Origin of the sequence: Kutzneria kofuensis (genome assembly GCF_014203355.1) — a bacterium.
Taxonomy (GTDB): domain Bacteria; phylum Actinomycetota; class Actinomycetes; order Mycobacteriales; family Pseudonocardiaceae; genus Kutzneria; species Kutzneria kofuensis.
Genome location: NZ_JACHIR010000001.1, coordinates 3,833,652 through 3,889,253 on the forward strand (window position 1 = coordinate 3,833,652; position 55,602 = coordinate 3,889,253).

Below are 55,602 nucleotides of genomic sequence, written 5' to 3' on the forward strand. Positions count from 1 at the left end.
TCGTGCTGGCTTCGGCCACCGTCGCCGACCCGGCCGGCTCCGCCGAGCGGCTCTGCGGCCTCTCGTTCGAGGCCATCGACGAGGACGCCTCGCCTCGGGGTGAGCGGACCGTCGCACTGTGGGAGCCGCCGCTGCTGGAGGAACTCGCCGGCGAGAACGGCGCCCCCATCCGTCGGGCCGCCGGCACCGAGGCCGCCCGCATCCTCGCCGACCTCGTCATCGAGAAGGCCCGCACCCTGGCGTTCGTGCGCTCCCGTCGCGGCGCCGAGCTGACCGCGCTGGCCGCCCGTCGCATCCTGGCCGAGGTGGATGACGATCTCGTCGGCCGCGTCGCCGCCTACCGCGCCGGTTTCCTGCCCGAGGAGCGCCGAGCGCTGGAGCGTTCACTCGCCGAGGGCCAACTTCTCGGCGTCGCCACCACCAACGCCCTGGAACTCGGCGTCGACATCGCGGGGTTGGACGCCGTCGTCGTCGCCGGCTATCCCGGCACCCTCGCGTCGTTCTGGCAGCAGGCCGGTCGCGCCGGCCGTACCGGCGACGGTTCGCTGGTCGTGTTCGTGGCCAGGGACGATCCGCTCGACACGTACCTCGTGCACCATCCCGCCGCCGTGCTGGACAAGCCCGTCGAGGCCACCGTGCTCGACCCCGTCAACCCGTACGTGCTGGCCCCACAGCTCGCCTGCGCCGCCTCCGAGCTGCCGCTCACCCCGGACTGCCTCGCCACCTTCGGCGGTGCCTCCCGGGAGATCGTCGACGACCTGGTTCGCGACGGCCTGCTCCGGAAACGCCCCACCGGCTGGTACTGGACCTCTCGGGAGCGTCCTCACGCCGGTGTCGACATCCGCGGCTCCGGCGGCGAGCAGATCGCCGTCGTCGAGGGCGATTCCGGGCGCATGCTCGGCACCGTCGACCCCGGCTCCGCCACCTGGCAGGTCCATCCCGGCGCGCTGTACCTGCACCAGGGCACCTCTTACGTCGTCGACGTGCTCGACCTGGAGGACGGGTTGGCGTTGGTGCACGCCGAGGACCCCGAGTGGACCACCCAGCCCCGCAACGTCGTGGACATCTCCGTCGTCCACACCGCCCAGCAGGAGCGCTTCCCCGACGGCGTCACCGTCTGCCTCGGCGAGGTCGACGTCACCTCACAGGTCGTCGGTTACCTGCGCAAGCTCCCGTCCGGCCGGGTCATCGACCAGGTGCCGCTCGACCTACCGTCGCAGACCCTGCGCACCCGGAGCGTCTGGTACACCGTCAGCGAGGACCTGCTCGCCGCTGCCGGCATCGATCCGCCGCGTGTGCCCGGCGCCCTGCACGCCGCCGAACACGCCGCCATCGGCCTTCTGCCCTTGTTCGCCACCTGCGACCGCTGGGACATCGGCGGCGTTTCCACCGCCATGCACCCCGACACCGGCGCTGCCACCGTGTTCGTCCACGACGGCCACCCCGGCGGCGCCGGCTTCGCCGACCGCGGCCACGCCGCGCTGGTTCCCTGGCTCACCGCCACCCGCGAGGCCATCGCCTCCTGCGAGTGCCTGATGGGCTGCCCCTCCTGCGTCCAGTCCCCCAAGTGCGGCAACGGAAACGAGCCCCTGGACAAGGAAGGGGCCGTAGCGGTCCTGACCGCTGTCCTGGATGTGATCACGCCGAAGTAGTCGGGCCGGGGAGATAGTCGGGCCGGCGATTGCGCTTTTCGGCTGTCCGTAACGTCATGGGGCACCGGGGGGCGCCTTTCGGCGCGCACCCCGGTGCACTCCATACCGCCGAACACTCGGCCATCGCCTGCGACCGCGTTGTGTGAGCGACCGTCGAGGGTGGTGTGCCGACCGCGGTGCGCTCGCGGACACCAGGGAGGCGGTGGTGTCCGGCGCGGCGGTCGCCCTCGGGGACCGGCGGGTATGGTCCCGTCCCGGTCGCTACCGGGAGGCGATCTTTCGGTGCTGGTGTTCGGCTGTGCACCTGTCCCGCGTCCGCGTCGCCCACGAGCGGGAACGGCGGGCGGACGGTCGGGCAGGGTTGGTGCGGTGGCTGCGTCGGGTCCCGCGCTCGGGGTAGTCGCGGGAGGACGTCACGGGGCCCGGCGCAGCCGGCAGGGCGATCAGAAGGAGTCGGCCGCCACGAGACGCTGGGCGGAGGTACCCAGCATCTCGCCGACGTGATCCGGTCGGGTGGCCTCGACGAGGGCCTCCTGCACGACCTGGGAATCCGGCAGCGACCAACCGCAGACCTCGGGCTTCACCCGCCAGTGCACGACACCGTGCTGGAAGGGCGTGGGCGGCAACGGGATCCAGCTGTTCAGGCCGTGCAACACGACATCGCCGCGTCCGGCGAGTTCGGCCGACAGCTCCTGGCCCGAGTTGACCAGGAACATCCACTTGCCGGCAGGGGTGGCGGCGATCGGCACCGGCACGCCGGTCGTGCGGAGCACGCTCGCCACGCGACGGCCCAGCTCGGCGTCCACCTCGATGGCGTCCACCACGTAACCGGTGGCGACCAGCAGGCTGTACCGACGCCCGGTCCACCAGGCGGCGACCTGCTCGGGCTTGGTGCCGACCCGGTCGACCCAGTCACGGTGCACCGGCACCGGGCCGGTCTGCTCGACGCCGTCCCTGCCCGCCCACTGCGAGCCCGTCGGATAGGTGCCCGGCAGCACCGGCCATCCGCGCCACGCGAGGCCCATCGCCTCAGCACGCAGCTCGATGCGGAACGCGCCGCGCCAGCTATCCGACCAATCCATCTTCTGTCGCCTCCTTGACTGTCAGGCGCCGTGTCGGCGCCCACAACACACTCAACGGCATCCGGTACCGGGTCCGTAACCCCGCGTCGACCACTGGTAGCTGACGGACGGCGAGTGATGTGTCGAACAGCGATGGGCTGAACGGTGGACGGCAGCCCATCCCGCGCCGACGGGGCAGCGCCGAAGAGTGACGACACGCGGCCAACCGGGTGTGACACCACTCACCGCTGCTGAACGACCGCTCGTCGTGTCATCGCCGGTCAACGGCCGCCGGGCACTTCAGCCGGACCTGCGCGGGCATGGGCGTTGGCCGTGCCGGACAGCACCGCCCATCCCGGCGGGCGGGCCGACACCTCGACGTACGCCTCCCACCCGGCGACGCGACAAGCGGTCGTCGTGGCCGACATCCGCTCGGCGACCCAGCGGGCCCGCTCGCAGGCCCCGTCGGTCCCGGCGGCCAGTTGACCGGCCGCCGCAAGCGCCGCCAGGTCCGCCGCCGCCGCGACCCGATGCCGGGTCAGCACTGCCCCGCCGACCTGGATCCCGAGCACCACGAGCAGCATCAGCGCCGCGATCACCCCGGCGCCGAGCACCGTGGCCACGCCTCGGTCGTCCCGCAACCGCTCGCCCCAGGTTCCCGCGCCACGCCTGCTCTCACCGGAAGCACCGCGACCGCGCTGCCGACCACCCAGACCGCGTCCCCGGCCAGCCAGACCGCGCTGCCGGTCATCCGTCATCGACTCGCCCCGGTCCAATCACTACGACCTCCTCACTGTCGGGCCCGCACACCTGCCGGCCGTCGCACAACGGCGGTGCCGGTAGCGCCGCAGCCACGCCACTCGCTTCGAGCACGCCGCCTCCCTGGTCCTCCGTCAGCCACTCGCCCCCGGTTCAAGCACCGCATAAGCCGTGCCCGACGGGCGCAGCCCGAGCAGCAGCGGCACCGGCTTCGCGGTGACCGTCACGCTGACCTCGTCGCCGTCGACCTTGATCGACACATCGGCACCGTCGGGGCCGAGTTGCTTGGCGGCTTCCTCGCCGCGGCCGCGATCACCCCGGGCGACCAGGCGGGCGACCTCGGCGGCGGCGTCGATGGATCGCATGCCGGCGACCACCGCTCCGATCGCCGAAAAGCCGAGCGCGAGCATGGCGATCACGCCACAGATGGCGATCGCGGCCTCGACGGTGACCGCGCCCCGGTCAGGGCCGAAGCGAGAGCGCACGGTCGATCAGGCCCTCGAGGGCCGAGGCGATCGATTGTCCGCTCACGATCGAATAGAGCGCGATCGCGAACACGGCGGCGGCCACCGTGACGAGGGCGTACTCCGCAGTGGCCGAGCCGTCGTCGGAAGCGAGCAGTGCACGGATCCGGCGCATCAGGGGCCGCATCATTCCTCCTTGTCCGTTGTCACCAGCTGATGAGCAGTCGACCGGCCAGTCCGACCACCACGGGCACCACACCCAGGCAGAGGAAGGCCGGCAGGAAACACAGTCCGAGCGGGCCGGTGATCAACACCGCCGCGCGCTGCGCCCGGACCTCGGCCGTGTCGGCGGCCGTCGCCCTGATCCGTTGCGCCAGCCCGTCGGCGACCTCGGCCAGCGCCGTGCCGGATCGGGCGCTGCGGCGAGCACCCCTCGCCAACGGCTCCGTCGCCGGGTCCGCCAGCGCCGGGGCCCACGCCTGCACCGGGTCCGACCCCAGTGCAAGCAGTTCCGCCGTGCGTCGCAACACGTCCGCACAGCCCGGCGGCGCGACCGAGGCCACGGCTCTGATCGCCGTCGGCACCGGCAGCCCGGCCCGCAGGCTGGCGGCGAGCAGATCCCACGTTGCCGCCAGCGTCAACGGGTCCGGCGGCGGTGGTCCTCGCCGGGTCGTCCGACGGCACCACAGGAATGCCACCACCGACACCACCAGCGCAGGAACCCAGCCGAACAGCATTCCCGCCGGCACCCCGGCGGAGATTCCGACCAGCGCCGGCAGCCACTCGGCCGGCAACCGCGGGCCGTGCCGCGCGGCGGCCTCCGACGGCCCGAAGACGAGCGCCAGCCGAACGCGAGCGGTGATCGGCCCGGGCAGCACCAACAGTGCAAGAGAAAGAAGGAAGGCGGACGCGGCGTACCCGATCATCGGCGGCCCGCCGATTCCGGACCCGCCGCTGACCGCTGTCTCCACACGGCAAGCGCAAGTGTGGTGCATACGGAATCCAGCATCACGGCATACACGGCACGCCGGTGATGACGCCCGGTCCCTCGGCGGCGCACCACCAGCGTCACGATCGCCGAGACCTCGAATACGGGCTCCGGCAAGTCCGAATGCTCCACGGCGCGATGTCTGCCCCCGGACGTCGCTCGCCGACGAACGAGGCGGGCGGCAATGGTCAAGGGACGGAGGGGCTTCGGTGTGACGACCGAGGCGGACTGTCGCACTACTGGATACGTGTTCGGCTGAGTTGAAGCCGTTGTCGTGTGGCTGATCTGGGTGGTCATGGCATCACCGCGTGGTCGGTCAGCTTGGCGCTCCACAGCACGCCGCCGCAGATGAGCAGCGCACCGGTGGCGAGCAGGACCTGGCCGATGGGAGTGTCGGCGAGGACGTGCAGGGGACGGGCGTCGATGGCCTCGCCGAGCAGGACACCGAGTTCGGGCAACACAGCCAGCACGGCGGCGCTCGCCCTGGGGCCGGCCATCCGGGCGTGCACCTGACGGCTGAACTGGAGTCGCTGATCGAGGTCCCGGCGAACCGAGTCGAGCACCTCGGCGAGTGGAACGCCGTGCCGGCCGGCGAGCCGCCAGGCCCGGCCCACCTGTCCGAGCACTCCGGCAAGAGAAGGTTCGTCGGCAGCGCTGCGGACCAACGCGCGGTCGACGTCGCCGCCGAGTCGGGCGGTTTTGGCCACGGCGCTCATCGCCTTTGCCGCCAACGGATCGGCGTCCATGGCCGCCCGCTCGGCGGCGGTGGCCGGATGGGCGCCCACGCGGAGTTCGGCGACCAGAGCGCCAAGCGCGCCAACCATGCCCTCGGCCACCTGCGTTCGCCGCCGACGACTGCGGCGCGAATGCCAACGCCGCCAACAAGTCACGCACAGCACCGCATTGGCCACCGCGCCGCCCGGTCCCAGCACACACCACCCCACGCCCGCCCCGACAACGGCGAGCACAGCATTGGTCGGCCGAGGCAGCCGCCAACGACGCTTGGGTTGCCGTTCCACTGGCATCAGGGCCCGCAACCGGCGCTGCGCGTGTCGCACGGGCCAGACCAGAACGGCGACGGCCAGCAGCGCAACGGAGATGCTCAACACGAGAACCCCCACTCCGCCACCAGATCGACAAGGAGCGACTGCGATGCAGCTTCGCGATACCGGGAAAGGCGGGGTGCCTTCGAGGCAGCAGGCGATCGGTGCGCTGAGGCAGGTGCGTAGCGTGGTCGGGCGGGAGAAAGGCGAGGGATGCCGAGCAGCGGGGCAGGATCGTGATGGCACGCGGCGGTCAGCATGGGAAACCCCGTTCCGCGAGGAGGTCGGCGAGCAGTGACCAGGCCGGGGCCGGTTGGCCGGCGTGCCAGGCGGTGCGGACGACGACCTCGTCACGGTCGCGGGTGACGACGCCGATCTCGGCCAGGCGGCGGACGCCGTCGTGGTGGCGCTTGAGGTGCAGGACGACGTGGATGGCGGCGGCCAGTTGGCTGTGCAGGGCGGACCGGGAGATGCCGCCGAGGGCGGCGAGCGCCTCCATGCGGGCGGGGACCTCGGACGGGGAATTGGCGTGCACGGTGCAGGCGCCGCCGTCATGGCCGGTGTTGAGGGCAGCCAGCAGCTCGCAGACTTCCGCGCCGCGGACCTCGCCGACGACGATCCGGTCGGGGCGCATGCGGAGGGCTTGGCGAACGAGTTCACGAGAGGTGACCTCGCCGGCGCCTTCGACGTTGGGAGGACGGGAGACGAGGCGGACGATCTGGGGGTGATCGGGGTTGAGCTCGCCGGCGTCCTCGATGCAGACGACGCGTTCATGCGCGGGCACCTTGGCCAACAGGGCAGCGAGCAAGGTCGTCTTGCCGGAGCCGGTGGAGCCGATGACCAGGAAGGCGAGGCGGGCTCGGACGATCCGGACGAGCAGCTCCTCGGCGGCGGCGTCGAAGGCGCCGAGGTCACGGAGCGCGGACAGGTCGTGGCCGGCGGGACGGATGACCCGCAGCGACAGGCAAGTGCCGTCGGCGGCGATGGGCGACAGCATGGCGTGCAGCCGAATACCGTCGGGCAGCCAGGCGTCGACGAACGGTTGGGCGTCGTCGAGCCGCCGCCCGGCCGTGAGGGCGAGGCGTTGGGCGAGCTGCCGGACGGAGTCGTCGTCGCGGAAGGCGATCGCGGTGCGGCGGAGGCCGTCGGGGCCGTCGATCCACACCCGGTCGGGACCGGTGACGAGCACGTCGGTCACGCCGGGATCGCGCAGCAGCGGCGCGAGTGGGCCGGTGCCCGAGAACTCCTGGCGCAGCTCTCGAACCGCGCCCAGGGTGTCCAGATCGCTGGCCACGCCGCCGGTTTCGGCCCGGAACGCGTCGGCGACCTTGGCGTCAGTGAGGCCGCCGCCGACCGTGACGAGGCGCTCTCGCACGCGTTCCACCAGGTCACGCCGCATCGGGCACCCCGCACAGGACCTCGACGGCGAGGTCGGCCGCCTCGGCGAGCGGGCCGCGCGGGCGGGCCGGCGGTCGGCCGGCCTCGAGCGCCATGGCCAGGCCGGGTTCGGCCAGCATGCCGGTCAACAGATTCAGGCCGACGGTGCTGGCCACCTCGTCGGCACGCAACCCGCCGGGCGCGGGCCCGCGCACGACGAGCTGCGCTTCCCGGCCCTCCTCGACGAAACGGTCGACCAGCCGGCGCGCGGCGGCGCATGCCCGTAGTTCGGCGGGCATCACGACGACGATCAAGTCGGCCCGGTCCAGCACGACCCGGGACGATTCGGTCTGATGTCGGGGGAGGTCACAGATGACCAGTTCGCCGCTGCGCTTGGCGGAGCTGACCACCGTCGCCACGGCCTGCGGATCGAGGTCGACGTTGGCGCGGTCGCAGGACAGGATCGTCAGCCGGGACTGGCCGCGTTCGCTGCCGGGCAGTGCGGAGTGCAGCGAGGATGCGGCGACCCGACCGGCGCTGAGCTTGAGTTCAGGCCAGCGCAAGCCGTCCAGCCGTTCCGCGCCGAGCACGAGGTCGAGGCCGCCGGCCATCGGATCGCAGTCGACGAGCAGCACTCGGCGACTTCGGCGCAGCGCCGCATAGCCGACCGCGGCGGTGAACACGGAGGCGCCGGCGCCGCCACGACCGCCGATCACGGCCATCACGCGCCCGGTGTCCTTGGCCGGACCCTCAACGGCGTCCGCGATCGCCCCGGCCAGCCAGGACTCCGAGTCCGGCAGGCCCACCACGCGTTCCGCGCCGACGGCGACGCCGTGCTCGAACAGCACGGGCGGCGGCGGCCCGGCGGCGAGCAGCACCACCCCCGGCCTGCGCGGCAATCCGGCCTCGCCGCAGCGCCGCGCGGCGTGCTCGTCCAGCACCACCATCGGCGCGTGCGCCCAGCCGGCCCGGACCGCCGCCACGTCGGCCGCGCGCTCCACCTCGCAGCCGGCGGCCGCGGCGACTCTGAGCAGGTCGTCGAGCAGGTCGTCGTTGTCGACCAGGGCCAGCGGCCGTGCTCGGTCCACGTTCTCCCCCGTCCTCGTCCTGCGGCACGGACGTGCGCCGCGGGACCAGACTCGCCCGGGCGGCGGGCGCGGCGGGGCGGTCGGAGATCCACATGTGGACAACTCGAGGGCTGTGGACAACTCGGCCGTTGTTGATCTCTGCGACCGGAATTGTCAGACCCGCCGGCCATACTGGAGCCGGGCGATACCCGGGCTCCGGACCGTAGATATGGGACGACCCCCGCCAGGGGGGAGGGACGGGGGTCGCCTAGGTTCAGTCCCGGGGGGTTGGACTGAACACGTCCGGATCTGTGGCCGGACCTCTCTACTGTATCCCCCCGAAGGCGTCTCGCGCTCCCCATCCCCGCAACAGACACGCCATATTTTCGTGACGACACCTATGCTGGCGCCGTGGATCCCAGCACCGGCGCTCGTGTGGCGGCCTTTTTCGACCTGGACAAGACCGTCATCGCGAAGTCGAGCCTGCTGGCCTTCAGCCGGCCCTTCTTCCAGGAGGGCCTGATCAACCGGCGAGCGGTGCTCAAGAGCGCATACGCCCAGTTCGTGTTCATGCAGTCGGGCGCGGACGCCGACCAGATCGAGCGGATGCGCCAGCACATCACGGCGCTGTGCGCGGGCTGGGACGTCGGCCAGGTGCGGGCCATCGTCGAGGAGACGCTGCACGACATCGTGGACCCGCTGGTCTACAAGGAAGCCACCCAGCTGATCGCGGACCACCGTGCCGCAGGTCACGACGTGGTCGTCGTCTCAGCGTCCGGGCACGAGATCGTGGCGCCGATCGCGGACATGCTCGGCGCGACGCAGTGCCTGGCCACCCGCATGGTGGTCGCCGACGGCCGCTACACCGGCGAGGTCGACTTCTACTGCTACGCGGAGAACAAGGCCGTCGCGATCAAGCAGCTGGCCGCCGCCAACGGCTACGACCTGGCGCAGTGCCACGCGTACTCGGACTCCGCGACCGACGAGCCGATGCTGGCCGTGGTCGGCCACCCCACCGCCGTCAACCCGGACCGGGCGCTGCGCAAGGTGGCCGCGCAGCAGGCCTGGCCGGTGCTGACCTTCTCCGACCCGGTGTCGCTGCGGGGGCGCATCCCGACCCCGTCGGGCACCGCCGTCGCGGTCACCGCGGTGGGACTCGGCGCGGTCGCCGCGGCCGGTGTCGCCTGGTACGGCATCCGCCGCCGGCGCCGGGCCTGAACTCCACCCGAAGAGGGCATCGGCGCAGGTCATGATCTGTGCGGTCGACGTGATCGGTCACGCAGCGCCACTTGACCGGTGCACCCGACTGTGCCCTTGATGTGGCCGCCGTCACGCACTACAAAGGAGATGCGGACATCGAGTCGGCCAGGGACGGAGCGGAGGAGAAGCCCCGTCCACCCCGAAAGATCTCCGTGCGCGAACCTCGGGCACCCACGCACAGCACGCCGCGGGAGGCATGTCGTCTGGGGGCTGCGTACCGGGACGCCGGACGCCGAGCACCCCGCCGATACGACACCAGTTGCACGCCTGGTAACCCGACAGTTCGCGCTGAGACTAGCGGCTCCCCAGCCTCATCGAGGCTGGGGAGCCGCTGTGCACTGGGCCGATCCGGCGAGGCGCGTTGACCCGCCGACCGTGACGTCAGTAACTTGCCGATTGATCTGCATAGTCGGTGAGAAGATTTCCGGTCGCGGGAGGACGCCGTGCGCAGGACACTCGTCGCCCTACTGGCAGGGTTGGCCGCGATGGCCACCGCAGTTCCCGGCGCCGCCGACGCCCGACCCGACCAGGTCAACGCCCTGATGGGCGGCATGACGCTGGCGGAGAAGGTCGGCCAGCTGTTCATGACCTACGGCTACGGCCCCACCGCCGACACCGTGGACGCCCGCAACCAGACCGAGTTCGGCGTCGACACGCCCGCCCAGTTGGTGCAGAAGTACCACCTCGGCGGCGTCATCTACTTCGCTTGGTCGGACAACGTGCAGAACCCGACCCAGATCGCCGGGCTGTCCAACGGCCTGCAGAAGGCGGCGATCAGCTCCGGCGCGCACATCCCGCTGCTGATCTCCACCGACCAGGAGGAGGGCCTGGTCACGAGGATCGGCGCGCCGGCGACCACGTTCCCCGGCAGCATGGCCCTCGGCGCGAGCCGCAGCACCGACAACGCCGAGCAGGCGGCGGCCATCACGGGCCGTGAGCTGCGGGCGATGGGCATCAACATGAACAACGCGCCGGATTCCGACGTGAACGTGAACCCGGCGAACCCGGTGATCGGGGTGCGGTCCTTCGGCTCCGACCCGACGCTGGTGTCGAGCATGGTGTCCGCGCAGGTCAAGGGCTACCAGTCGAGCGTGGTGACGACCGCGAAGCACTTCCCCGGCCACGGCGACGCGGCCACCGACAGTCACACCGGGTTGCCGGTCATCGACCACGACAAGGCCACCTGGGAGAAGATCGACGCGCCGCCGTTCCGGGCCGCCATCGCCAGCGGCGTCGACGTGATCATGAGTGCGCACATCGTGTTCCCGAAGATCGACCCGTCTGGGGACCCGTCGACGCTGTCGCCGACCGTGCTCACCGGCATGCTCCGCGACGAGCTGGGCTACCGCGGCATGGTGATCACCGACTCGCTGCAGATGGCCGGTGTGCGGCAGAAGTACACCGACGCCGAGATCGTGGTGAAGGCGCTGCAGGCCGGCGCGGACATGCTGCTGATGCCGCAGAACGTCGGCACCGCCGTCAATGCGGTGATCAACGCCGTGCAGACCGGGCAGTTGTCGGAGCGGCGGATCGACCAGAGCCTGGCGCGCATCCTGGCCGTGAAGCTGCGGCGGGGCGTGCTGTTCAACCCGTTCGTGGACGTCAACGCCGTGGCCAAGAAGGTCGGCACGGCCACCAGTCTGGCCACCGCGCAGCGCATCACCGACTCGACGATCACCGTGCTGAGCAACGACGGCGCGCTGCCGTTGAAGGCGAAGTCCGTGCTGGTCACGGGTTGGGGTGTGACGACGACCCAGACGCTGGCGGATGCCCTGACCGCGCAAGGCATCCCGGCGAGCAAGACGGCCACCGACTACGACGCGATCGTGGTGCTGACGAACGGCGCCGCGACGGATCCCTCACAGCGGCAACGGGTTCGCGACCTCGTCGCCACCGGCAAGCCGGTGATCGCCGTCGGCGTCGGCAATCCGTACGACCCGGGCGCGGTTCCCGAGGCCCGCACGTGGATAGACACCTACTCGTACACCGCGGTGTCGATGCGGTCGCTGGCCAGGGTGCTCACCGGCGCGGTCGGGCCGCGCGGCAAGCTGCCCGTCGACATCCCCAACTCGTACTCCTTCGGCGCGGGATTGACCTGGTGAGCCTGTCCCGCAGGGGTTTCCTCGCCGCGTCGGCGTTGACCGCGGCGGTGCCGGCCGTGCCCGCGCAGGCCGAGGCGCAGCGGCGGATGAACGGCGCGGACGTGCTCGCCGCCGAGGGCTACCGGCGGCTACGCGGGCGCAAGGTCGGCGTGCTGACCAATCCGACCGGCGTGCTGGCCGACCTGACGCACCTGGTCGACGACATGGTGGCGCACCAGGTCCGCCCTGTTGCCGTGTTCGGCCCCGAACACGGCTTTCGTGGCACCGCCCAGGCCGGCGGATCCGAGGGTGACTACACGGATCCGCGGACCGGGATCCCCGTGTACGACGCGTACAACGTCACCGCCGAGGCGCTGGCGGCGATGTACCGCAAGGCGGGCGTGGACACCGTGGTGTTCGACATCGCCAACGTCGGCGCGCGGTTCTACACGTACACGTGGACGATGTTCATCGCCATGGAGGCGGCCGCCGCCACGGGAGCGTCGTTCATGGTGCTGGACCGGCCGAACCCGATCGGCGGCCAGGCGTACGGGCCGCAGCTGGATCCCGAGTTCGCCACGTTGGTCGGGCTGAAGCCGATCGTGCAGCAGCCGGGCATGACCGTCGGCGAGCTGGCCCGGCTGTTCGACGCGGAGTTCCTGACGACCCGGCTGTCCACCCTGGAGATCGTCAAGTGCACGGGGTGGCGGCGAAACGACCTGTTCAGCGGGCAGTGGGTGCCGCCGAGCCCGAACATGCCGACGCCCGACACGGCTTTGCTCTACCCCGGCACCTGCCTGTTCGAGGGGACGCTGCTGTCCGAGGGCCGCGGCACCTGCCGGCCGTTCGAGACGATCGGCGCGCCCGGCATCGACTGGCGCTGGGCCGAGCAGCTGAACACACTGGGGCTGCCCGGGATCGAGTTCCGCGAGGCCTACTTCGTGCCGACGTTCAGCAAGTTCGTCAACCAGACGTGCGGCGGCGTGCAGGTGCACCTGACCGACCGGCCGCGGATCGACGCCATCCGCACCGCCGTCGCGATGATCGTGACGGCCCGGAACCTGTACCCGAAAGTGTTCGGTTGGCGGCCGGACAACTGGGTCGACAAGCTCAGCGGTTCGGCCCGTATGCGCAGCATGGTGGACGCGGGCGCGGGGGTCGACGACGTCGTGGGCGCATGGGCGGGCGAGCTCGCCGCCTTTCGCCGTGATCGCAACCGGTATCTGCTGTACAGATGAGGTGGCCATGCGCATTCGTGCCCTCGCTCTGCCCGCCGTGCTTGCGCTGGCGTTCGCGATGACAACCAGCGCGGGCGCGGCGCCGAACTCGGCTCGGTTCGACCGGCCGTACCAGGGGTTCGCGCTGGCCGGCACCGTGCTGCACGCCGGGCCGCCCGCCGCGGCGGGGCTGAATCCGGCGCCGATCGACGCGTTCAACAAGCAACTCGCCGCCTGGGTTCCGTCCATCTACCCCGGTGCGACGGTGTTGTTGGCGCACAACGGTGTCGTGGTCGACCGCACGGCGACCGGCGAGGCCGTGAAGTACAAGGACGCGACCACGCAGTTGCCGCCGGACCAGCAGGTGCCGGCCCGCACCGACACCATCTACGATCTGGCCTCGCTGTCGAAGCTGTTCACCTCGATCGTGGCCGTGCAGCAGCTGGAGGCCGGCCGGATCGCCCTGGACACGCCGGTCGCGCACTACCTGCCGGAGTTCGCCACCAACGGCAAGGCCGCGATCACCATCGAGCAGCTGCTCACGCACACCTCCGGCCTCGCGCCCGACCCGGTTCCCTCGCTGTGGCAGGGATATCCGGACATTCCGTCCCGGGAGAAGGCGATCCTGGACGCGACGCCGGAAGCGCCGGCCGGCACCAAGTACGAGTACTCCGACCTGAACATGCTGACCATGCAACTGGTGTTGCAGCAGGTCACCGGCAAGCCGCTGGACGAACTCGTGCGCAAGGGCATCACCGAGCCGCTGCACATGGTCGACACCGGCTACAACCCGCCCGCGTCGAAGCTGGACCGGATCGCCGCCACCGAGTTCGAGGCCTCGCCGCCGCGGGGCATGGTCCGCGGCTCCGTGCACGACGAGAACGCGTGGGCGATGGGCGGTGTCGCCGGGCACGCCGGCGTCTTCTCCACGGCCGACGACCTGGCGGTGCTGGCCCAGGCGATCCTCAACGGCGGTGTGTACCGCGGGCACCGGATCCTCAGCGAGCACGGCGTGCACCTGATGCAGGTCAACTTCAACCAGAAGTTCCCCGACGACTCGCACGGGCTCGGCTTCGAACTGGACCAGATCTGGTACATGGGCGGACTGTCCGGACCGGACACGATGGGCCACACCGGGTTCACCGGCACGTCGCTGGTGATCGACCCGCGCTCGCGGTCGTTCGCGATCCTGCTGACGAACCGGGTGCATCCCACGCGGAACACGCCGTCCACCAACGGCGCCCGCCGGGCGGCGGCGGAGGCACTGGCGCAGGCCATGACCGTGCAGGCGCCGGGCGGCGGCCGGTCGTGGTTCTCCGGCCAGGGCGGGGGCACGACGAGCACGCTGACCACGGGAACGCTGCACGGATCGGTGTCGGTCTCGTACGAAGCGTTCGTCAACACCGAGTCGACGGACCTGCTGACCCTGGAGGCCAGCACGGACGGCGGCGCCACCTGGACCGCGGTGCCGGTGACGGTTCGTGGCCAAGGCGCGCCGGCCGGTGCGCAGACGGCGTTGTCCGGGCAGTCCGTGCGGGCCTGGTGGCAGGTTCGGGCACAAGTCGCCGGGTCATCGAACGGTCTGTTGCTGCGCTGGCGTTACACAACTGACCCCTCGTACGAAGGACGGGGCGTGAACGTGGCGGACATCCGGCTCAGCTGCGGCCCCACCACGTTCACACCGGTCGGTTGGCAGCTGGCGTAACCGCAGGTCAGGGGCAGTCATGTTGACCGAAACAGTTACTGTTAGTAAGTTTCCCACGTGGCACCCGCCAAGTCAGGCAATGAGATCAGCGAGGCGAGCCCGCTGGTCCGGATCCGTTCGCTGCTGCCCGGCCTCGCGCGGGCCGAGCAGCGCGTGGCCAAGGTCGTGCTCGACAACCCGCAGGTCGTCGCGCATCGCAGCATCACCGAGGTCGCCGAGGCGGCCGGCACGAGCGAGACGACGGTGACCCGGTTCTGCAAGGCGATCGGCGTCGGGGGCTACCCCGAGCTGCGGATCGCCCTTGCCGCCGACACCGCGCGGACCGCCGCCCGGATCGACCGCGACCTTGGCAGCGACATCGCGCCCACCGACGACCTGTCGCAGGTCGTCGGCAAGGTCGCGTTCGCCGACGCGCGTGCCGTCGAGGAGACCGCCGAGCAGCTCGACATCGCCACGCTCAACGCCGTCGTGGACGCCGTGGCCGGCGCCGGGCGGGTCGACGTGTACGGGGTCGGCGCCAGCGCCTTCGTCGCCGCCGATCTCCAGCAGAAGCTGCACCGCATCGGTCGCGTCAGCTTCGCGTGGAGCGACACCCACATCATGCTGACCTCCGCCGCGGTGCTCAGTGAAGGCGATGTCGCCTTCGGCATCTCCCACACCGGCGCGACCGCGGACACCGTGGAGGCGCTGCGGGTGGCTCGTGAGCGCGGGGCAACGACCGTGGCACTGACGAACTTCCCGCGGTCGCCGATCTCCGAGGTCGCCGACCATGTGCTGACCACCGCCGCGCGGGAGACCACTTTCCGCTCGGGCGCGATGGCCAGCCGGATCGCCCAGCTCACTGTCATCGACTGCCTGTTCATCGGCGTCGCACAGAAACACCTCGACAGCGCGCGTAACGCGTTGGAGTCCACCTACGAGGCCGTCGGTGGGCATCGGCTCGGTCCGCGTCCCGACGGCCGCCGGAAGGCACGGGAGACAGGTAAATGACGTTGCCGCAGCCACGCGAGTCGATCGTGCGTGTCGATTCCCCCACCGAGCAGCGCAATCCCCGAACGGAGGAGATTGACAGACTGCCGACGGTGGACGTGCTGCGGATGATCAACGAAGAGGACCGGCTGGTCCCGGCCGCCGTCGGCGACGTGCTGCCGCAGGTGGCGCGGGCCGTCGACTACGCCGTCGCCACGCTTCGGTCCGGTGGCCGGGTGCACTACATCGGCGCCGGCACGTCCGGACGGCTCGCCACCCTCGACGCCGCCGAGCTCGTGCCCACCTTCAACACCCCCGCCGAGTGGTTCGTCACCCACCACGCCGGCGGCCCCACCGCGCTGCGGATGGCCGTCGAGAACGCCGAGGACGACTGGGAAGGCGGCGCCGCCGAGATCCGCGGCGCCGTCCGGCCCATCGACCTCGTGTTCGGGCTGACCGCCTCCGGCCGCACCCCGTACGTGATGGGCGGGCTCTCCGCCGGCAACGAGATCGGCACTCGGACCGTGCTGCTGTCGGCCAACCCCGCCGGCGCCCCGGCCGTGCCCGTCGACGTGCTCATCGCCGTGGACACCGGCCCCGAGGTGATCGCCGGGTCCACGCGGATGAAGGCCGGAACCGCGCAGAAGCTCGTGCTCAACGCCTTCTCCACCGCCGTGATGATCAAGCTGGGGCGGACCTACTCGAACCTGATGGTCAGCATGCGGGCCACCAACGCCAAGCTGCGTGGGCGGACCTTGCGGATCCTGCGGGAGGCCACCGGGCTCGACGAGGCCGAGTGCACGGCCGCGTTGCTGGAGGCCGACGGCGACCTGAAGGTGGCGCTGGTGCGGCTGTTGGCGGGCATCGACTCCGTACAGGCCGCTGAGGCACTGTCCGCCACCGGCGGTCACGTCCGCAACGCTCTGGTTGCTCTTGGCGCTGCCGCTAGCTAAACCAGCCCCCGACCCAACCCTCGGGGGGCGTCCCCGGACCCATTCTACCCGGCACAGACCGTGGACGATCTTGAACGGCGTGGGCTGTGGACAGACGGGAAGTTGTCCACAGCGGGGTAATCAGCCTTGCCCGACCGCGTCGGCGATGCTGCGGGCCTCGCGGGCGCCGGCTTCCAGGGCGGAGCAGCTGAAGAGGAGCCAGCCGCCGACGCCGTCCGGGGTGCCGGCGGAGAAGCCTTCCAGCGCCGAGCGGTATTCGCCGGCACGCCGCAGGTACGCGACCTCCGGAACGGCCAAGCCCTTGGTGTCCAACCCGGTGCCGATCATCGTCAACCGGGCGGCGGCGCGGGCGATGACGCCGCTGACCGGACCGAAGGGCGCCAGGGAAAGCAGCTCGCCGTGGACGATGGCGACCAGCACGGGGGCGGGGACCTTGGTGCCGCCGGCGACGAGGGAGGCGAGCAACTCGAGACGATCGCCGCCGGAGGTCGGCCGGCCCAGCTCGGACGACTCGACGAGGTCGGCGGCGGCCAGCACGTGGAGGCGGGCAAGGGCCTGCAGAGGGGCCTTCTGCCAGGTCCCGAGGAGGGGACCGATGGCCTCGGCGACCCGCAGAGATCCCGCCAGAACGGGGTCGGTGACGGAGCCGTCGGAGGGGATCTCGGCGGCGCCGCCGTCCAGAACAGCGGAGGCGCGGGCGGCGCGGACGGAGGCCTCGGCGGCGGTGGTGGGCCAGCCACGGCGGTTGGCGGGGTGGCGGTGCACCTCGGCGACGGAGTCGCGAGCGGCCTCGACGGCTGCGGCGACACCGGGCAGATCCAGCAACGGCGCCAGCGGGTCGGTCACGGACGTTCCTCGCCAACGCTCGGGACACGAAGGTCCGCGACCACGGTCGCGGTGCTGGATGGTTCCCTCGCAAGCTCGGTCACAGCCGGCGACCCTACCCGCCGGTATGGTCTAGACCTTACGGCACTGGTACGGCGTTGCCCGTAGCACTACGGTCAGCAGCACTACCGCAGGAGATTTCCAGGAGGCCACGCACCATGACAGAGTCGTCCGCGTTGGACAACCTGCTCTCCGAGAGCAGGTCGTTCCCGCCCAGCGAGGAGTTCGCAGCTCAGGCCAACGCGACCGCCGCGCTGCAGCAGGAGGCGGACGCCGACCGCGAGGCCTTCTGGGCCGCGCAGGCCGAGCGCCTGACCTGGGCGACCAAGTGGGACCAGGTGCTGGACTGGTCGAACGCCCCGTTCGCGAAGTGGTTCGTCGGCGGCAAGCTCAACGTCGCCTACAACTGCGTCGACCGGCACGTCGAGTCCGGCCACGGCGACCAGGTCGCGATCCACTGGGTCGGCGAGCCCGGCGACACCCGCACGATCACCTACGCCGATCTCAAGCGTGAGGTCTCCAAGGCCGCGAACGCGCTGCTCTCCCTCGGCCTCTCGACCGGCGACCGGGTGGCCATCTACATGCCGATGGTGCCCGAGGCGATCTTCTCGATGCTGGCCTGCGCCCGCCTCGGCCTGGTGCACAGCGTGGTGTTCGGCGGCTTCTCGGCCGAGGCGCTGCGCTCGCGCATCGACGACGCCGAGGCCAAGCTGGTGATCACCACCGACGGCCAGTACCGCCGCGGCAACCCGGTCTCGCTGAAGGCGGCCGTGGACGAGGCCGTCGCCAAGACGCCGACGGTGGCCAACGTGCTGGTGGTCCGCCGCACCGGCGGCGAGGTCGACTGGACCGACGGCCGCGACCTGTGGTGGCACGACGTGGTGGACGGCCAGTCCGAGGAGCACACGCCGGAGGCGTTCGACTCCGAGCACCCGCTCTACATCCTCTACACCTCGGGCACGACGGGCCGGCCGAAGGGCATCCTGCACACCTCGGGCGGCTACCTGACCCAGGCGGCCTACACCCACTTCAACGTGTTCGACCTCAAGCCGGACACGGACGTCTACTGGTGCACCGCCGACATCGGCTGGGTCACCGGGCACAGCTACATCGTCTACGGCCCGCTGGCCAACCGGGTCACGCAGGTCGTCTACGAGGGCACGCCGAACACCCCGCACGAGGGCCGGCACTGGGAGATCATCCAGCAGTACAAGGTCTCCATCTACTACACCGCCCCGACGCTGATCCGCACCTTCATGAAGTGGGGCGCGGACATCCCGGCCCGCTACGACCTGTCCTCGCTGCGCGTGCTGGGCAGCGTCGGCGAGCCGATCAACCCCGAAGCCTGGATGTGGTACCGGGAGCACATCGGCGCGGGCAAGACGCCGGTGGTGGACACCTGGTGGCAGACGGAGACCGGCGCGATCATGATCTCCCCGCTGCCAGGTGTGACGGCGGCCAAGCCGGGTTCGGCGATGGGCCCGCTGCCGGGCATCGGCGCGAAGGTCGTCGACGACACCGGCACGGAGGTCGGCAAGGGTGGCGGCGGCTACCTCGTGCTGGACAAGCCGTGGCCGTCGATGCTGCGCGGCGTCTGGGGCGACGAGGAGCGCTTCCGCGAGACCTACTGGGCGCGCTTCCACGACCAGGGCTACTACTTCGCCGGTGACGGCGCCAAGTACGACGAGGACGGCGCGATCTGGCTGCTGGGCCGGGTCGACGACGTGATGAACGTGTCCGGCCACCGGATCTCCACCACCGAGGTGGAGTCGGCGCTGGTGTCGCACAGCCGGGTGGCCGAGGCGGCCGTGGTCGGCGCCACCGACCCGACCACCGGCCAGGGCATCGTGGCGTTCGTGATCCTGCGCGGCGTCAAGGAGGACGAGGACGCCAGCGCGCTGATCAAGGAGTTGCGCGACCACGTGGCCAAGGAGATCGGCCCGATCGCCAAGCCGCGCCAGATCATGGTGGTGCCGGAGCTGCCCAAGACCCGCTCGGGCAAGATCATGCGCCGGCTGCTGCGCGACGTGGCGGAGAACCGCCAGGTCGGCGACGTGACGACGCTGGCCGACTCGACGGTGATGGACCTGATCTCGAGCGGCCTGCAGTCGGGCAAGGCCGAGGACTGACACCCCCGGGAGCGGCCCGCGCGATCACGTTCGCGCGGGCCGCTTGCGTGCACCGCACAGCGAACCCCCGAGGGTGCATGGCACGATGACCACCGTGACAGGCCCAGGACAGAACCCGAACGGCCCCGGCGCTGGGCTGCCCCCGGTGCCCTCGATCCCGCTGACCGACGAGACGGCCCGCGACGTCGCCGGCGAGCAGTCGGTCGGCGGCCTGGTCAAGGACGTGATGACGCAGGTCTCGACGCTGCTGCGCGCCGAGATCGAGCTGGCCAAGATCGAGGTCGGCGCCGAGGTCAAGAAGGCGCTGCGCGGCAGCGTGTTCTTCATCCTGGCGCTGACGATCGTCTGCTTCAGCCTGTTCTTCCTGTTCTTCGCGATCGCCGAGCTGCTCGCCGACCTCGGCCTCTACCGGTCGGCGTCGTTCGGCATCGTGTGGGTCGCGATGCTGGTCACCGCGGGCCTGTTCGGCTTCCTCGGTTACCGCAAGGTCCGGCGGCTGCGCGCCCCGGAGCGGACCATCGAGACGATCAAGGACACGGCCGCGGCGCTGCGTCACCCCGGCGAGCACTCGTAGACCTGCGCCGACGGACCGTCTCGGCCAACGGCATCAGGCTGCACGTCGCCGAGGCCGGCAGCGGTCCGCTCACGCTGATGCTGCACGGGTTCCCCGAGTTCTGGTGGACCTGGCGGCACCAGCTGCCCGCGCTCGCCGCCAACGGCCGGCACGCGGTCGCGGTGGACCTGCGCGGCTACGGCAAGTCCGACAAGACGCCGCGCGGCTACGACGGCTGGACGCTCGCCGGCGACGTCGCCGGGCTGATCAAGGCCCTCGGCGCGCGGCGGGCACACCTGGTCGGGCACGGCTGGGGCGGCCTGCTGGCGTGGACGACGGCGGCGCTGCATCCCCGGCTCGTCGAGTCCGTCACGACGATCTCCGCGCCGCATCCGCTGGAGGTTCCGCTGCGGCCGCTACTGGCGGCTCAACCGCCGTTCTGGCCGGAGCGTCGCCTCGTCGCCGACGACGCCGCCGTGGTCGAACGAATGCTGCGGACGTGGGCCGGTCCGCAGTGGACGCCTGATCCCGAGGTGCTGCGCTGCAACCGTGAGGCGATGCTGATCCGCGGCGTCGCGCACTGCAGCATGGAGTACTTCCGCTGGGCGTTCCGGTCTCGGCTGCGCGGCGACGGTCGTGAGTTCAAGGCCGCCGTCAGCCGCCCGCTCGAAGTCCCGGTGCTGCGGCTGCGTGGCGAGCACGACGCCCGCACGTCGCCGATCACCCGCTTCGCGCCGTACCGGGTGATCGACGGCGCCGGGCACTTCCCGCAGTGGGAGCGGCCCGACGCCGTCACCGCGCTGCTACTCGGCGCAGGAACCCGTTGACACCGGCCGGGACAGCGTCGGCGCCTGCTGCACCACCCGGCTGACCTCGGCGGTCGTCAGGGCGAAGCCGGTCTCCGGGTCGTCGACCGCCGCGCCGAACACGACGCCGATCACCTGGCCGGACGGGTTGATCAGCGGGCCGCCGGAGTTGCCGCTCTTCACGGTGGACCGGATCGTGTAGACGTCCCGGGTGACCTTCTGGGTGCCGTAGATGTCCGGCCCGTTGAGCTGGATGCGCTGCCGCACCCGGGCCGCCCGCGCGTCGTACGGGCCGTCCAGCGGGTAGCCGAGCACGATCGCGTCCTGGCCGGAGGTGTAGTCCTGCTGGCTGAACGTCAGCGGGCGGGCGTCGAGGCCGGGCACGAACAGCACCGCGACGTCGGCCTCCGGGTCGTAGTAGACGACGTGCGCGGTGAGCTGGCCACGGCCGACCTCCACCACCTCGTCGTCGGTGCCGGCGACAACGTGCGCGTTGGTCATGACCCGCTCGGGGGCGATCACGAACCCGCTGCCCTCCAGCGCCCGCGAGCAGGACGGCGCCCGCCCGCGCACCTTGAGCACGCTGGGCTGCACGGCCTTCACGACCTGGCTGTTGTTCAGCGCGGTGTCGGGCGGGTCCACGTCGGTGATCGGGGTCCGGGTGAACGGCCCGGTGGCGGTGAGCAGGCCCGAGCTGAGCAGCTTGCTCACGTCGTTGGGCAGCTGCTCGGCCTCGGCCGGCATCAGGTTGTTCACGGTGCCGAGCACCACCGAGCCGCGGATGGCCGAGGCCAGCCCGGGCACCGGGACCGAGGTCAGCGGCAGCGCGAACACCCAGGCCACCACGAAGACCACCGCGCACTGCACCAACGCGCCCAGCGTGTGGTCGACGCCGGTGAACGGGCCGAGCCGCACGTGCTGGCGGATGGACCGGCCCAGCCACACGCCTAACGTCTCGCCGAGGGCGACCAGCAGCACCAGCGCCCCCATCCAGACCGCGATCCGGGTGACGTTGCTGTTGAAGTTGGCCATGATCATCGGCGTCACGATCAGGCCGAGCACGGTGCCGCCGAGCACGCCGATGGTCGCCGGCAGCGTGGTGATCAGGCCGTGCCTGGCCCCGGACACCGCGGCGATCACGGCCAGCAGGACCACGACCAGGTCGACCCAGTTCACGCCTGCACCTCCGCGTTCGCCGCCCGCAGCGACTCGTCCAGATCACGCACGTCCGCCGCGTTCCAGGGGCGTTCCCAGCCGGCCAGCCGCAGCAACCCGGCGAGCAGGCCGGCGGTGAAGCCCCACACCAGCATGCCCGGTGCGGCGAACGCCGGTCCGGTGAAGCCGGAGGGATGCTTCACCCGGAACCGGTTGGCCGGATCGGTCAGGTGTGCGATCGGCACCCGGGCCACCGCGGCCGTCTCGGCCGGGTCGACCACGCGGACCGGCGATGGCCTCTCCCAATGGGCCAGCACGGGTGTCACCATGAAACCGGAGACCGGGACGAACAGCTCCGGCAGCAGCGCGACCGGCCGGACGCCGTCGGCGAGCACGCCAGCCTCCTCCTCGGCCTCACGCAGCGCCGTGTCGACCGGGCCGTCGTCGCTGTCGTCGGCACTGCCGCCGGGGAAGGCCACCTGGCCGGGATGGGAGTTGAGCGTGTCGGCGCGGCGGGTGAGCAGCACGTCGGGGCCGTCGGGGCCGTCACCGAGCAGCATCAGCACCGCGGCGGGCCTGGTCGGCAGCCCGGTCGGCGGGCGCACCCTGGTCAGCTCGGAGGCGTCCAGGTCGGCGGTGGCCGCGACCAGGCCGGACAGCCAGCCGGGCACGTCCGCCGGGTCCACCAGGGGGCCAGGACTCATCCGGTGACTCTCCCGTCCGCATACTGCCGCACCGCCTGTTCCACCTGGTCCGCCGAGTCGAACGAGGCCGGTGTGGTGATCCTCTTCGACGTGCCGTCCGCTGCAACTACGTAGCTGACAGGGAAGACGTTCGGCTTACCCAGTGCGTTGGCCACGGATGCGTTCGGATCCCAGACCGACGGGAGCCGCACGTGCAGCGAGCCGAGCAGGTCCAGGCCGCTGGCCTGGTCGCTCTGGGCCGGGATCTCCACGAGCAGCACCGGGACCGCACCGGGTCGAGAAGCGTAGTCCTGCAGCGCGGGCAGCTCGGTGCGGCACGGCACGCACCACGGCTCCCAGAAGTTGACGAGCATCGGGCCGCCGCCGAGCGTGATCTCAGCGCCGTCGGCCATGCAGGTGACCTTGATGCCGGCGAGCGTGCCCTTGCCGCTCGGCTTCGGGCACGCCGGCAGCGCGGCCTTCTGCCGCAACGCGGTCACGTCCGGCGTGTGCACGGCGGGGTCGGCGTGGGTGGGCGCCTGGCCACGGGGCCACACGGCGACGGCGGTGGCCACCGCGAGCACCACCGCCACCAGCACCCACCGCCACCGAACGGTCATTTCGCGGCGCCGACAGTCTTCTCGACCTTCTTGGCTTTTTTGGGCATCTTGGCCCGGACCTGCTCGGCCAGGGCCAACAGGTGCGGGGCCTCGTCGCCCTTGACCAGCTTCTCCGCCACCGCCGGGTCGGTCGGGCCGTCGCCGAAGGAGGGGCAGTCCGGGGCCAGGAAGCAGGCGCCGCAGGCCGGCTTGCGGGCGTGGCAGACGCGCCGGCCGTGGAAGATCGTCCAGTGCGAGAGCATCGTCCAGTCCTTGCGCGGGACGAGTTCGCCGATCGCGTGCTCGACCTTGACCGGGTCGGTCTCCTCGGTCCAGCCCCAGCGCCGGACCAGCCGGCCGAAGTGGGTGTCGACGGTGATGCCGGGCACGTTGAAGGCCTCGCCGAGCACCACGTTCGCGGTCTTGCGGCCGATACCGGGCAGCCGGACCAGCTCGTCCAGGGTGCCCGGCACCTCACCGCCGTGCTTGTCCACCAGCGCCGCGCCCAGGCCCATGATCGAAGTGGCCTTGTTCCGGTAGAAGCCGGTCGGCCGGATCATCTCCTCCAGCTCGACCCGGTTCGCGCCGGCGTAGTCGGCGGCGGTCTTGTACCGGGCGAACAGCGCCGGTGTGACTTCGTTCACCCGCTTGTCGGTGCACTGGGCCGACAGGATGACGGCGACCGTCAGGTCGATCGGCGTGACGAAGTCGAGTTCGCAGTGCGCGTCTGGGTAGCCCTCCCGCAGCGCGCGTGTCATCCGCCGCACTCGGCGGACGAGGCTGAGGTTGTTCGCGGCGGCGGTCGGTGGCACTCACCCAGCGTACGGACCCCCACCGACATCGCCGACACGCCGGGGTGACCCCCCGATGCACGCGCCTGTGGGGCCATGGGAGAGGATGGGGACATCATGACTGCCTGGTTGGTGCTTGTCGTACCACTTCTGATCATGTTCTTCGCGCTCTTCATGGAGCGCGTGGAAGCTCGCCTGCGCCATGTGGCCGTGCAGGAGAACGAGGTCGAGGAATTCCTGGAGCAGGCCCGACCGGACGAGGTCAGGGCGCTGTACGGACACGGCATCGGCCGGGCGCTGGAGCTGTTCCGTCTGCGTAGGCTCGGCGGACGCGCCGCACGGCTGCGTCCCCGGCGGACCAGGGGCAACGGGTCCTAGACTGGCACGCTAGTGATCGGCGGCACCGGCCGCCGCGTCTCGACAGGAGGGACGAGGTGGACGAGACCCTGGCCCGCGCGGGCATCTTCCAGGGTGTGGACCCGTCGGCGGCGGAGGCTCTGCTCGTCACGCTGGAGCCGATCGACTTCCCGCGTGGACATGTGATCTTCGCGGAGGGCGAGCCCGGCGACCGGCTCTACATCATCCACAGCGGCAAGGTGAAGATCGGCCGCAAGTCGCCGGACGGGCGCGAGAACCTGCTCAACATCATGGGCCCGTCGGACATGTTCGGCGAGCTGTCGATCTTCGACCCGGGGCCGCGCACGTCGACCGCGACCACCGTGACCGAGGTCCGGGCGCTGTCGATGGGCCGCCCCGAGCTGCGGGAATGGATCAGCAAGCGGCCCGAGATCGCCGAGCAGCTGCTGCGTGTGCTGGCGCGCAGGCTGCGCCGGACGAACAACATGCTGGCGGACCTGATCTTCACGGACGTGCCCGGCCGCGTGGCCAAGGCGCTGCTCCAGTTCGCCCGCCAGTTCGGCAGCCAGGAGGCCGGCCTGCTGAGGGTCACTCACGACCTCACGCAGGAGGAGATCGCCCAGTACGTCGGTGCCTCCCGCGAGACCGTGAACAAGGCGCTGGCCGACTTCGCCCACCGCGGCTGGCTGCGGCTGGAGGGCAAGAGCGTCCTGATCCTGGACCCGGAGCGCCTCGCGCGCCGCGCCCGCTAGAAGCGCAGGAGCACCGAAAGGCCCTCGTCCCGCCGCGGACGGGGGCCTTTCTGCTGCCCAACCAGGCAGTCTTTCCGCGTCCAACGACCACACTTCAAGATCGGTGGCGGCGCCGCCCCGAGCGCGAACGACGAAAGGCCGGTTGTGGCCCCCGACGCCACCAACCGGCCTTTCGTGTTGCGCGGGCCATCCCCCGACGGGCCGCGCACCCCGTCCCCCCGGATGTCAGGCCCCGAACCCGACACCTGGGGAGCTCTTGCCTGGTCACTGTGACATGGAACCGCCCGTCACGGACAACCGGATTCACTCTCAAGGACTCCAAATTGGGTCTTTACGTTGCAGCGGTTCACCCACTCATCGCAACGCCGTGACTACATCGTGACTTACGCCTCCGCTCTGGTACGTGGGTACCAATCTTTGGCATACTGGTACGCATGTCCCAGTCCGCGTCCCTCTCCGACTACCGCACGGCCCTGACCGCACCCGGCGCCAAGCTGCCGGTGCTCGCCTCCGCGCTGGCCCGGCTGCCGGTCGCGATGATCGGCCTGGCGCTGCTGCTGTACGTGCAGCGCGCCACCGACTCGTTCGCGACGGCCGGCCTCACCTCGGCCGCGGCGCTGATCGGCGTCTCGGTCGGCTCCGTGATCCAGGGGCGGATCGTGGACCGGATGGGCCCGACCCGGCCGATGTGCGTGACGGCCGGCCTGACGCTGCTGTTCGTCGCCGGCAAGGTGTGGGCGGTCGAGACCCACCAGCCCGAGTGGCTGATGGTCCTGCTGGCCTTCGGCATCGGCCTGACCGAGCTGGCCGTCGGCTCCGCCTCCCGGTCCCTGTGGGTGCGCCTGGTGCCGCCCGGCCCGGCGCGGCAGGCGGCGTACGCCTACGAGGCGATCAGCATGGAGGTCTTCTTCATCCTGGGCCCGGGCCTGGCCGGCCTGATGACGGCGCTGCCCTGGGCCGGCACCGGCCTGGTCGCGGGCACGCTGTGCATGGTCGTCGGCGGCCTGGCCTTCGCGCTGACGCCGACGGTCCGCGCCTGGCGGCCCAGCCGGGACGAGCTGCGCCCGGCCAGCCTGCTCGGCGCGCTGGCCAGCCCCGGCATGCGCACGGTGGCGCTGGCCGCGCTGGGCTTCGGCGTGACGATCGGCTTCGTCGAGGTCGCGGTGCCGGCGTTCGCCACCGAGGCGGGCGCGCCGTCGGCCGGCGGCCTGATGCTGAGCCTGTGGTCGGTCAGCTCGGTGGCGTTCGGCGTGCTGTACGGCGTCCGCCCGTGGCCGCGGGCCATGCACCTGCGGCTGCCGGTGCTGCTGGCCGGCTTCGCACTGCTGTTGCTGCTGCTGATGCTGCCGTCCGGGATGTTCGGCCTGGGCCTGGCGCTGCTCGCCGTGGGCACGCTGATCACGCCGCAGTCGACCGCCCACTCGGCGGCGATCGAGCTGGTCGCCCCGGCCGGCACCACCACGGAGGCGTTCGGCTGGGTGATCACCTCGGTGACGCTGGGCCTGGCCATCGGCCAGTCCACCAGCGGCCAGCTGGTGCAGAACTTCGGCACCAGCTGGTCCTTCCTCGCGGCGGCCGGCGCCGGCCTGGTGATCGCCGCCCTGGTGTGGGCGTTCCGCGGCACCGTCAAGCAGTCGACGCTGACCACGGCGGCCCTGGTCAACGTCGAAGAAAAACTGGGTTAGTCAGCGCGACCATCTGCTCGCCCCGCCGCACCTCGACGCGGATCCAGTCGGAGTCGGCGGGGCTGGTCGCGAACTCGACCGACCCGGCGCCGGCGTGCACCACCCCGGTCTGGTTCAGGACCCGGGTCTGCGTGCCCGGCACCCCGTCCACCTCGACATGGACGGTCACCGGACGGCCCGTGCGCAGCGTCTCCCCGATACCGGCGCTGCGCCGGCCGTCCGTCACCATCAGCGACAGCTGGACCTGCGCCGACTCGGCGATCCAGGTGTGCCCGGCCTTCAGCCCGGCGAACAGGAACGGCCCGAACAGGTCCTCGGCCAGCACGACGTTGTGTGGCAGGCCCACCACCTGCGGCTCGGCGTGCGCGTCGCTGTCGCCGACCGCCGGGATCCAACGGCCCTCCCGCAGCATCGCGTCCCAGGCCTGCAGCGTCTTCTCGTCGTCCTCGGTCCACGGGCCGTTCCACACCTCGATGGCGTCGACCAGGTCGTAGCGGAACTCGAAGGAGCAGCCGATGCACGGCGCGTACGGGTGCGCCGCCACCACCAAGCCGCCGACGGAGTGCACCTCGTTCACGAAGCGCCGGAAGTCGTTGGGCTCGGTGTCGCGGTAGCGCCAGTCGATCCAGCGGCCCATCGGCAGGTTCCACGCCGGCCAGTGCCCGGACCGGGTGGTCACCTCCTCGCCGTTGAGGATCAGCAGGTCCTCGGTGGCGTGCCGGCCCCACTGCAGCGAGGCGCTGGGCGAGTTGTGCTCGGTGGAGATGATGAAGTCCAGGCCGGCCGCGCGGGCCGCCGCGACCAGCTCGTCCGGGGTGCGCTTGCCGTCGGAGTAGACGGTGTGCAGGTGGCCGTCGCCGCGGTACCAGTCGCGGCCGCGTCGACGGGCCGGGGCGAACGACGGCGCCGGCTTCACCTGGAACGGGGCTCCCGGCGGCCCGAACCGCAGCGTGATGTCCACCCGGTAGTTCAGGCCCTGCTCGGCGACGGTGTACGGACCGAGGATCACGTGCCAGGTGCCCGGATCGATCGGGCCCGGCAGGTAACCGGGCGTCGCGTCCGAGGCGCTGATCGTGAACCGGTCGCGGGCGCCGCCGGACCAGCCGCGGAAGCCGTGGTGGTTGCCCAACTCGTGGCCGGCCGGTCCGAAGACGCCGAAGTCCAGCGCGTTGCCGAGCTGGCCGGGCGGCACCTGCGGGCGGTCGTAGCTGTAGACGACGGTCAGCTCGGCGACCCCGCGTGGCACGTCGACCGGCAGGTAGTACCAGTCGGGAGCACCCGGCTCGAACCGACCGGTGACGGTGATGGTCTGCTCGCTGCCGTCCGTGCCTTCGGCGAACGCGATACCCGGCAACATCGTGCCGACCGCGCCGGCCGCCAACGCGCCACCCGCCCTGAGCAGCGCCCTCCGGTTGATGCTCATGCCCCCGGACGCTATGCGGCGGAACGTGACTCGAACACCACCTCCAGATGAACGGTGTTGCTCGTTAACTCCGAACCCCGTCGCCCGCGCGGAACGCACGGCATCCAAAACTGTCAGGGGTGCCGCGTAGCTTGCGAGCCATGGACCTCACCGCCACCACCACGCAGCTCGCCGGCACGCTCGCCGACCTGGTCCGGCTGCTGCCGGCCAAGATGTACGACCCGGTGCTGGCCGGCGTCCTGATCACCGCGGACCGCGACGGGGTGCTGGTCCGCGGCACCGATCGGGAACGCGGCGTGCGGCTGCGCTGCGCGGCGACCGTGCACGAGGACGGCCAGGTCCTGGTGCCGGCCAAGCCGCTGGCGGAGACGCTGCGTGCGTTGGACGCCCCGCAGGTCCGTCTGGTCGTGGAGGGTTCGCGGCTCGCGGTTCGAGTGCCCGGCGCTCGCTTCGCGCTGCCGCTGCTGGAGGCCGACCTGCACCCGGGCGTCGCCGAGCCGCCGGCCCGGGTCGGCGAGGTCGACGGCCCGGAATTCGCCGGCCTGCTGTCGGTGGTGGCCTCCGTCGCGTCCCGTGACGACGCCCTGCCGATGCTGACCGGCGTCCGGCTGCGCGGTGGTCCGAACCGGCCGCTGTCCATGGTCGCCACCGACCGGTACCGGCTGGCGATCGCGACGCTGCCGTGGACCGGCGAGTCCGAAGTGGACGCCATGGTGCCGGCGGCGCTGCTCGTGGAGGCCGCCAAGCAGGCGGCGTCGGCGGAACGGGTCGCCCTGCACGTCGACGGTGACCGGGCCGGGCTGGTCTGGGGCGACTCGGCGATCGTCACCTCGCTGCTGGCCTCGACGCTGCCCGACGAGGGCAAGCTGCTGCCCACCACCGTCGACGCCGCCGTCACGGTCGACGCCGACGCCCTGGCCGGCGCCGTCCGCCGAGTCGGCCTGTTCAGCGAGGGGCCCCAGATCGTGCAGCTGGACCTCGGCGACGGCGAGATCCGCGTGCACGGCGGCGGCCAGCAGGTCGGCGAGGCCGAGGAGCTGGTCAAGGCCGAGATCACCGGCGGCCGGCCGAACCCGGCCTACCAGCTGCGCTACCTGACCGACGCCCTCAAGGCGTTCGCCGGAAAGCAGGTGACGCTCTCGATCCAGCCCGGCCGCCGCGGGACCATGTTCACCACCGATTCGGGGCAGCTGCAGTACCTCGTGGTGCCGATCCGGACCCAGGGGTGATGCCTCAGCCCAACGAGCGCAGGTACTCCAGCTGGGTGCGCACCGACCACTCGGCGGCGAACCAGAGCGAGCGGTCCACGTCGGCGTAGACGACCTCGACCACCTGGCGGGCCGTCGCGCCCGGGCCGAGCTGGGCCAGTGCGGCTCGCACCTGGTTCAGGCGCTGCTCACGGTGGGCCAGGTAGGCACGCGCGGCGGTGCCGGCGTCGGGAAGGTCGGGGCCGTGGCCGGGGAGTACGGCGGTGCCGGGCGGCAGTTCGGCGAGCCGGCGCAGCGAGTCGAGGTACGGCCCTAGGTCGTCGGTGACGGTGGTGCCGCGGCCGAGCACGGTGTCGCCGGTCAACACGGCCGGCGGCGCGTCGTGTTCGAGCCAGAAGCACAGGGAGTCCGCGGTGTGGCCGGGGGTGGCGAGGACGCGGATCTCCAATCCGGCTTGGGCGAGCACGTCGCCGTCGGAGAGGCCCTCGGAGCCGAGCCGCATGGCCGGGTCCAGCGCGTACACCGGAGCCTTGACCATGTCGGCGAACCGGCGGGCGCCGGCGGAGTGGTCCGGGTGGCCGTGGGTGAGCAGCACGGTGCTGACCGGGCCGTGCGCGGCGACCAGGCTCAGGTGCTGCTCGTCGTCCGGCCCCGGGTCGACGACGACGCACGCCTCGGAGTCGGGGGCACGCAGCACCCAGGTGTTGGTGCCGTCGAGCGTCATCTCGGACGGGTTGTCGGCCAGCAACACCGCGGCCGTGGGCGTGACCGGCCGCAGGATGCCGTAGGCGGGGTGCTCGGCGCGCTCGCCGACGGCAGGACGGTCGCTCATCGGCCCGCCACCTCGTCGCCGGGAGCCGGATCCAGGTGCAGCGGCGCACGGTCGTACTCCGGGTCGCCGGGCAGCACCGCATGCAGCGTGCTGCCCCGACGGACCACCTTCGGAATGATCTTGTCGGTGGCCCGGTCCATCGCCATCGCGGCGGCCACGGTGCCGGCCTCGCGCAGCTCGGCCAGGGTCATCCAGGTCGGCGGCAGCAGGCCGACCCGGCCGGCCTTCCAGTCGTCGATCGCGTCTTGCGGGCGCTGCCAGCCGGCGTGGTCGGCCTCGCTGGTCTGCCCGTCGGCGTGCTGGCCCTCGGGCAGCACGGCCAGGAAGAACCGGGTGTCGTAGCGGCGCGGCTCCTCGGCCGGCGTAACCCAGTTCGCCCACGGCCGCAGCAGGTCGGCCCGCAGCACCAGGCCGGCGTCGGCGAGGAACTGGGCCAGCGACACCTCGCGGTTGACCAGCGCGTGCCGCACGTCGGCGTACTGCGCGGCGTCGGCGACCACCGAGATGTCGTCCCTGCCGGCGAGCAGCACGCCGGACTCCTCGAACGTCTCGCGCACGGCCGCGCACACCAGGGCGCGGGCCATGGTCGGGTCGCAGCCGAACCGCCGTCCCCACCAAGCCGGCTCGGGCCCGACCCAGGCGACGGAGGTGTCCGCGTCACGGCGGTCGACGCCGCCGCCGGGGAACACGGTCATGCCGCCGGCGAAGGCCATGCCGGCGACCCGGCGGAGCAGGAACACCTCCATGCCGGCGCTGCCCTCGCGGACCAGGGCCACGGTGGCCGCGTCCTTGGGCGTCACGGGCGGATTCGGCGGGATGGCCGGCACCATCGCCTCGGGCAGCGTCAGTTCCTCGGGCAGCTGGGGCACGTCCACGAGCCTAAGGGCGAATCGGCGTCCCGCCCCGTGGAGAATCGTCACGTGGAGGATCAACTGCGTGTGGGACTGATCGGCGCCGGGCCCTGGGCCACCACGGTGCACGCACCCGGCATCGCCGACCACCCCGGCACCCGGCTGACCGCGGTGTGGGCACGCCGCCGGGACGCCGCCGCCGAGCTGGCCGGTCGCTACGGGGCCGAGGTCGCCGACGACCCGGACCAGCTGATCGACCAGGTGGACGCGGTCGCCGTCGCGGTGCCGCCGGCCGTGCAGGCGGACCTGGCGCTGCGCGCGGCGCGGGCCGGCAAGCACCTGTTGCTGGAGAAGCCGCTGGCCGGCACGGTCGAGGACGCGCGCAGGATCGCCGGCACGATCGCCGACAACGACCTGGCCTCGCTGGTGATGCTGACCCTGCGGTTCTCCCCCGAGGTCATCGACTGGCTGGCGGAGCTGGGCAAGGTCGGCGGCTGGACCGGCGGCAGCGCGCAGTGGCTGTCCGGGGCGCTGCTCGGCGGCCAGTACTCGACCTCGCAGTGGCGGCACGACCAGGGCGCTCTGTTCGACGTCGGCCCACACGCCTTCGACCTGCTCGACGCGGCGCTGGGCCCGATCACCGAGGTGATCGCCGCGCACAAGGCGGACAACGACCTCTGGCACCTGATCCTGAGCCACGAGAACGACGTGACCAGCACGGCGACGCTGTCCATGCGGCTGCCGACCCGGCCGACGGTGGTCGACTTCGCGGTGTACGGCTCGCACGGCCACCGCGCGCTCGGCGGCCGGCAGACGTCGGCGCAGCAGGCCTACACCGCGATGCTTGACGACTTCGTCGCCATGGTGCACAGCGGCGTGCACACCCACGCCTGCGACGCCCAGCGCGGCCTGCGCCTGCAGACCGTCCTCGACCAGGCCATCCGCAAGCTCCCCTGACGTTCGGAAGGGGGCATTCCTGGCGTTGAACGCCAGGAATGCCCCCTTCCGAACGTGAATCGGGGCTTTACTGCTCGCGCTGGGCGAGTTCCTCGTGCAGCTGGCGGAGCAGGTCACGCTCCACGTCGCTGAGCTTGTCCTCGGCGATCGGCTTGTAGTCGACGAGCCCGAGCGCCGACGGGTCGGCCGAGGGCTCCAGCACCGGCGGCTGCGCGGCCTTCTCCGCGGTCACCGGCTCCACCGGTTCGGCCAGCTCGACCTGCGTGACCACGTCCGGTTTGGCCTCGGCGTGCGCGACCGGCTTGATCGGCACGACCGAGCCGCCGCTCTTGGCACGACGGCCACCGCCCGAGGTCGGGGCGGCCGCGTGCTGGCCCGATAAGTTGATCGGCTTCGCGTCCGAGGCGGCCAGCCGGTGGTAGTCGCTGCGGTCAGCGCCCGTCTTCAGCACCTCGACCACGGCGCGGATGCCGGCGGCCTCCAGCGCCTGGCCGATCCGGTACGCCGTCGCCGGCGCGAACCCGTCCGGACCGATCTCGACCAGCACCACCCGCTGCGGCACCGCGCCCGGCGTCGCGCCGGCGGGCGTCACCCGCCACACCGCGTGCACCGACTGGACGCCGATCAGGAAGTCCACCACCGGTGCCAGCGCCGCGCCGATGCCCGCGCCGGCGTCCGGCTCGTAGCTGAACCGGTGCGGCGGGGCGTACCAGGTGTCGCGGACCTTGAGCCGGTCGGCCAGCGCCGGGTCCGAGCGGGACTGGTCCAGCAGTGCCCGCAGCTGGCCGTTCTCCGCCGGGGTCACCGGCACGCCGCCGGCGATCAGGCAGCCGACCAGCAGCTCGACGGCGCGGTCCGACTCGGCGATGGCGACCAGCTCGCGCGCCGAGGTCAGCGCGTCGTCGTCGACCCGCCCGGCCATCCGAAGCAGGATGTCGTGGAGCCGATCGGGCAGTCCGTCCCCAGTCGCGACGTCCGACACGACGGGTCTCCTTTCAGGCGTGGGCGAGATCGGCAGCGCCGAAGCACAGCAGTTCGGACACGTCGAGCGCGGCGCGGTGGTACGGCGGCAGGTCGAAGTCCGGCGCCAGCACCTCGACGCACGGCTCGTGCTCGCCCAGCGCGCGCAGCATGCGCTGGAGCTCACCGGCCAGCCGGTGGTGATCGGCGACGGCCGACACCAGCACCACGCGGTGCGTGCGGCCGTCGGCGGCGTGCCGCCACGCGCAGCGCACCTCGCCGAGGCCCTCGCGGCCGCGCAGCGTCGCCCCGAGCACGACGCCGACCGGGTCGCCGCTGGCGGCCTGGTCGGCGGACTCGCCGGCGAAGGTGAAGGCCGGCTCCGGCACCGCGCCGATGCCGAGCACCGAACTGGTCAGCGCGGGGTCGGCGCCGATGCCGCGGAGCAGCACGTGCTCGTCGGCGGTCAGGCCGATCCGGTCGTGCAGCAGCGCACGCGGCAGGGCCCGGCCGAGCACGGGCAGCGCCCCGCTCGCCAGCCAGTCCCGGAACCGCCACAGCTGGGCGTCGGACAGCCGTCCGGCCAGTCTCAGCAGCAGCTCATGCGCGTTCAGCTCGGCGTTGTCCCGCACGCCCACCGCCCCTTCCAGTGGCGAAGGTGACTCTCGCGGTCTAGCAGACCAGGAGACGCCACCTTAGCGCCACCCGAACGGGGGACAGAATTAGCCGATTTCGACGATCAACTCGACCTCGACGGGTGCGCCGAGTGGTAGCTCGGCCACCCCAACGGCTGACCTCGCGTGCACGCCGGCGTCACCGAAGATCTCGCCCAGCAGTTCGGACGCCCCGTTGACCACGGCCGGCTGGCCGGTGAAGCCTTCCGCGGAGGCCACGAAGCCGACCACCTTGACGACCCGGGTGATCGAGTCCAGTCCGACGAGGGCGTCCACCGCCGCCAGCGCGTTCAGCGCGCAGGTGCGGGCGTAACCCTTGGCCTCGTCCTGCCCGATCTCGCCGCCGACCTTGCCCGTGGCGGGCAGCGCGCCCGCCACGAACGGCAGCTGGCCCGAGGTGTAGACGTGCGAGCCGGTGCGCACCGCCGGCACGTAGGCCGCGACCGGCGCGGCCACGCCGGGCAGCTCGATGCCCAGCTCGTCGAGCCTGGCCCGCCAGCTCACGCCTTCTCCCGCTTGAGGTAGGCGACATGCTGCTCGCCGCTCGGGTTGGGCAACACGGTCACCAGTTCCCAGCCGTCCTGGCCCCACTGGTCCAGGATCTGCTTGGTCGCGTGGATCAGCAGCGGGACCGTGGCGTACTCCCACTTAGTCATGCCGGCAGCCTATCCGGCGCGCTATTTTCGATCACGTGGAGACGTGGCGGATCATCGCGACCTGCCTGATGGCCTTCGGCGGCATCGTGATGACCCTGCTGATCACCGGCAAGGTCCGGGACGACCGGAACCGCAACGCCGGGGACGTGGCCCGCGCCGCGCTCTGGTCCTCGTTGGTGTTCGCGGTGCTCTGCCTGCTCATCGCCACCGTGCTGCCCGGGACCGTGGTCTGGGGCGTGGTCGCCGCGCAGTACATGATCTTGATATTGATGCATCACATCGGTTGACCGCGTGGGGGAAGCCTCAGCCCCGTCGGCGGCGAATCGTCCGCATCGACGCCTAGGCTTGGCCTTGTGACCACACCCATCGTCGGCTGGACCGAGGAACTCAGCCGGGCCCGATTGCACGTGGTCACCGGCAAGGGCGGCACCGGCAAGACCACGGTGGCCGCGGCGCTGGCGATCGCGCTGGCCACCGGTGGCCGTCGCGTGCTGCTCGTCGAGGTCGAGGAGCGGCAGGGCATCGCCCAGCTGTTCGACCGCGCCCCGCTGCCCTATGCCGAGGAGCGCATCGCGTCCGCCCCGGACGGCGGCGAGATCCGCGCGCTCGCCGTGGACGCCGACGCGGCGTTCATGGAGTACCTGGCCATGTTCTACAACCTGGGCTTCGCCGGGCGGACGCTGCGGCGGATGGGCGCGATCGAGTTCGTGACGACGCTCGCGCCCGGGCTGCGGGACGTGCTGCAGACCGGCAAGGTCAAGGAGTGCGTCGGCCGCACCGACGCCGCCGGCCGCCACATGTACGACCACGTGGTGCTGGACGCGCCGCCGACCGGCCGCGTGGTGAAGTTCCTCGACGTCACCAAGGCCGTGCAGGACGTCGCCAAGGTCGGGCCGATCCGCGGCCAGAGCGAGGGCGTGGTCCGGCTGATGCACTCCGGCGACACCGCCGTGCACCTGGTGACCCTGCTGGAGGAGATGCCGGTCCGGGAGACCCTGGACGCCGTCGCCGAGCTGGACGGCGCCGACCTGCGGCCGGGCGCGGTGTTCGTGAACCGGGTGCGGCCGGCCCGGCTGGCCGACCGCTCGGTGCCGGCCGCCGCGAGCGGCCGGGTGGACGCCGCCCGGGTGCGCGCCGGGCTGGGCGCCGTGGGCCTGAAGCTGCCCGAGGACGAGCTGGCCGGGCTGGTCGAGGAGACCGTCGAGCACGCCGTCCGCGTGCAGGCCGAGCAGCGGGCCCGCGAGCTGCTGGCCGAGGCCGACCTGCCCGCGCTGGAGCTGCCCGAGCTGGTCGACGGCGTCGACGTCGGCGCGCTGTACGAGCTGGCCGAGACGCTGGTCGACCAGGGGGTCCGCTGATGCCGGCAAAGCTTCATGTCGACAAGTTGCTGGACGACCCGGCGACCAAGGTGATCGTCTGCTGCGGCTCCGGCGGCGTCGGCAAGACCACCACCGCCGCGGCGCTGGCCGCGCGGGCCGCCGAGCGGGGCCGGCGCACCGTCGTGCTCACCATCGACCCGGCCCGGCGGCTGGCGCAGTCGCTGGGCCTGCGGGAACTGGACAACACCCCGCGTCGGGTGGTGGTCGAGGGCTTCGACAGCTCCGACCGCCTGCACGCGATGATGCTGGACATGCGCCGCACGTTCGACGACATGGTGCTGGCGCACGCGGGGCCGGACCGGGCCGAGCAGATCCTGGGCAACCCCTTCTACCAGACCATTTCCTCGTCGTTCTCCGGCACGCAGGAGTACATGGCGATGGAGAAGCTGGGCCAGCTGGCCGCGGACGGGTCGTGGGACCTGATCGTGGTGGACACCCCGCCCAGCCGGTCGGCGCTGGACTTCCTCGACGCCCCGCAGCGGCTGTCCACCGTGCTGGACGGGCGGATCATCCGGCTGCTGTCGGCGCCGGCGCGGGCCGGCGGCCGGGGCCTGCTGAAGATCGTCGGCGCCGGGTTCGGGCTGTTCACCAAGGCCATCTCGACGATCATCGGCGGCCAGCTGCTGGCCGACGCGTCCGCGTTCGTGCAGGCCTTCGACAGCATGTTCGGCGGCTTCCGGGAGCGGGCGCAGAAGACCTACCAGCTGCTGCGGTCGCCCGGCACCGCGTTCCTGGTGGTGGCCGCGCCGGAGCCGGACGCGCTGCGCGAGGCGTCCTACTTCGTGGAGCGGCTGGCCGCCGAGTCGATGCCGCTGGCCGGGCTGGTGCTCAACCGGACGCACCCGGTGCTGGCCAGCCTTCCGGCGGGCAAGGCGCTGGCCGCCGCCGAGGAGCTGGACCGGACCGGCGAGGCGCCGCTGGCTGCCGCCGTGCTGCGGGTGCACGCCGACCGGGTGGCCGTGGCGACCCGGGAGCAGCGGCTGCTGGCCCGCTTCACCAAGGCGCACCCGTCGGTGGCCGTCACCGGCGTGCCGGCGCTGGCCGAGGACGTGCACGATCTCGCCGGGCTGCGCGAAATCGGCCGCCGGCTCGCGGGTGAGTGAAACGGCGCACGCTTGTTTCGCCGAAGGCGATTGCCGCCTTCGGCGAAATTCGCATTGATCATCGGTTAATTTTTTGAGCCCTCAACAAAGGGCGTAGATCAACTGACCTTGTACTCGCCAAGATCGGCATGCTCGCGCCGCGCCGACTCCAGCAACTCGAACCACGAGTCCACATCCGGTCGGCGACGCAGCAGAGCCCTGCGCTCACGCTCAGTCATTCCACCCCACACGCCGAACTCGATGCGATTGTCCAGCGCCTCGGACAGGCACTCGGTCCGCACCGGGCAGCTCAGGCAGATGACCTTGGCTTTGCGCTGCTCAGCGCCCCTGACGAACAACTGTTCCGGATCTTCATCCCGACACGAGGCGCTGACACGCCAATCCCCCTGAACGAACTGCATGACCCCCGCTCCCCTACGTCTCGTCCAAAACCGATACCCCCCGGTACCGGCTGCCGTAGGCTGACCGCGGGTGCGGACTGCCGTCGGGCGTTGTCATGAGACGTTGACGGACTGTAGAGCCATCCGGTTCCCCTGCCAACACCGGGTTACCCGAATGTGAGCTTCACCCACCCGAAGTGGTGAATGAACGTCGCGGTGAGCGCTCACACGGAAGCACCACGTGATGGCGCGTACTGTGGCTGTCGTGCGTGTCGGCAACGGTCTCGTGAAGTTGGTTGGTCTGTGCCTTTTGGCCGGGGTTCTGGTCGCGGGCATGCTGTTCCCCACCGTGGGTGCGCTGGGCGTGGTGTCCAACCGCGCGAGCGACACGGTCGACGCCACATCGGCGGACCTCGTCACCACCGATCCGCCGCTGATGTCCGTGGTCGAGGACCGCAACGGCAAGCCGATCGCGTACCTCTACCAGCAGTACCGCGTCAACACGCCGTCCGACCAGATCGCGCCGGTGATGAAGGCGGCGATCGTCGCCATCGAGGACCGGCGCTTCTACCAGCACTCCGGCGTCGACTGGCAGGGCACCTTCCGCGCGCTGCTGACCAACCAGGTCAACGGCAGCGTGTCCCAGGGCGCGTCCACCATCACGCAGCAGTACGTGAAGAACTACCAGGTGCTGGTCGCCGGCCGGGACGACAAGGCCGCCCAGGAGCAGGCCCAGGCGCAGACCGTCGCCCGCAAGCTCAAGGAGGCCCGGGTCTCGCTGCAGCTGGAGAAGAAGCTGTCCAAGGACGAGATCCTGACCCGGTACCTCAACCTGGTCACCTTCCTCGGCCGGGTGGACGGCGTCGGCACCGCGGCGCAGGTGTTCTTCAACACCACCCCCGACAAGCTCACGCTGCCGCAGGCCGCGCTGCTGGCCGGCGTGGTGAACAACCCGGTCAGCTTCTCCCCGTGGGACCACCCGCAGGCCGCCAAGCAGCGCCGCGACCAGGTCATCGACGCCATGGAGTCGACCGGCAAGATCACCTCCGACATCGCGGCCGCGGCCAAGAAGACCGACCTGGGCGTCGGCCCCGAGCCGCAGCTGCCCGGCTCCGGCTGCGTCGGCGTCGCCCCCGAGGACGGCTTCTACTGCGACTACGTGCAGGGCTACCTGCAGGAGGCCGGCTTCACCTCCGACCAGCTGCAGACCGGCGGCTACGTGATCAAGACCAACCTGGACCCGGACATCTCCAAGATCGCCAAGCAGGCCGTCGAGCACAACGTGCCCAAGACGGCCAACGGCATCGCCAACACGATGGTGATCGTCAAGCCGGGCACCCAGACGCACGACATCGTGGCCCTGGTGGCCAACCGGGACCTGGGCGTGGACGCGGCGGCGGGGCAGACCCTGACCAACCTGCCCGCCGACGTCAGCGACAACTTCGGCGCCGGCTCGATCTACAAGCTGTTCACCACCGCGGCCGGCATGGAGAAGGGGCAGGTCGGCCTCAACACCCCGATCCCCAACCCCAAGAGCACCTGCTTCCAGCTGCCCCGGCACGACCAGAACACCAAGTGCTACCCGGTGTCCAACGACGACTCCATCAACCCGGACCCGATCAGCCTGCGCCAGGCGCTCGCCATCTCGCCGAACACCTCGTTCACCAAGGTCGAGCTGGACGCCGGCATGCCCGCCGTGCTGGACATGGCGTCCCGGCTGGGCATGCGCAAGACCATGCAGACCAACCAGGCCGGCAAGACGCCCGACCCGAGCCAGCAGAGCGAGCTCTACAGCGTGCCGCAGAGCCAGTCGTTCCTGAACAGCCCGTCGTTCACGCTCGGCGTGAGTCCGCTCAGCCCACTGGAGCTGGCCAACGTCGGCGCCACCCTGGCCAGCGGCGGCGTGTGGTGTCCGCCCAACCCGATCGCCAGCGTCGTCGACCACACCGGCAAGCCGGTGCAGATCAACACGCCGCCGTGCGAGCAGGTCGTCAACAAGGCCGTCGCCGACACGATCATGAACGGCCTCAAGGACGACACCATCAGCGGCACCTCCGCCGCGGCCGCCCGCAACGCCCACTGGACTCGCCCGCTCGCCGGCAAGACCGGCACCACCGACGCCAGCGAGTCGGTCGGCTTCCTCGGCATCCTGCCCAACTACTCGACCTCGTCGCTGGTGTTCAACGACGGCTCCAACCCGTTGCCCATCTGCGGCTCGCTGCCCATCCGCACCAGCAAGAGCTGCGGTGGCAACGTCGGCGCCTTCGGTGGCACCATCGCCGCGCCGCCGTTCTTCAACGCCTTCAACCAGATCCTCGGCAACTCGCCCGTGCTGCAGCTGCCCAACGCCGACCCGGCGTACCTGGACAAGAACAACCACGGGCCGGCCATCCCGTACGTCGTCGGCCGCAACGTCGGCGACGCCACCAACGCGTTGAAGGCCGCCGGCTACTCCGGCGTGCAGACCGCCGACTTCAACTCCACCGCCCCCAAGGGCACCGTCGTCGGCCAGACCCCCATCGGCTCCGCCCCGCACAGCCAGAACGTCACGCTCTACGTGAGCACCGGCTTCGTGCCCCAGGCGCCCGGCGCTACATCACCGGCACCGACAACGGGAGCCAACACACCGGGCGGCTGACCGCTGACACGGAAAGTGGGCGGGGAGCACTGAAGTGTTCCCCGCCCACTTTTGCGGCACCGACTAACCGAGCCCCAGCGTCCGACTCAGGTCACGTGGATTACGCACCCACACGTCCACCTCCGCGCCATCGGCGTTGGTCAACGTGAGGCAGCCCTGACTTCCCGGGCCCCACAGCGGGACCACCGTCGGCCTCCAGGATCGGTCCCAGGTCACCGGTTCGGTGCCCTTCGCGCGCAACGCCTCGCTGGGCTCCCAACGCAGTCGATCACCCAGGTACCGCAAGCGACCGAACAGCTCGCCGACCTCCTCACGACCGTGCCGGCCGGGGGTGACACCGCCGAACTGCCGCGCGACCACGACCGGCAACTGCGCGGACCACGACGGCGGCTCGCCCGCAGCCCGCCGACGCAGCTCCGCACGCCGATCACGCCAAACAAACAGCGTGAGCACGGCGTAGATCACCATCGCGATGGCCCCGACACCGGCCAGGGCCACCCATGGCCCGACCCGCAACGCCAGGACAACACCCATCACCACGAGGTAGCCAAGCCAGAGCAGGGAACGCTGCCTGCGCCTGCGTTCGCGCTCGCGGCCGTACTCGGTCATGCCAGGACCCTCGGGTACAACCTCTGGAACACCGGTGCGAACTGCAACTGAACAGGGTCCGCGGCTGGATAGGCCGGCAGACGGTGACGAAGACGTCGCCATCCGCCAGCTCGCACCCGTAGTCGAAGATGCTCGACGATGTGAACCGAAATGCCTTCAACCCGGATCGCCGTCAGCTCGTACGACGAGAACGGGGCCTCAGCCATCAGCCCAGCAGCTTGGCCTTCACGACGGCGGCGACCCGGCCACCCTCGGCTCGGCCGGCGACCTTCGCGTTGGCCAGCTTCATGACCTGGCCCATCTGCTTCTGGCCCGGCTGCTCGCCGATCTGGTCGGCGACCGTGGCGATGGCGTGCGCGACGACATCGGCCAGCTCGTCGTCGGACAGCTGCGCCGGCAGGTACGACTTGAGCACCTCGGCCTCGGCCAGCTCCGCGTCGGCCTGCTCCTTGCGGCCCGCGCCCGCGAACGCCTCGGCGGCCTCGTTGCGCTTCTTCACCTCTCGGGTCAGCACCTTGAGGACTTCCTCGTCGGACAGCTCCCGCGCGACCTTGCCGGCCACCTCCTCGGTGGTCACGGCCGCCAGGGCCATCCGCAGGGTCGCGACCACAGTGGTCTGCCGGCCCTTCATCGCCGCGGTCAGATCGCTCCGCAGCCTCTCCTTCAGCTCCGCCATGAGCGCAAACGCTACTCCGACAGGCACCCCGACCCCGATCGAGTAAACCGCCGTACCCTGGAGGCGTGAAGACGTTCGGTCGGATAGTCCTGGGCACGGCCGCCCTCGGAGCAGCCACGGTCGGCTACGCCGCCGCCATCGAGCGGACCAGGTGGACGCTGCGCGAAGCCACCGTGCCGGTGCTCGCCGAAGGCGCGACGCCGCTGCGGGTGCTGCACATCTCCGACCTGCACATGATGCCTGGGCAGCGGTCCAAGCAGCGCTGGGTCGCCGAGCTCGCCAAGCTGTCGCCCGACCTCGTCGTCAACACCGGCGACAACCTCGCCCACCGGCACGCCGTGCCCGCCGTCGTCCGGGCGCTGGGTCCCCTGCTCGACCTGCCCGGCGTGTTCGTGTTCGGCAGCAACGACTACTACGCGCCCAAGCCCAAGAATCCCGTGCGCTATCTGCTGCCCAAGGCCCGTAAGAAGCGCATCCACGGCATCCCCCTGCCCTGGCGGGACCTGCGCGCCGCTTTCGTCGAGCACGGCTGGATCGACCTCACCCACAGCCGGCACAGCTTCACGGTTGCCGACCAGACCATCGTGGCCGCCGGCGTCGACGACCCCCACCTCAAGCGTGACCGCTACGAGGACATCGCCGGCCAGCCCGACCCCACCGCCGCGCTGCGGCTCGGCGTCACCCACTCGCCCGAGCCCCGTGTTCTCGACCAGTTCGCCGCCGACGGCTACGACCTCGTGATGGCCGGCCACACCCACGGCGGCCAACTCCGCGTCCCCGGCTACGGCGCCCTCGTCACGAACTGTGAGCTGGATCGCACCCGTGCCCGTGGCGTCTCCCGCTGGGGGGCACACACCTGGCTCAACGTGTCCGCAGGCCTCGGGACCTCGCCTTATGCGCCCGTCCGCTTCGCCTGCCCGCCCGAGGCCAGCCTGCTCACCCTCGTGCCCCGCAGCAACGGCGCAGGTCAGGACGGGTCCGGCCGCCAAAGCAGGACCCGATTCGGAGCTGGGGCCGACATCAGCTAGACTTCTCCTCGTTCGATCAACCGGGGTGTGGCGCAGTTTGGTAGCGCGCTTCGTTCGGGACGAAGAGGTCGCAGGTTCAAATCCTGTCACCCCGACGAGATACGAGATCCTTGTCTGCCGATGGCAGACAAGGATCTCGTCGTTTTTGTTCTGGGGGACGACCCCCAGACCCCCGGGGTGGGGGCTTCGCCCCCACGCCCCCACGGTGGGTTGAGGGCGGAATGGGCGGCAGTTCTGCGCGCCTAGCTTTCCCGGATTCGGCTCCACTTCTTCTCGTGACCTTTTCCTTCTCCGTCCCCACCGACGTCGGGGTTGTCAGACCTGAGTAGGACTCGCGAGTGGGTCGAAAGGGCGACGTGGGATGATCCATTTAGGCCATATGGTCGGGCTTTCCGTTGTGGGACAAGGGAGAGCTCTGTGCGAACGGGCGTGGCGGGGGCAGTTGTGGCGACGGTGGCCGTGATGGTGGGGGTGGCGGCGCCGGCAGGCGCGATCGTCGGGGGCGAGACGTCGAAGGCGGAGCACTCGTGGATCGTGGATTTGGGGCACGAGGACAACGGGCACGGGTGCGGGGGCGGGTTGGTGGCGCCGAGGTGGGTAGTGACGGCGGGGCACTGCCTGGAGACGGTGCACGTGGGAAGCCGGGTGCGGGTGGGGTCGAACGACCGGGAAGCCGGCGGGGAGATGGCGACGGTGGCGGCGACTTATCAGGGGGATTACGGGGATATCGGGTTGATCGAGCTGGCGGAGCCGGTGGTGGGGAAGGCGCCGTTGAAGGTGGGGGCGATGCCGGTGAGTGGGCCGATCCGGTTGCTGGGGTGGGGCATGGACAAGCAGGAGGGGGCTACAGCACCGAGGCTGCTGAAGCAGTTGGACACGGAGGTGCTGGGGCAATGCGGAGGAAACGACGAGATCTGCGTGAAGGCGTCGACCGAGGCGACGGCCTGCCACGGGGACTCGGGGACGCCGGCGATGGTCGGGGATGACGTGGTGGCGGTGACCAGTCGTGGACCCATCGGGGCGTGCGGCGGCGAAGGCTGGACGATCTACACGGCCATCGCGCCGCATCAGGGGTGGATCGAGCGGACGATCGCGGCCGGCTAGGCGATGGAGAGGGCCTCGCGGAGGTGCTCGCGCAGGGTGCGGATGGTGGCGCTGAGGTGGCGAGAGGCCTGGACGGGGTCGGCGGTGGCGGGGGACCTGCGGACAGCGGCGGCGGTGGCGAACAAGTCGTCGACAGCGGCGGTGGCGGCGGAGCGGATCGAGTCGGTGCCGATGAGTTTGAGGGTCGCCAGCTGATCGCTCATGGCGATGACGGTGTCGTGCAGCTCGGCGAGGATGGCCTCATCAGGGCTGTCACCCCAGGTGTCGACGACGAGTTCGCGCCACGCGTTCATGGTGACCAGGAGCGCGAGGCAAGCGTCCAGGCGCTTGTCCCGCCAGTAGATCTGGTCGGCGCGGCGGAAAGCCGCGGCCTCACGGGTGCGCTCGCGCCAGGTGGTGACGAGCTGGCCGGCCACGACGCCCAGAACGCCGATGAGGCCGACGATGATCGGTACCCAGACGGAGACCTGCATGGTCCGGCAAGATAGTGGACGAAAACGTTTACACGAGACGTGGCCGGTGGCACTCTGGGACCGCGGATCGGGCCCGGCCGCCACCGGGGCCGGTCCGCACCTCCGGAGCCGGCGAGTGCGACCCAGGGGCGACATCTCGTGACAGGATCGGGGGGTGACCACTCATCCCGTTGCTCCTGTGCCGGAACGGCTGTTCGAGGACCCCGAGGCGGAAAAGCGCTGGCGCGCGCGGTTCACGGCGCGGCGGGTGTCGCTGCCGGAGTGGGCGCTGCACGCCCCGGAGCGTTCCCTGTACGTCTCCAACGCCAGCGGCGTGTGGGAGGTGTACGCCTGGAACCGAGCGACGGACGAGCACCGGCAGGTCACGGACCGCCCGAACGGCACGATGCACGCCACGCTGAGCCCGGACGGCGAGCAGATCTGGTGGTTCAACGACACCGACGGCGACGAGTTCGGCAGCTGGGTGGTCGAGCCGTACGCGGGCGGCGAGGCGCGGCCGGCGCTCGAAGGCGTGCACGACGGCTACCCGGCGGGCCTTGAGGTCGGCAGCACCAGGATCGCGGTCGGGGCGTCGACGGATGACGGCACGACGATCTGGGTGACCCGCGACGGCAAGCCCGAGGTGATCTACGTCAACGAGAACGACGGCGGCGTGGCGAGCCTGTCCCGGGACGAGCGGCTGCTGGCGATCTCCCACTCCGAGCACGGCGACAGCCGGCACCCGGCGCTGCGCGTGCTGAAGGCGGCCGACGGCGCGGTGGTGGCGGAGAAGTGGGACGGCAAGGGCAAGGGTCTGGACGGCATCGCGTTCAGCCCGGTCGCCGGCGACCCCCGCCTGCTGGTGCTGCACGAGCGCCGCGGCAAGGAGGAGCTGCTGATCTGGGACGTCGAGGCGGACACCGAGACGGAGATCCACATCGACCTGCCGGGCGAGCTCGCGGCCGACTGGTACACCGACGGCCAGGCGCTGCTGATCGTGCACAGCCACCGGTCGCGGACCACGTTGCACCGCTACGACATCGCCACCGGCGAACTGTCCACGCTGGACACTCCACGGGGGACGATCGGCGGCGCCGGCGCGCGGCCGGACGGGGCCGTCGAGTACTCCTGGTCCTCGGCCGAGCACCCGTCGGCGGTGCGTGTCCTGTCCGCCGAGGGCGACCGCGTGCTGCTGCAGCCGCCGGGCGACCGGGCGCCGTCCTCGCAGCCGATGGAGGATGTCTTCGTCGGCGACGTGCATGCGCTGATCTCCCGCCCGAGGAACGCCGGAGATGGCCCGCTGCCAACGGTTTTCGCCATCCACGGCGGTCCGCACGCCAACGACGAGGACCGGTTCTCCGCGTACCGCGCGGTGTGGCTGGACGCCGGCTTCGCGGTGGTGCACGTGAACTACCGCGGCTCGACCGGCTACGGCTCGGCCTGGCGGGACGCCATCGAGGGCCGCCCGGGCCTGACGGAGCTGGAAGACATCGCCGCGGTGCACGACTGGGCCGTGGAGTCCGGCCTCGCCGACCCGGCGAAGTGCGTGATCAACGGCGCGTCCTGGGGCGGCTACCTGACGCTGCTGGCGCTGGGCGTGCAGCCGAAGCGCTGGGCGGCCGGTGTCGCGGGCGTGCCAGTGGCGGACTATGTCGCCGCGTACGAGGACGAGATGGAGCCGCTGCGCGCCTTCGACCGGGCGCTGTTCGGCGGCTCGCCGGAGGAACTGCCGGACCTGTACCGGGAGTGCTCGCCGCTGACCTACGTGGACGAGGTCGCCGCGCCGGTGATCGTGCTGGCCGGCGAGAACGACCCGCGCTGCCCGATCCGGCAGATCGACAACTACCTGGACCGGCTGGCGGCCCGGAAGGCGCCGTACGAGGTCTACCGGTACGAGGCGGGCCACGGCTCGCTGGTCGTCGCCGAGACGATCAAGCAGACGGCCATCGAGGTGGACTTCACCCGTCGGGCCCTGGGTATGTGACACGAGGCGGGTGGGGCCGAAAGCCCCACCCGTCAATGCTTCACGCCAGCTGGGCCTGCCACATCCAGTGGGCCTCCTCCAGCTTGGCGGTGAGGCCGATGATCAGGTCCTGGGTGACCAGGTCCGTGTCGTCGGTGGTCTTGATCCGGGCGCGCATCCGCTGCACGACCTCGCCCAGCGTCGCGGTGATGGTCCGCGCCACGTCCTCGTCGTCACGCCAGCCGGTGGCGAAGTCGGGCACCCCGGAGTTCTTGGCGACGGTGGCGGCCCGGCCGTCCGGGGACACGCCGATCGCCGACGCGCGCTCCGCGACCTGGTCGGTGTACTCGCGCGCGGCCGCGACGAGCTCGTCGAGCTGCAGGTGCACGCTGCGGAAGTTGCGGCCGACCACGTTCCAGTGGGCCTGCTTGGCCACCAGCGACAGGTCGATCAGGTCGACGAGCGCCTCCTGGAGCACCCGGCCGGTCGTGTCCTTCGCCCCGGCTTCGAGCGGGCTGGTGATCGGGGCCTTGCCCATTGCTGCCTCCTCGGGGATTCGGTTACGGGGGCGAGTACCCCGAGGAGGCGTGGGATAACGGCGGCTCGGTCACACGGTCGCGTTGACGGTGACCTCGATGTTGCCGCGGGTGGCGTTGGAGTACGGGCACACCTGGTGCGCCGCGGCCACGAGCTGGTCGGCAGCGCCCTGCTCGAAGCCCGGGAAGTGACCGGTGAGCTCGACGGCCAGGGTGAAGGCGCCACCGTCCAGCGGCAGCAGGCTCACCTTGGCGGTGATGGAGGTCTCCGGCAGGGTGATCTTCTGGCGGCGGGCGACGGCCTGCAGCGCACTGTGGAAGCAGGCCGCGTAGCCGGCGGCGAACAGCTGCTCCGGGTTGGTCTTGTCACCGCCGGGGCCACCCAGCTCGGTCGGCACGGCCAGCACCTCGTCGATCACGCCGTCGGAGGAGCGGACCTCCCCGTTGCGGCCCTCACCGATCGCGATCGCCTCGGCGGTGTACAGCGCTGCCATCGTCTTCTCCTCGCCTGCGTCGATGTTACTGACCGGTACAACGCATCGACCGGGCTCAATGAAGCCGGTGGTGACCGACCTCACCGAGGGCGAACTCCGCCACCTGCCGGCCGACCAGCCGCAACGAGTCGTACGCACGCTGGTCGGAACAGGTGCCGTCCGCGTCGAAGCGCACCTCCGCAGTGTTCAGCGGCACGCCGAGCGGCGTCGGCCAGCCACGCAAGGAGTGCACGATCGAGCGAAGCGCGGTGAGCGTGCTCACCGCCGCCTGCCAGCCCATCGCGCTGGTGACGCAGCCGACCGCGCGGCCGTCGAGGTACGGGTGCGGGTCGTCGCTGAGGTCCTGGATGTAGTCGAGGGCGTTCTTGACCAGGCCGGACAGCGACCCGTGGTAGCCGGGCGAGACGAGGACGACGCCGTCGGCCTCGCGCAGCAGCTCGATCAGCCGCCGCGCGGACTCGGGGCGCTCGGGCACGGCCGGGTCGTAGAACGGCAGCACGAGTTCGGTTCCGGTGACGGCGATCGTCTTCGCGCCGGCCTCCTCCGCGCCCGACAACGCCACGTGCAGCGCCCGCTCGGACTGCGAGTCGGCCCGCAGGGAGCCGCCGATTCCCACCACCGTCACCGTCATGCGTCCACCGTACGAGCTACAGCGCGCTGGAGGTCAAGATCTCTCGCACCGGTACCTACCGACCGGTAGTGTCCTGGCCATGGCGAGCCTCGTGCAGTCCGTTCCGCTCAGGTGGCAGGCCAGGGTGCTGCAGGCGCTGTTCGCGCTGCCCAGGCCCGTGCGACGGCTGATCGCCGGCGCGCCGATCCGGATCGACGGGCAGACGCTCGACCTCGACGCGCAGTTGCTGCTGAGGATGCAGCAGCTGTCCGGCACCGAACTGCACGGCACGGACGTGAAGCAGGCGCGGGCGGCGATCCGCGCCGGCCGCGAGCTCGTCGGCGGCGCACCCATCGAACCCGTCACAACGAAGGACCTGCAGCTGCCCAACGACATCCCGGCCCGCCTGTACCGGCCGGGCGACCTGCCGGAGGGCTCGCCGCTGCTGGTCTTCTTCCACGGCGGCGGTTTCGCGATCGGCGACATCGACAGCCACGACCACCTGTGCCGATTCCTGGCGCGCAACGCCGGCGTGCGGGTGCTGTCCGTCGGCTACCGACTGGCACCTGAGGACCCGTTCCCGGCGGCGGTCGACGACTGTGTGACGGCGTTCAAGTGGGCCGCCGCCGAAGCCACGTCGCTCGGCGCGGACCCGAAGCTGATCGCCCTCGGCGGCGACAGCGCGGGCGGCAACCTCGCCGCCGTCACGGCGCTGCAGGTGGGTACGGGCAATCCCCGACCGGTGTTCCTGCTGCTGCTCTACCCGACCGTGGACGCGACAACCCGGCGGCGGTCGCGGGAGTTGTTCGGCTACGGCTACTTCCTCACCGACACCGGCATGGACTGGTTCATGGAGCGCTACGTCCCGGATCCGGAGACCCGGTCGGACCCGCGGGTGTCGCCGCTGCTGGCCGAGGACCTGAGCGCGCTGCCGCCGACGTACATCGCGACCGCCGGCTTCGACCCGCTGCGTGACGAGGGCGAGCTGTTCGCCCGCCGGGTGGCGGAGGCTGGGGTGCCGGTGGTGCTGCGTCGGCACGAGGGCCTGTTCCACGGCTTCGCGAGCATGACCGGCGTCGGGCACGCGTTCAAGGAAGCGACCCTGGAGGCGGCCAGCGCGCTGCGGACCGGGTTGGCCATCGGCCGCAACGGCCGGCCGCGACGCAAGTCGGTGAACGCGGAGGAGCTGAACGGCTACCCGGTCGGCAGCTGGCTGTCCTGAACCCGCTTGCAGTCCGGGCAGTAGCCCCAGAACACGACCTCGGCCTCGGCCACCTCGAAGCCCATCGTGTCGGACGGCTCCAGGCACGGCGCGGGTCCCACGACGCAGTCCACGTCCTCGGTCCGGCCGCAGCTGCGGCAGACCAGATGGTGATGGTTGTCACCGGTGCGCGTCTCGAATCGGGCCGGCGAGCCGGCGGGCTCGATCCGGCGCACCAGATCCGCCCGCACGCAGGCGTTGAGCACGTCGTACACGGCCTGCGTGGACACCGACCCGATCTGGTCGCGAACGCCGGTGGCGACCTGGTCAGCGGTGGTGTGCGGGTGACCGGAAAGCCACTCCAGCACGGCCAGCCGCGGCGCGGTCACCCGCAGCCCCGCGGTGCGCAGGCGGCGCCGCAGGGTCTCCACGGTTGATCCGTCGGTAGCCATGTCCGGACCAGGACACCACGCTTTCTGGAATCAGACAAGAAATCGGTTGACCGGCGGCCGCCCACCAAGTGACATCGGGGGGTGGTCCTGACGTCCTACGGCCGGGTGGCGCGCCTGCCCGGTGTGCGCACGCTGTTCCTGGTCACGGGATTCGCCCGCATCCCGCAGGCCGCCTCGGGCGTGACCATCACCCTGCACGTCGTGCTCGGCCTGGGCCGAGGCTACGGGGAAGCCGGCGTGGTGGCCGCCGCCACGACGATCGGCATCGCGCTGGGCGGTCCGCTGATCGGCCGGTTGCTCGACCGTCGCGGCCTGCGGCGGGTGGTGTTGCTCACCACCGTGGCCACCGGCGTGTTCTGGGCGGCCGCGCCGTGGCTGTCCTACTGGGGGCTGATCGCGCTCTCGTTCGTCGGCGGCCTGCTGTCGCTGCCGGTGATGTCCATCGCCCGGCAGGGCATGGCCGCGCTGCTGCCCTCGGACGACAGCTACCGGCGGCCGGCGTTCTCGCTGGACTCGGTGCTCACCGAGATGTCGTACATGGTCGGTCCGGCGTCCGGCGTGTTCCTCACCACGGCGTTGTCCTCGACGGCGGCGATGCTCGTCGTCGGCGCGGCCATGGTCTTCTCCGGCGTCTGGCTCTACTTCTTCGACCCGCCGATGAAGTCCGGCGACGCCGAGCGGGCCGAGCACGTGCCGGTGCTGTCGTGGCTGCGTGGGCCGATGATCGCGGCGCTGGTGATCGCCGCCGCGATGGTGCTGATCATGGCCGGCTCCGAGGTGGCGATCGTCGCGGCGCTGCGCCAGCACGGCCAGGTCGACTGGTCCGGGCTGGTGATCGCGGTCTGGTGCCTGGCTTCGGTCGTCGGCGGCATTCTGCACGGCGCGGCGCGGCGGCCGATCCCGCTGATCGTGCTGATCACGCTGATCGGCGTGTTGACGCTGCCGGTCGGCCTGTTCGCGGGCCAGTGGTGGACGCTCGCACTGGCCCTGGTGCCCAGCGGACTGTTGTGCGCGCCCACCTTCTCGTCCACCTCGGACGTGGTCACGCGGATGGCGCCGGAGTCGGTGCGCGGCACGGTGATGGGCGTCTACAGCTCGGCGTTCACCGCGGGTGCGGCCGTCGGGGCGCCGCTGATCGGCTTCGTGATGGACAGCTCGGCCCCGTCCTGGGGTTTCGTCGCGGCGGGCGCGGTCGGTCTGCTGGGCACGGCGGTCGGGGTCGCGCTGGGTGGGCGCCGGCTCAGCCAGCCTCAGCTGTCCAGTTCCCTCAGCGCCTCGTAGATCCGCTCCAGGGCCGGGCGGTTGCGGGCCATCCGCCGGCTCGCGATCTCGTCGGGCGCGACCGCGCCGACCGGCGCCACCAGGTCCGCGGCCGCATCCAGGGACGGCAGCTCGCCGAGCGCCCGCCAGCCCAGAAGCGCCGCCCCCACACCGGATCCCTCATTTCCGTCCACGAAGGACAGTTCCTGACCGAAGGCCGCCGCGATCACCGACGTCCACAGTGGACTACGGAAGGCGCCGCCGGTGGCGCGGATCTCGTGCACGGTCGCGCCGGCGTCCCGGACGGCGTCGAGCACCAGCGCCAGCTGCTGGCCGACGCCTTCGATCATCGCCCGCGTGATCACGGCCCGGCCGTGCTCCCGGCGCAGCCCGACCAGCACGGCCCGCGGGTCCGGGTCCCACCACGGCGCCCGCTCACCCAGCAGGTACGGCAGCGCCAGCAGGCCGGCCGCGCCCGGCGGCTCCGCCTCGGCCTCCGCCAACAACTCCGGCACCGGCACGCCGAACACTTCGGACGCCCACTGCGCCACCACGCCACCGTTGCTCACCGAGCCGCCGAGCACCCAGAGCCCGTCGGCGAGGGCGTAGCAGAAGACGCGGCCGCGATCGTCGACGCCGGGGCGGTCCCGGACAACCCGCAGGGCACCACTGGTGCCCAGTGACAGCGCCGCCATGCCCGGCCGCACCGCGCCGACGCCGAGGTTGGCCAGTGGACCGTCGCCGCCACCGGCGATAACCGGCAGGCCGCTGGGCAGGCCGGCGATGTTGCCCGTCAGCGCCAGCGCCTTGGTCGGTTCGACCAGCAGCGGCAGCTGGTCGTGGTGCACGCCGGCAATCGCCAGCGCCGGCTCGTGCCAGGTCAGTCGGTGCATGTCGAACATGCCGGTACCCGACGCGTTGGAGTGCTCGGTGACCAGCCGGCCGGTGAACTTGGCCAGCACGTAGTCCTTGAGGCCCGCCCACTTCACGGCCCGCTCGCACAGCTCCGGCTCGTGCTCGGCGAACCAGGCGAGCTTGGTCAGGGGGAACGACGGGTGCACCGGCGCACCGGTCGCGGCATGCAGTTCGAGTGCCAGCTCCTCATCGGCCCGCAAGCGTTTGGCGATGTCGGCGGCACGGTGGTCGGCCCAGCTCAGGGCCAGGGTGAGCGGCTCGCCGTCGCGGTCGAGCGCGAGCAGAGTGTGCATCGCGGAGCTGAAGGACAGCGCACAGATGCCGCCTTCGGTGCGTTCGACGCACTCAGCCAGCGCCTTCGCGGCGGCCGCGAGCACCGACTGCGGATCCTGCACGGCTTCGCCGTGCTCGCCGGTCTGGAGTGGGTAACCCTGCTCGGCGGTGGCCACCACCCGGCCGTCCAGCCGGGTGGCGACCACCTTCGTCGCCGTGGTGCCGAGGTCGACACCCAACACGACCTCGGTCATGTCAGCCTCAGCCGAACTCGGGCGCCAGGGTCTCGGCGATCTCGTAGGTGTTCAGCGCGGCGCCCTTGCGCAGGTTGTCGCCGCACACGAAGAAGTCCAACGTGTTCGGGAAGTCCAGCGCCTGCCGCACCCGGCCGACGTAGGTCGGGTCCTCGCCGACGACGTCCGCGGGCGTCGGGAACTTCTTCTGCTCCGGCTCGTCCACCAGCACGACGGTCGGCTGCTCGGCAAACACCTTGTGCGCCTGCTCCACCGTCGCCTCGCGCTCGAACACCGCGTGCACGGCGAGCGAGTGCGTGGTGATCACCGGGACGCGCACGCAGGTGGCCGACACCTTCAGGTCCGGAATGCCGAGGATCTTGCGGGACTCGTTGCGGACCTTGAGCTCCTCGGACGTCCAGCCGTCGCCCTTGTAGGAACCGGCCCAGGGCACCACGTTCAGCGCGAGCGGCGCTGGGAAGGGCGAGTTCTCGAAGTCCAGCCCGGCCGCGAGCAGCGCCTCGCGCACGTCGCCGGCCTTGACGCCCAGCTTCTTGTCCGCGATCGCCACCAGCTCCGCGTACAGGCGGTCGATGCCGGGCGCGCCCGCGCCGGACACGGCCTGGTAGGAGGCGACGACCAGCTCCTTGAGGCCGAACTCCCGGTGCAGCGCACCGAGCGCGGCCATCATGGACAGCGTCGTGCAGTTGGGGTTGGCGATGATGCCGCGCGGCCGCTCGGCGACCTTGTGCGCGTTCACCTCCGGCACCACCAGCGGCACGTCGTCGTCCATCCGGAACGCGCCGGAGTTGTCCACCGCGACCGCGCCGCGCTCGGCCGCGATCGGCGCCCACTCGGCCGAGATCTCGTCCGGCACGTCGAACATGGCGATGTCGACGCCGTCGAACACCTCGGGCGCGAGCGCCAGCACGGTGATCTCCTCGCCGCGCACGGTCAGCTTGCGGCCGGCGGACCGGGCCGACGCGATCAGCCGGATCTCGCCCCACGGCACCGTCTCACGCGCGTTGATGATGTCGATCATCACGCTGCCGACGGCGCCGGTCGCTCCGACCAGCGCGAGTACAGGTCCGTTGGTGCTCATCGACCGCTCCCCGCGTAGACGACGGCCTCTTCGTCGCCGCCGAGTTCGAACGCATCGTGCAGGGCACGGACCGCGTCATCCAACTGAGTATCCCGGCAGATGACCGAGATCCGGATCTCCGAGGTGGAGATGATCTCGATGTTGACGCCCGCCTGGGACAGCGCCTCGCAGAAGGTGGCGGTGACGCCGGGGTGCGAGCGCATGCCGGCGCCGATCAGCGACACCTTGCCCACGTGGTCGTCGTAGAGCACACCGCTGTGGCCGATCTCCGGCTTGGCCTTCTCCAGCGCGGCCACCGCCTTCGGGCCGTCGGCCTTGGGCAGCGTGAAGGTGATGTCGGTGCGGCCGGTGGCGACCTGGGAGACGTTCTGCACGACCATGTCGATGTCGACCTCGGCGTCGGCGACCACGCGGAAGACGCGGGCCGCGATGCCCGGGTGGTCCGGCACCGCCGTCACGGTGACCTTGGCCTCCGACCGGTCGTGCGCGACGCCGGTGATGATCGCCTGCTCCACGGGAAGGTCCTCCATCGACCCGGTCACCAACGTGCCCGGCTTGTTGTTGAACGACGAACGGACGCGCAGCGGCACGTTGTACCGGCGCGCGTACTCGACGGAGCGCAGGTGCAGCACCTTCGCGCCGCACGCCGCCATCTCCAGCATCTCCTCGTAGGTGATCTGGGGCAGGTGCTTCGCGTCGCGCACGATGCGCGGGTCGGCGCTGAACACGCCGTCCACGTCGGTGTAGATCTCACAGACGTCGGCCTTCAGCGCCGCGGCCAGCGCGACGGCGGTGGTGTCCGTGCCGCCGCGGCCGATCGTGGTGATCTCCTTGCTGTCCTGGCTGACGCCCTGGAAGCCGGCCACGATCGCCACCGCGCCGTCGGCGATCGCGTCCTGGATCCGGCCCGGCGTGACGTCGATGATGCGCGCGTTGCCGTGCACCGAGGTGGTGATCACGCCGGCCTGCGAGCCGGTGTACGAGCGCGCCTCGAATCCCAAGGAGTGGATCGCCATCGCGACCAGCGACATGGAGATCCGCTCGCCGGCGGTCAGCAGCATGTCCAGCTCGCGGGCCGGCGGCACCGGGGCGACCTGGGAGGCCAGGTCGAGCAGCTCGTCGGTGGAGTCGCCCATCGCGGAGACGGCCACGACCACGTCGTTGCCGGCCTTACGGGTGGCGGCGATCCGCTCGGCCACGCGTTTGATCCGCTCGGCACTTTCCAGTGAGGAGCCGCCGTACTTCTGCACGACCAGTGCCACTGATCGAACCTCCTCGCAGACCGGGCCAGAGCGTGTCCGGACGCAGCGTACCCTCGGCTGCGGACCCGGTGGCCAGACGAAGGGATCGGGGTGTCAGCCATCACGACGGCCCGGCCCGAGGCCAGTTCCGCGACGTCGCGGCAGGTCGCGTACCTCACCGCGCCCGCATTGGCCTTCCTCGGTGTGCGCGCCGTGGGCCTGGTCGTGCTCGCCTGGATGGCCGCACGGAACGGCCGTTCCATCACCACCGCTCTCACTTCGTGGGACGGACACTGGTTCCTCGGGCTCGCGCAGGGCGGCTACACCGGCGCCGGCGGCGACCTGGTGGACGCCCACTTCCAGCACGACCAGAGCAACCTGCTGGCGTTCTTCCCCGGCTATCCGGCGCTGACCAGTCTCGTCGCTCATGTGCCCGGGGTGACGCTGGTCGACGCCGCCTTCGCGGTGACCGTGCTGGCCGGCCTGGCCTGCTCGTACGGCCTGGTTCGGCTCGGCGAGCAGGTGCCCGGCGGCTCCCGCCGGCTCGGTCTCGTGCTCGCCGCGCTGTTCGCCGCCTCGCCGATGGCCGTCGTGCTGTCGATGACCTACTCCGAGGCCCTGTTCTGCGCCCTGGCCGTGTGGTCGCTCGTGTTCCTGCTGGACCGCCGATGGCTCTGGGCCGGTGTGTTCTGCGCGCTGTCGGGGCTGGTCAGGCCCACCGCCGCCGCCGTCATCGTGGCCGTCGGCATCGCCGCCGTGATCGCCATCGTGCGTCGTGAGGACGGCTGGCGGCCCTGGGTCGGCGCGTTGCTGGCGCCGGTGGGTCTCGTCGGCTACCTGGCCTGGGTCGGGGTTCGGACCGGGCGGTGGGACGGCTGGTTCGAGGTGCAGCAGCGGGGCTGGGGCTCCCATTTCGACGGCGGTCTCGCCACGTTCAAGTTCGCCCTCGACGCGCTGGCCTCCGGCCGCTCCGTGCTCGAGGTCCTCACGGTCGGCCTCTGCGTCGCCGCCGCCGTGCTCGTCGTGCTGTGCATCCGCCAGCGCGTGCCGTGGCCGTTGATCGCTTACGGCGTCGCCGTGCTGATCATGGATCTCGGCTCCAACGGCCTGATGAACTCCAAGGCCCGGCTCATGCTGCCCGCGTTCGTGCTGCTCATCCCGCTCGCCGCCGCCCTGATCAAGCGCCGGGCCAGCACTCTGGTGTTGACCTTGACCGCCGTCGCCGTCGTCAGCGCCTGGTTCGGCGCTTATTCGATCACCGCGTGGCCCTACGCTATCTGAGGTGCATCCCCTCATCAGCCAGCGCTGGAGCCCCCGCGCCCTCGACCCCGCCGCCGAGGTCACCGACGAGCAGCTCGAGTCCCTGTTCGAGGCCGCGCGCTGGGCCGCTTCCTCCGGCAA

57 protein-coding genes and 1 tRNA gene (2 of these 58 running past the window's edge) are annotated in these 55,602 nt (G+C 71.3%); 27 read left to right on the forward strand and 31 right to left on the reverse strand.

Annotation, left to right across the window (positions count from 1 at the left end):
* On the forward strand, positions 1-1,652 hold the 3' portion of the coding sequence (locus tag BJ998_RS17525; protein ID WP_312890168.1) for a DNA 3'-5' helicase SftH. The gene continues 661 nt to the left of window position 1, outside the view; 1,652 of the gene's 2,313 nt are visible here — the last part of the coding sequence; its start codon lies off the left edge, out of view; the stop codon is at positions 1,650-1,652.
* 443 nt (positions 1,653-2,095) lie between these two features.
* On the opposite strand, the gene BJ998_RS17530 is transcribed toward BJ998_RS17525, so the two are convergent.
* The 8 genes from BJ998_RS17530 to ssd form a co-directional block, all read right to left on the reverse strand.
* Positions 2,096-2,734: a bifunctional DNA primase/polymerase gene (locus BJ998_RS17530; RefSeq protein WP_184863009.1), complete on the reverse strand. Its 639-nt coding sequence runs from the start codon at positions 2,732-2,734 to the stop codon at positions 2,096-2,098.
* A 260-nt stretch (positions 2,735-2,994) separates the two neighbouring features.
* Positions 2,995-3,354 carry an Rv3654c family TadE-like protein gene (locus BJ998_RS17535; protein ID WP_246488614.1) on the reverse strand — a complete coding sequence of 120 codons (360 nt, stop codon included), beginning with the start codon at positions 3,352-3,354 and terminating at the stop codon, positions 2,995-2,997.
* A 252-nt stretch (positions 3,355-3,606) separates the two neighbouring features.
* Positions 3,607-3,957, reverse strand: coding sequence for a TadE family type IV pilus minor pilin (locus BJ998_RS17540; protein WP_312890169.1), 351 nt, complete (start codon positions 3,955-3,957; stop codon positions 3,607-3,609).
* On the reverse strand, positions 3,935-4,123 hold the full coding sequence (locus BJ998_RS17545) for a DUF4244 domain-containing protein (protein ID WP_312890170.1): 189 nt from the start codon (positions 4,121-4,123) through the stop codon (positions 3,935-3,937). Before BJ998_RS17545 ends, BJ998_RS17540 begins: the two co-directional genes overlap by 23 nt.
* A 19-nt stretch (positions 4,124-4,142) precedes the next feature.
* Positions 4,143-4,907 (reverse strand): type II secretion system F family protein, encoded by a 765-nt coding sequence (locus tag BJ998_RS17550; RefSeq protein ID WP_312890171.1) that lies wholly within the window; start codon positions 4,905-4,907, stop codon positions 4,143-4,145.
* A gap of 310 nt (positions 4,908-5,217) precedes the next feature.
* Complete coding sequence (locus tag BJ998_RS17555) at positions 5,218-6,030, reverse strand: type II secretion system F family protein (protein WP_246488615.1); 813 nt, start codon at positions 6,028-6,030, stop codon at positions 5,218-5,220.
* A 190-nt stretch (positions 6,031-6,220) separates the two neighbouring features.
* A complete protein-coding gene (locus BJ998_RS17560) occupies positions 6,221-7,366 on the reverse strand; it encodes a TadA family conjugal transfer-associated ATPase (RefSeq protein ID WP_184863017.1) in 1,146 nt (381 codons plus the stop codon).
* A complete protein-coding gene (gene ssd / locus BJ998_RS17565; protein WP_312890172.1) occupies positions 7,356-8,432 on the reverse strand; it encodes a septum site-determining protein Ssd in 1,077 nt (358 codons plus the stop codon). The genes BJ998_RS17560 and ssd overlap by 11 nt, the downstream gene beginning before the upstream one ends.
* A gap of 390 nt (positions 8,433-8,822) precedes the next feature.
* Between ssd and BJ998_RS17570 the strand changes: the two genes are divergently transcribed.
* The 6 genes from BJ998_RS17570 to murQ all read left to right on the forward strand — a co-directional run bounded on the left by BJ998_RS17570 (position 8,823) and on the right by murQ (position 16,596).
* Complete coding sequence (locus BJ998_RS17570; RefSeq protein WP_312890173.1) at positions 8,823-9,629, forward strand: HAD family hydrolase; 807 nt, start codon at positions 8,823-8,825, stop codon at positions 9,627-9,629.
* 527 nt (positions 9,630-10,156) lie between these two features.
* Positions 10,157-11,773: a glycoside hydrolase family 3 protein gene (locus tag BJ998_RS17575; protein WP_184868736.1), complete on the forward strand. Its 1,617-nt coding sequence runs from the start codon at positions 10,157-10,159 to the stop codon at positions 11,771-11,773.
* Positions 11,770-12,990: an exo-beta-N-acetylmuramidase NamZ family protein gene (locus BJ998_RS17580; protein ID WP_184863019.1), complete on the forward strand. Its 1,221-nt coding sequence runs from the start codon at positions 11,770-11,772 to the stop codon at positions 12,988-12,990. The genes BJ998_RS17575 and BJ998_RS17580 overlap by 4 nt, the downstream gene beginning before the upstream one ends.
* Positions 12,991-12,997: 7 nt before the next feature.
* Entirely contained in the window at positions 12,998-14,674 is a 1,677-nt protein-coding gene (locus BJ998_RS17585) for a serine hydrolase domain-containing protein (protein ID WP_184863021.1), read from the forward strand.
* Positions 14,675-14,731: 57 nt separating this feature from the next.
* Positions 14,732-15,664: a MurR/RpiR family transcriptional regulator gene (locus tag BJ998_RS17590; protein WP_312890175.1), complete on the forward strand. Its 933-nt coding sequence runs from the start codon at positions 14,732-14,734 to the stop codon at positions 15,662-15,664.
* On the forward strand, positions 15,661-16,596 hold the full coding sequence (gene murQ / locus BJ998_RS17595) for an N-acetylmuramic acid 6-phosphate etherase (RefSeq protein ID WP_184863023.1): 936 nt from the start codon (positions 15,661-15,663) through the stop codon (positions 16,594-16,596). The genes BJ998_RS17590 and murQ overlap by 4 nt, the downstream gene beginning before the upstream one ends.
* Positions 16,597-16,716: 120 nt before the next feature.
* On the opposite strand, the gene BJ998_RS17600 is transcribed toward murQ, so the two are convergent.
* Positions 16,717-17,442: a Fic family protein gene (locus tag BJ998_RS17600; RefSeq protein ID WP_184863026.1), complete on the reverse strand. Its 726-nt coding sequence runs from the start codon at positions 17,440-17,442 to the stop codon at positions 16,717-16,719.
* Between the two features lie 197 nt (positions 17,443-17,639).
* On the opposite strand from BJ998_RS17600, the gene acs reads away from it, so the two are divergent.
* The 3 genes from acs (at position 17,640) to BJ998_RS17615 (ending at position 20,990) form a co-directional block, all read left to right on the forward strand.
* Positions 17,640-19,610, forward strand: a complete 1,971-nt coding sequence (gene acs / locus BJ998_RS17605) for an acetate--CoA ligase (RefSeq protein WP_184863028.1) — start codon at positions 17,640-17,642, stop codon at positions 19,608-19,610.
* A gap of 85 nt (positions 19,611-19,695) precedes the next feature.
* Complete coding sequence (locus BJ998_RS17610) at positions 19,696-20,184, forward strand: phage holin family protein (protein ID WP_184863030.1); 489 nt, start codon at positions 19,696-19,698, stop codon at positions 20,182-20,184.
* 77 nt (positions 20,185-20,261) lie between these two features.
* Complete coding sequence (locus BJ998_RS17615; protein WP_184863032.1) at positions 20,262-20,990, forward strand: alpha/beta fold hydrolase; 729 nt, start codon at positions 20,262-20,264, stop codon at positions 20,988-20,990.
* Here the strand turns inward: BJ998_RS17615 and BJ998_RS17620 are convergent.
* From BJ998_RS17620 to nth, 4 genes are read right to left on the reverse strand one after another with little or no spacing between them, the layout of a single operon-like run.
* On the reverse strand, positions 20,967-22,145 hold the full coding sequence (locus tag BJ998_RS17620) for a MarP family serine protease (RefSeq protein ID WP_184863034.1): 1,179 nt from the start codon (positions 22,143-22,145) through the stop codon (positions 20,967-20,969). The genes BJ998_RS17615 and BJ998_RS17620 overlap by 24 nt on opposite strands.
* The gene (locus BJ998_RS17625; protein WP_184863036.1) at positions 22,142-22,828 is read right to left on the reverse strand and encodes an NUDIX hydrolase; all 687 of its coding nucleotides are present in this window, start codon (positions 22,826-22,828) and stop codon (positions 22,142-22,144) included. The genes BJ998_RS17620 and BJ998_RS17625 overlap by 4 nt, the downstream gene beginning before the upstream one ends.
* Positions 22,825-23,427 carry a TlpA family protein disulfide reductase gene (locus BJ998_RS17630; RefSeq protein ID WP_184863038.1) on the reverse strand — a complete coding sequence of 201 codons (603 nt, stop codon included), beginning with the start codon at positions 23,425-23,427 and terminating at the stop codon, positions 22,825-22,827. The genes BJ998_RS17625 and BJ998_RS17630 overlap by 4 nt, the downstream gene beginning before the upstream one ends.
* Complete coding sequence (nth, locus tag BJ998_RS17635; protein ID WP_184868738.1) at positions 23,424-24,164, reverse strand: endonuclease III; 741 nt, start codon at positions 24,162-24,164, stop codon at positions 23,424-23,426. The genes BJ998_RS17630 and nth overlap by 4 nt, the downstream gene beginning before the upstream one ends.
* A gap of 150 nt (positions 24,165-24,314) precedes the next feature.
* Here nth and BJ998_RS17640 point away from each other — a divergent pair, with 150 nt between their 5' ends.
* The 3 genes from BJ998_RS17640 (at position 24,315) to BJ998_RS17650 (ending at position 26,991) form a co-directional block, all read left to right on the forward strand.
* Complete coding sequence (locus BJ998_RS17640; RefSeq protein WP_043730536.1) at positions 24,315-24,575, forward strand: hypothetical protein; 261 nt, start codon at positions 24,315-24,317, stop codon at positions 24,573-24,575.
* 56 nt (positions 24,576-24,631) lie between these two features.
* A complete protein-coding gene (locus BJ998_RS17645) occupies positions 24,632-25,306 on the forward strand; it encodes a Crp/Fnr family transcriptional regulator (protein WP_043720043.1) in 675 nt (224 codons plus the stop codon).
* A gap of 434 nt (positions 25,307-25,740) precedes the next feature.
* The gene (locus tag BJ998_RS17650) at positions 25,741-26,991 is read left to right on the forward strand and encodes an MFS transporter (protein WP_184863040.1); all 1,251 of its coding nucleotides are present in this window, start codon (positions 25,741-25,743) and stop codon (positions 26,989-26,991) included.
* On the opposite strand, the gene BJ998_RS17655 is transcribed toward BJ998_RS17650, so the two are convergent.
* Positions 26,966-28,414 carry a CehA/McbA family metallohydrolase gene (locus BJ998_RS17655; RefSeq protein WP_184863042.1) on the reverse strand — a complete coding sequence of 483 codons (1,449 nt, stop codon included), beginning with the start codon at positions 28,412-28,414 and terminating at the stop codon, positions 26,966-26,968. The two genes, BJ998_RS17650 and BJ998_RS17655, sit on opposite strands and share 26 nt — an antisense overlap.
* Before the next feature lie 140 nt (positions 28,415-28,554).
* Here BJ998_RS17655 and dnaN point away from each other — a divergent pair, with 140 nt between their 5' ends.
* Positions 28,555-29,643 carry a DNA polymerase III subunit beta gene (gene dnaN / locus BJ998_RS17660; protein ID WP_184863044.1) on the forward strand — a complete coding sequence of 363 codons (1,089 nt, stop codon included), beginning with the start codon at positions 28,555-28,557 and terminating at the stop codon, positions 29,641-29,643.
* Between the two features lie 4 nt (positions 29,644-29,647).
* On the opposite strand, the gene BJ998_RS17665 is transcribed toward dnaN, so the two are convergent.
* Positions 29,648-30,454, reverse strand: coding sequence for an MBL fold metallo-hydrolase (locus tag BJ998_RS17665; RefSeq protein WP_184863046.1), 807 nt, complete (start codon positions 30,452-30,454; stop codon positions 29,648-29,650).
* Complete coding sequence (locus tag BJ998_RS17670) at positions 30,451-31,284, reverse strand: NUDIX hydrolase (RefSeq protein ID WP_221338045.1); 834 nt, start codon at positions 31,282-31,284, stop codon at positions 30,451-30,453. Before BJ998_RS17670 ends, BJ998_RS17665 begins: the two co-directional genes overlap by 4 nt.
* A 90-nt stretch (positions 31,285-31,374) precedes the next feature.
* Here BJ998_RS17670 and BJ998_RS17675 point away from each other — a divergent pair, with 90 nt between their 5' ends.
* Positions 31,375-32,262: a Gfo/Idh/MocA family protein gene (locus tag BJ998_RS17675; RefSeq protein ID WP_184863050.1), complete on the forward strand. Its 888-nt coding sequence runs from the start codon at positions 31,375-31,377 to the stop codon at positions 32,260-32,262.
* Between the two features lie 67 nt (positions 32,263-32,329).
* On the opposite strand, the gene BJ998_RS17680 is transcribed toward BJ998_RS17675, so the two are convergent.
* From BJ998_RS17680 to sp36, 4 genes are all read right to left on the reverse strand, one after another.
* Positions 32,330-33,244, reverse strand: a complete 915-nt coding sequence (locus tag BJ998_RS17680; RefSeq protein ID WP_184863052.1) for a hypothetical protein — start codon at positions 33,242-33,244, stop codon at positions 32,330-32,332.
* 13 nt (positions 33,245-33,257) lie between these two features.
* Positions 33,258-33,854 carry a hypothetical protein gene (locus BJ998_RS17685; protein WP_184863054.1) on the reverse strand — a complete coding sequence of 199 codons (597 nt, stop codon included), beginning with the start codon at positions 33,852-33,854 and terminating at the stop codon, positions 33,258-33,260.
* A gap of 90 nt (positions 33,855-33,944) precedes the next feature.
* The gene (locus tag BJ998_RS17690) at positions 33,945-34,400 is read right to left on the reverse strand and encodes a RidA family protein (protein ID WP_184863055.1); all 456 of its coding nucleotides are present in this window, start codon (positions 34,398-34,400) and stop codon (positions 33,945-33,947) included.
* Positions 34,397-34,552 carry a Sp36 family protein gene (gene sp36 / locus BJ998_RS17695; protein WP_116174671.1) on the reverse strand — a complete coding sequence of 52 codons (156 nt, stop codon included), beginning with the start codon at positions 34,550-34,552 and terminating at the stop codon, positions 34,397-34,399. Before sp36 ends, BJ998_RS17690 begins: the two co-directional genes overlap by 4 nt.
* Before the next feature lie 35 nt (positions 34,553-34,587).
* On the opposite strand from sp36, the gene BJ998_RS17700 reads away from it, so the two are divergent.
* The 3 genes from BJ998_RS17700 to bagB all read left to right on the forward strand — a co-directional run bounded on the left by BJ998_RS17700 (position 34,588) and on the right by bagB (position 37,034).
* Positions 34,588-34,839 (forward strand): hypothetical protein, encoded by a 252-nt coding sequence (locus tag BJ998_RS17700; RefSeq protein WP_184863057.1) that lies wholly within the window; start codon positions 34,588-34,590, stop codon positions 34,837-34,839.
* 66 nt (positions 34,840-34,905) lie between these two features.
* Positions 34,906-35,910, forward strand: coding sequence for an ATPase BagA (gene bagA / locus BJ998_RS17705; RefSeq protein ID WP_184863059.1), 1,005 nt, complete (start codon positions 34,906-34,908; stop codon positions 35,908-35,910).
* Positions 35,910-37,034 (forward strand): ATPase BagB, encoded by a 1,125-nt coding sequence (gene bagB, locus BJ998_RS17710; protein ID WP_184863061.1) that lies wholly within the window; start codon positions 35,910-35,912, stop codon positions 37,032-37,034. The genes bagA and bagB overlap by 1 nt, the downstream gene beginning before the upstream one ends.
* 98 nt (positions 37,035-37,132) lie before the next feature.
* Here the strand turns inward: bagB and BJ998_RS17715 are convergent, their stop codons facing one another.
* On the reverse strand, positions 37,133-37,435 hold the full coding sequence (locus BJ998_RS17715) for a WhiB family transcriptional regulator (protein WP_184863063.1): 303 nt from the start codon (positions 37,433-37,435) through the stop codon (positions 37,133-37,135).
* A 244-nt stretch (positions 37,436-37,679) separates the two neighbouring features.
* Here BJ998_RS17715 and BJ998_RS17720 point away from each other — a divergent pair, with 244 nt between their 5' ends.
* Positions 37,680-40,052 (forward strand): transglycosylase domain-containing protein, encoded by a 2,373-nt coding sequence (locus BJ998_RS17720; RefSeq protein ID WP_312890176.1) that lies wholly within the window; start codon positions 37,680-37,682, stop codon positions 40,050-40,052.
* A 63-nt stretch (positions 40,053-40,115) separates the two neighbouring features.
* Here the strand turns inward: BJ998_RS17720 and BJ998_RS17725 are convergent, their stop codons facing one another.
* Positions 40,116-40,661, reverse strand: a complete 546-nt coding sequence (locus BJ998_RS17725) for a hypothetical protein (protein ID WP_184863067.1) — start codon at positions 40,659-40,661, stop codon at positions 40,116-40,118.
* A 205-nt stretch (positions 40,662-40,866) separates the two neighbouring features.
* Entirely contained in the window at positions 40,867-41,337 is a 471-nt protein-coding gene (locus BJ998_RS17730) for a GatB/YqeY domain-containing protein (protein ID WP_184863068.1), read from the reverse strand.
* A gap of 65 nt (positions 41,338-41,402) precedes the next feature.
* Here BJ998_RS17730 and BJ998_RS17735 point away from each other — a divergent pair, with 65 nt between their 5' ends.
* The 3 genes from BJ998_RS17735 to BJ998_RS17745 all read left to right on the forward strand — a co-directional run bounded on the left by BJ998_RS17735 (position 41,403) and on the right by BJ998_RS17745 (position 43,469).
* Entirely contained in the window at positions 41,403-42,365 is a 963-nt protein-coding gene (locus BJ998_RS17735; RefSeq protein ID WP_184863070.1) for a metallophosphoesterase, read from the forward strand.
* Positions 42,366-42,386: 21 nt separating this feature from the next.
* Positions 42,387-42,460, forward strand: a tRNA-Pro gene (locus BJ998_RS17740).
* 322 nt (positions 42,461-42,782) lie between these two features.
* Positions 42,783-43,469, forward strand: coding sequence for a S1 family peptidase (locus tag BJ998_RS17745; protein WP_184863072.1), 687 nt, complete (start codon positions 42,783-42,785; stop codon positions 43,467-43,469).
* Here BJ998_RS17745 and BJ998_RS17750 read toward each other — a convergent pair.
* Complete coding sequence (locus BJ998_RS17750; protein ID WP_184863074.1) at positions 43,466-43,942, reverse strand: hypothetical protein; 477 nt, start codon at positions 43,940-43,942, stop codon at positions 43,466-43,468. The genes BJ998_RS17745 and BJ998_RS17750 overlap by 4 nt on opposite strands.
* 154 nt (positions 43,943-44,096) lie before the next feature.
* On the opposite strand from BJ998_RS17750, the gene BJ998_RS17755 reads away from it, so the two are divergent.
* Positions 44,097-45,905, forward strand: coding sequence for a prolyl oligopeptidase family serine peptidase (locus BJ998_RS17755; RefSeq protein WP_184863076.1), 1,809 nt, complete (start codon positions 44,097-44,099; stop codon positions 45,903-45,905).
* 40 nt (positions 45,906-45,945) lie between these two features.
* Here the strand turns inward: BJ998_RS17755 and BJ998_RS17760 are convergent, their stop codons facing one another.
* From BJ998_RS17760 to BJ998_RS17770, 3 genes are all read right to left on the reverse strand, one after another.
* On the reverse strand, positions 45,946-46,422 hold the full coding sequence (locus tag BJ998_RS17760) for a Dps family protein (protein WP_184863078.1): 477 nt from the start codon (positions 46,420-46,422) through the stop codon (positions 45,946-45,948).
* Positions 46,423-46,491: 69 nt separating this feature from the next.
* A complete protein-coding gene (locus BJ998_RS17765) occupies positions 46,492-46,914 on the reverse strand; it encodes an organic hydroperoxide resistance protein (RefSeq protein WP_184863080.1) in 423 nt (140 codons plus the stop codon).
* A gap of 55 nt (positions 46,915-46,969) precedes the next feature.
* Positions 46,970-47,545, reverse strand: coding sequence for an NADPH-dependent FMN reductase (locus BJ998_RS17770; protein WP_184863082.1), 576 nt, complete (start codon positions 47,543-47,545; stop codon positions 46,970-46,972).
* Positions 47,546-47,624: 79 nt separating this feature from the next.
* On the opposite strand from BJ998_RS17770, the gene BJ998_RS17775 reads away from it, so the two are divergent.
* Positions 47,625-48,746, forward strand: coding sequence for an alpha/beta hydrolase (locus tag BJ998_RS17775; protein ID WP_184863083.1), 1,122 nt, complete (start codon positions 47,625-47,627; stop codon positions 48,744-48,746).
* Here BJ998_RS17775 and BJ998_RS17780 read toward each other — a convergent pair.
* Positions 48,719-49,177: a Fur family transcriptional regulator gene (locus tag BJ998_RS17780; RefSeq protein WP_184863085.1), complete on the reverse strand. Its 459-nt coding sequence runs from the start codon at positions 49,175-49,177 to the stop codon at positions 48,719-48,721. The genes BJ998_RS17775 and BJ998_RS17780 overlap by 28 nt on opposite strands.
* 81 nt (positions 49,178-49,258) lie before the next feature.
* On the opposite strand from BJ998_RS17780, the gene BJ998_RS17785 reads away from it, so the two are divergent.
* Complete coding sequence (locus BJ998_RS17785) at positions 49,259-50,458, forward strand: MFS transporter (protein ID WP_184863087.1); 1,200 nt, start codon at positions 49,259-49,261, stop codon at positions 50,456-50,458.
* Here the strand turns inward: BJ998_RS17785 and BJ998_RS17790 are convergent.
* Genes BJ998_RS17790 through BJ998_RS17800 form a run of 3 tightly spaced genes read right to left on the reverse strand, consistent with a single transcriptional unit; the run spans position 50,428 to position 54,222 of the window.
* Positions 50,428-51,879 (reverse strand): gluconokinase, encoded by a 1,452-nt coding sequence (locus tag BJ998_RS17790; protein ID WP_184863089.1) that lies wholly within the window; start codon positions 51,877-51,879, stop codon positions 50,428-50,430. The two genes, BJ998_RS17785 and BJ998_RS17790, sit on opposite strands and share 31 nt — an antisense overlap.
* Positions 51,880-51,886: 7 nt before the next feature.
* On the reverse strand, positions 51,887-52,960 hold the full coding sequence (locus BJ998_RS17795; protein ID WP_184863091.1) for an aspartate-semialdehyde dehydrogenase: 1,074 nt from the start codon (positions 52,958-52,960) through the stop codon (positions 51,887-51,889).
* Complete coding sequence (locus tag BJ998_RS17800) at positions 52,957-54,222, reverse strand: aspartate kinase (protein WP_184863093.1); 1,266 nt, start codon at positions 54,220-54,222, stop codon at positions 52,957-52,959. Before BJ998_RS17800 ends, BJ998_RS17795 begins: the two co-directional genes overlap by 4 nt.
* 90 nt (positions 54,223-54,312) lie before the next feature.
* Between BJ998_RS17800 and BJ998_RS17805 the strand changes: the two genes are divergently transcribed.
* Complete coding sequence (locus BJ998_RS17805) at positions 54,313-55,482, forward strand: glycosyltransferase family protein (RefSeq protein WP_281392962.1); 1,170 nt, start codon at positions 54,313-54,315, stop codon at positions 55,480-55,482.
* 1 nt (position 55,483) lies between these two features.
* Positions 55,484-55,602, forward strand: partial view of a nitroreductase family protein gene (locus tag BJ998_RS17810; RefSeq protein WP_312890178.1) — the 5' end (the start) only. It continues 442 nt past the right edge of the window; 119 of the gene's 561 nt are visible here — the first part of the coding sequence; the start codon lies at positions 55,484-55,486; its stop codon lies off the right edge, out of view.

What these genes read in the sequence shown, in the direction of transcription:
- BJ998_RS17655 (WP_184863042.1), bottom strand. Translation starts at nt 28,414, where the DNA reads ATGAGCATCAACCGGAGGGCGCTGCTCAGGGCGGGTGGCGCGTTGGCG.
- dnaN (WP_184863044.1), top strand. Translation starts at nt 28,555, where the DNA reads ATGGACCTCACCGCCACCACCACGCAGCTCGCCGGCACGCTCGCCGAC.
- BJ998_RS17760 (WP_184863078.1), bottom strand. Translation starts at nt 46,422, where the DNA reads ATGGGCAAGGCCCCGATCACCAGCCCGCTCGAAGCCGGGGCGAAGGAC.
- BJ998_RS17640 (WP_043730536.1), top strand. Translation starts at nt 24,315, where the DNA reads ATGACTGCCTGGTTGGTGCTTGTCGTACCACTTCTGATCATGTTCTTC.
- sp36 (WP_116174671.1), bottom strand. Translation starts at nt 34,552, where the DNA reads ATGACTAAGTGGGAGTACGCCACGGTCCCGCTGCTGATCCACGCGACC.
- bagB (WP_184863061.1), top strand. Translation starts at nt 35,910, where the DNA reads ATGCCGGCAAAGCTTCATGTCGACAAGTTGCTGGACGACCCGGCGACC.
- BJ998_RS17780 (WP_184863085.1), bottom strand. Translation starts at nt 49,177, where the DNA reads ATGGCTACCGACGGATCAACCGTGGAGACCCTGCGGCGCCGCCTGCGC.
- BJ998_RS17545 (WP_312890170.1), bottom strand. Translation starts at nt 4,123, where the DNA reads ATGCGGCCCCTGATGCGCCGGATCCGTGCACTGCTCGCTTCCGACGAC.
- BJ998_RS17670 (WP_221338045.1), bottom strand. Translation starts at nt 31,284, where the DNA reads ATGGTGCCGGCCATCCCGCCGAATCCGCCCGTGACGCCCAAGGACGCG.
- BJ998_RS17715 (WP_184863063.1), bottom strand. Translation starts at nt 37,435, where the DNA reads ATGCAGTTCGTTCAGGGGGATTGGCGTGTCAGCGCCTCGTGTCGGGAT.
- BJ998_RS17615 (WP_184863032.1), top strand. Translation starts at nt 20,262, where the DNA reads ATGCTGCACGGGTTCCCCGAGTTCTGGTGGACCTGGCGGCACCAGCTG.
- BJ998_RS17665 (WP_184863046.1), bottom strand. Translation starts at nt 30,454, where the DNA reads ATGAGCGACCGTCCTGCCGTCGGCGAGCGCGCCGAGCACCCCGCCTAC.
- BJ998_RS17765 (WP_184863080.1), bottom strand. Translation starts at nt 46,914, where the DNA reads ATGGCAGCGCTGTACACCGCCGAGGCGATCGCGATCGGTGAGGGCCGC.
- BJ998_RS17650 (WP_184863040.1), top strand. Translation starts at nt 25,741, where the DNA reads ATGTCCCAGTCCGCGTCCCTCTCCGACTACCGCACGGCCCTGACCGCA.
- murQ (WP_184863023.1), top strand. Translation starts at nt 15,661, where the DNA reads ATGACGTTGCCGCAGCCACGCGAGTCGATCGTGCGTGTCGATTCCCCC.
- BJ998_RS17575 (WP_184868736.1), top strand. Translation starts at nt 10,157, where the DNA reads ATGGCCACCGCAGTTCCCGGCGCCGCCGACGCCCGACCCGACCAGGTC.
- BJ998_RS17625 (WP_184863036.1), bottom strand. Translation starts at nt 22,828, where the DNA reads ATGAGTCCTGGCCCCCTGGTGGACCCGGCGGACGTGCCCGGCTGGCTG.
- BJ998_RS17630 (WP_184863038.1), bottom strand. Translation starts at nt 23,427, where the DNA reads ATGACCGTTCGGTGGCGGTGGGTGCTGGTGGCGGTGGTGCTCGCGGTG.
- acs (WP_184863028.1), top strand. Translation starts at nt 17,640, where the DNA reads ATGACAGAGTCGTCCGCGTTGGACAACCTGCTCTCCGAGAGCAGGTCG.
- BJ998_RS17775 (WP_184863083.1), top strand. Translation starts at nt 47,625, where the DNA reads ATGGCGAGCCTCGTGCAGTCCGTTCCGCTCAGGTGGCAGGCCAGGGTG.
- nth (WP_184868738.1), bottom strand. Translation starts at nt 24,164, where the DNA reads ATGACACGCGCGCTGCGGGAGGGCTACCCAGACGCGCACTGCGAACTC.
- BJ998_RS17585 (WP_184863021.1), top strand. Translation starts at nt 12,998, where the DNA reads ATGCGCATTCGTGCCCTCGCTCTGCCCGCCGTGCTTGCGCTGGCGTTC.
- BJ998_RS17795 (WP_184863091.1), bottom strand. Translation starts at nt 52,960, where the DNA reads ATGAGCACCAACGGACCTGTACTCGCGCTGGTCGGAGCGACCGGCGCC.
- BJ998_RS17750 (WP_184863074.1), bottom strand. Translation starts at nt 43,942, where the DNA reads ATGCAGGTCTCCGTCTGGGTACCGATCATCGTCGGCCTCATCGGCGTT.
- BJ998_RS17560 (WP_184863017.1), bottom strand. Translation starts at nt 7,366, where the DNA reads ATGCGGCGTGACCTGGTGGAACGCGTGCGAGAGCGCCTCGTCACGGTC.
- BJ998_RS17730 (WP_184863068.1), bottom strand. Translation starts at nt 41,337, where the DNA reads ATGGCGGAGCTGAAGGAGAGGCTGCGGAGCGATCTGACCGCGGCGATG.
- BJ998_RS17770 (WP_184863082.1), bottom strand. Translation starts at nt 47,545, where the DNA reads ATGACGGTGACGGTGGTGGGAATCGGCGGCTCCCTGCGGGCCGACTCG.
- BJ998_RS17610 (WP_184863030.1), top strand. Translation starts at nt 19,696, where the DNA reads ATGACCACCGTGACAGGCCCAGGACAGAACCCGAACGGCCCCGGCGCT.
- BJ998_RS17790 (WP_184863089.1), bottom strand. Translation starts at nt 51,879, where the DNA reads ATGACCGAGGTCGTGTTGGGTGTCGACCTCGGCACCACGGCGACGAAG.
- BJ998_RS17725 (WP_184863067.1), bottom strand. Translation starts at nt 40,661, where the DNA reads ATGACCGAGTACGGCCGCGAGCGCGAACGCAGGCGCAGGCAGCGTTCC.
- BJ998_RS17530 (WP_184863009.1), bottom strand. Translation starts at nt 2,734, where the DNA reads ATGGATTGGTCGGATAGCTGGCGCGGCGCGTTCCGCATCGAGCTGCGT.